Below are 57,671 nucleotides of genomic sequence, written 5' to 3'. Positions count from 1 at the left end.
ATCACCTAAATGCAGGTCTTTTCTCCAATCATAAATTAGGGTATCGGATTTGGTACTGCGAACTTTGAATAATTCGCCGTGAAGATGCAGTACATTGGTGCTGCCGGAACGTTCATGCAAATCATCAACATTTTGAGTGATTACATAAACCTCATGTTTTTTTTCAAGTTCGGCAACGAGATAATGTCCTCTGTTTGGTTCAACCTCCAGAAGTTGTGCTCTGCGTTTGTTGTAGAAATCTAAAACCAAATCCGGATTTTTTACCCATCCGATAGGTGATGCAACTTCCATGATGTCATGACCTTCCCACAAGCCGTCGGCATCGCGAAAGGTTTTTATACCACTTTCGGCGCTCATTCCGGCACCGGAAAGAATTACAATTTTCTTTTTCATTTTTTAATGTTCCGAACACAAGATTTTTTACCGTTTAAAGGTACAAAAATGGTTATTCTAATAGCCCTGATGGGAGAGGATACCGATTTTTATCGGGAGGAGCGTACAGCAGGAATAAGGTTTCCTGATAAGCCCAAACCTTTGCTTCGCCAATTCGCTATTGCTCGGGTCGCTCCAGAAAAAATTAAACCTTTCCTAGAGCATACAATTGCTCCATAGTAGGCAGTTCGCTTCCGCCTTCCGGTTCAAGGGTAATGCCGAAAGCTTCCGCGTCTGAAGTATTATCCACGCGGTACATTTTTGAAGAGCCGGTCATGACTTTTTCCAGTAAACCGATGCTGGTTGGGGTAAGCGGATTCATTTTTAGTGACCAAACCTGATAGACCATGCCTTGTGGGGGATCTGGTAAATTTTTGGCATCTACATAAACGGTTTGGGTGGTTTTGTTCCAATATATTTTTGCAGAAGCAGATGGCATAACGGCCTGGCCTCCCAATGCTACAATGGTATTGTTGTTGTCGCGAAGGATTTCCATCATGTCCTCGGCCGCTTTGTTTTTCTCTTCCATGGTGCTTACCGACTGCTGCATTTTTTCAAAATCGGTTTTGTTTTTATCAATTTCAAGATTGATTTTTTCGTTCATGGTGTCATTCATGTGCAGGTACATCAGCCCGGCTCCTAAAAGAATGATAAACGATGCGGCCCAGCCCATGTATTGCGCCCAGTTGGTTTTCGGTTTAAGTTTAATAACTTTTGGATCGTTACCTAATAATTCCTCACGGATGCGGTTATAGGTTTCCGAGGAAATATTGGGTGAAACACTGTAGGAAAGGTTTATCACGGCTTTTTCGATAGCTGCGATTTCTGTTCGCATTGCCGGATTATCTGCTGCCATTTGCTGTACTTCCTGCATTTCCGTTTCCGATAGTTTTCCGAAAACGTAAAGCTCTAAAATACCGCTTTCTATATATTCTCTGCTGTTCATTTAAACTTTCAATAGGTTTCTTAATTCGTTTATGCAGTTTCTGTTTTGCGTTTTTACGGTGCCTAACGGAATTTCAAGTTCTTCGGAAACTTCCTGTTGGGTGTAGCCTTTAAAAAACAACATATCGATTAATTGGATACATTTGGGCTTTAATTTTTTAACAAACTCCTGAATGCCAATAGTATCTATTTTATTAGTCACTCGGGTAGCGTCGTCAAGTATATGTACGAAATTATCAGCCGATAAGTTTTTCTGGTTGTTGTTAAAGTTTTTGGAACGGAGTTTGTCAATAGCCGCATTGCGGGCAATATTGAGAATCCAAGTGAAAAAACGCCCTTTGCTTTCGTTATAGGAATCGATGCCTTTCCAGATTTTTACGAAGGTTTCCTGTAGTACATCTTCGGCTTCTTCTTTGTCTTTTATCAGATTGAAAATTACTCCAAAAAGACTCCTGGCATACATGTCGTACAAAATCGTAAAGGCTTTGTCGTCTTTTTTATAAATTTGCTCCAATAATTCTTCTTGCGTCATAAGTAGGAATTAACTCCGTCTAAGTTACTAAACAATATTTTAAAATTACTGTTTTTCATGGAAAACCTTTTCTCAGACCCTAATTATCTTGTTTATTTGGAAGAATTCATAACGGAAAACCGCAAAGAAGGTTTTCTGAAAGTCTTACAGAACAGAACCAAGCATTTTACGGTAGCGATAGAAGATGTGTACCAGTTGCATAATACCAGTGCAGTGATGCGTAGTTGTGAAGTGTTTGGTATTCAGGAACTGAATGTGGTGGAACAGCGTTTTGGAAAAAAAATCGATAAGGAAATTGCGATGGGTGCTGAAAAATGGGTAGATATTCACAGGTTTTCCACGAATCAGGACTGTATTGACAATTTGAAATCTAGAGGTTATCAGATTATTGCCACCACACCACACGAAAATGACTGTATGCTGGAGGATTTTGATATCACCAAACCGTCAGCGATTTTCTTTGGTACGGAACGATTAGGTTTATCGGACGAGGTTTTAAAGCAAGCGGATGGTTTTTTGAAAATCCCAATGGTTGGTTTTACGGAAAGTCTTAATATTTCGGTGTCGGCAGCGATTATTCTGCAGAATATTTCCACGCGTTTGCGTCATTCGGATATTTCCTGGAAATTAACGGAAGCGGAATTGCTGGCAAAACGTATCGACTGGACTCGAAAATCAATTAAGGATATCGATTTTATTACAAGGAAGTATTTGGAGAAGGTTTAGCATTCAGTTTCAGTTAAATACTAATAAAGAAGCGCTTTGATATGTCAAAGCGCTTTTTTTATTGATAAGTATAAGTGTAAGTGTAGCTGAGAATGTTGTTTCTGTGTGTTGTTTTGGTTAGTGGGAACCCCTCGCTGTTTAAAGTATAAGAAGAATGCCTGGTTTCGTTTGGATTACTGATTTCAGAAATCAATTCGTTGGTTAACTGATCGGCAGCATCACTTAAACTGTTGTTGAATAGTACTACGTTAGGAAGATAGGAACCAAAAACGGATGCAATCGTGTTAGGATGTCTTCCTGATGTATTGTAGCTATAGGTGTAAGTTGAGGAATAGCTAGTTTTTGTTAAGGGCTTTAAATTGTTGTATGTTACGCTGGTAACAAGGTTTCCGTTAACAAATTCTTTGTCGATTATTCCGTTACTGTTTAGCTCAAAAGTTTTGGTTGAACCGTTTCCTTCGGGGTCGTATGAGCTTGTTATTGTGTTGTTTGTGTTATAAGTGAATCTTGTAATTTCAGGATTACCGGGACTTGCAGTATATATTTTTATTACACTACTTATTCTGCTCAGATTGTCATAGGAAACAGTAGTTTCGCCAAGCGGATTTCCGATGTTACTGTAGTTCTTGACTTTAGTAAGTAAACCATTAGTGGTGTACTCGAAAAGGGTGTAAAAAGTCAAGGTGTTGCTTTGGTCGTAAAACGACATTTTGGTTGGCTTCTGATTGTGGTATTCGTGTATTATCTTTTCTTCGATAGCACCGTTTTCCTGATAAACGGTCTGTTCCATTTTTATTAGCTGCGAAGTAGTACTGCTGTTAGTTTCAGAATCAGAACTACAAGAAAGTATTAGTATACTAAATAAGAATAAAGTAATTTTTTTCATAAAATGTATTTGAATAACGAATGCTATTGGAAAAGAGAAGTTGAAAACGGTGTTATTTGTTTTTCTTTAATAATTTATAATCTTCATAACAGCCTTTGATGGCATCCATGATTTGTAAATCATTCGCGGTTTCGATGAAAGTGTCAGAGTAATTACATCCTTTTAGAATTTCTTTGATGTCTTTTTTGTCGATGCCTAATAAGGCTGAAACCGTTTCTCTGTCGTATTTGGAACCTAGTACGTTACGTACCGTTTCGTCTTTTTTGAACTCCCGTAGTTTTCGCATCTCTTTACCTTTTTTACCAAAGGTATTGTAGAGTGCATCTCCCGGGTTGGATAAGGCACCGAGCACTTTTTTGATCTGAGAAGAGGAACTCCCGCCCGATTCATACCCATACGATAATCCGGAGATACTGTAGCGATGTGCTTCGTTTAAGGCAATTAATTTTGTGTCTACTTCGATATAGCCGGTAAGTAAATATCTAGGAATGAAAATTTCTTCCAACGCAAAAGCTTTCTCTGTAAGTTTTACTTTGAAGCCTGTTTTGTTTTTAACCCAGTCGGCTGAAACCCGGATTTTGATAGACTGGAACCCGATATAGGAAAAATGTAGTGTGTCGTTAACTTTTGCTTCAATTTCAAATTCCCCCATTCCGTTGGTGGTGGTTCCTTTTACGGTGTTGAGGTTGATTACGTTAACATCTTTTTTAGGGAGCAGGTTTACTTCGTTTACAACGATACCTGATATTTTTGTGTACCCTTCTTCTTGGGCAAAGGAGGATAAGGAAAGTAAAGTCAATAAAAAAACTACAAAATATCTCATACTTGTTTTTAGAAAGGTCTAAATGTACTCGATATTTTGTAGTTTCTATAAGAATTTAAAGAAAATTAACAAAAAGAATTAGCTTCTTCTCGGTCTTCTTTCTCTAGGTGCATTTGAGTCGGAACGACGTGGGGCAGAACCACCGCGTCTTTCGTTTCTTGGTGCTCTGTCATCCGAACCACTTCTTCTGTCCGAACGTCTTTCACCACCAAAACGGCTTTCGCCTCTTGAGCCTCTGTCGCCACGTGGTGCTCTGTCGCGGTCACCACCTCTTGAATCACGGTCTCTTCCGCCGCCGAAGCCTCTTCTTTCACCACGACCGTTATGATCACGACGACTTGAGTTGCTTCCTCCATCGTTTTTAGAGATTTCAACGTTAATACGTCTTCCGTTTAAGTCAAAACCGTTTAAAATGTCCATTACTTTGGCAGTGTGTTCACCGTCAGTGTTGAAGAAAGAGAAACCTTCTTTAACATCTACTTTGAATACATCGTCACGACCTAAATCTAAGGTGTCTTTTAAGAAGTCTTTCAGTTGCATCCAATCGAAATCGTCTCTTGCACCAATGTTGATGAAGTAACGGACCGGATCTCCGGCTCTGATTTCTCTTGGTTCTGAACTTCTTTCACCTCTTTCACCACCTTGACTTGATAAATCGCGTTTTGATTTGTAGTAAGACAAGAAACGGTTGAATTCAACGGATACCATTCTTTTTACCAATTCTTCTTTAGTTAAATCTTGGAAGACTTCATAAATCGCTGGTAAATAGTTGTCAATTTCATGATCAACTTCTGTATCGTGGATTTTATTCGCTAAGTGTAATAACTGGATTTCACAGATTTCGATTCCGCTTGGGATTGTTTTTTCTTCAAACTTCTGTTTGATGATTTTTTCAATCGAATGGATTTTGCGGATTTCACTTTTCGTTACAATTACAATGGATGTACCTAATTTACCGGCACGACCTGTACGGCCAGAACGGTGGTTGTAGGTTTCAATTTCATCCGGTAACTGATAGTTTACTACGTGTGTTACGTTGTCTACGTCGATTCCACGAGCAGCTACGTCAGTTGCAACAAGCATTTGAATCTGACGACCACGGAAAGCTTTCATAACTCCATCACGTTGTGCTTGTGATAAGTCACCGTGTAAAGCTGCAGCGTTGTATCCGTCTTCGATTAATTTTTCAGCAATTGATTGCGTATCACGTTTGGTACGACAGAAAACAACCGAGAAAATATCCGGGTTAGCATCTGCCAAACGTTTTAAAGCTTCGTAACGGTCACGAGCATTTACCATGTAAAATTCGTGCGATACCGTTGAAGAACCGGAATTTTTAGCACCTACGGTAATTTCCTGAGGATTGTGCATGAACTGTTTTGCAATTCGCGCTACTTCCTGTGGCATGGTAGCCGAGAATAACCAAGTGTTTTTTTCGTCCGGAGTATCAGATAATATCGAACAGATATCATCATAAAATCCCATGTTTAACATTTCGTCTGCTTCATCAAGCACACAAAAGTTAATGTTTTTAATGTTTACAAGCCCACGATTAATCATGTCTTGCATACGTCCTGGAGTAGCCACAATAATCTGTGCACCTCTTTTTACTTCACGCGCCTGCTCGGTTATGCTTGCTCCACCATAAACCGCAACGGTGTGTAAGCCCTTAATGTATTTTGAATATTGTTTGATCTCGTTTGTGATCTGTAAACAAAGTTCACGTGTTGGCGATAAGATTAAGCCTTGAGTGCTTCTGTCATCGGCGTCGATTTTCTGGATTAGCGGAAAGCCGAATGCTGCCGTTTTACCTGTTCCAGTTTGTGCCAATGCTACAATGTCTGTGTTTTGCTCCAATAGTATTGGAATCGCTTTTTCCTGTACTTCTGACGGATTCTCAAATCCTAGATCTTTAACCGCCAGCAGTAGCGATTCATTCAATCCTAATTGTTCAAATTTATTCATTATGTATTTTTAAATTGGGTGCAAAAGTACAGCTAATTAATGAGACTAACTAATGAAAAAACTTTATTTGTGAATTTATTAGTAATTGATAATCAATATATTAGAAATTTACAGCATTTAAAAGTTTGAAGATTTGAGGATTTTTGCGTCGTTTTATTGAGAATATGATAATAAAATTATGCGTTTTGGAGGAAGGAAATCAGTTGTTTTACAGCTTTTCCTCTGTGGCTGATGGCTGATTTTTCTTCCATAGTAAGCTCGGCAAAAGTCTTGCTGTAATCCTCTGCAACGAAAATAGGATCGTAGCCAAAACCATTCGTACCTCGTTTTTCCTCGATTATTTTTCCGTTGATAATTCCTGTAAACAAATGTTGTTCACCCTTCATGTTCAGGGCAATAACCGTTTTGAAATTAGCCTTTCGGTTGGTTTCGTTCTGAAGATTTTCCAGTACTTTATTCATATTGTCATCATCATTGCGCTGCGAACCCGCATAACGCGCCGAGTATACGCCAGGTTCTGCGTTTAATGCCTCAATTTCCAAACCGCTGTCATCGGCAAAACAGTTGTAGCCGTAGTTTTCGGTTACGTAATTGGCTTTCAGAATCGCATTGCCTTCAATGGTGTCGGCGGTTTCGGGAATATCGACACCACAACCGATATCTTCCAGGCTTAAAATTTGAATATCAGACGGTACTAATTGTTGGATTTCCTTTATTTTGTTAGCGTTGTTGGATGCGAAAACGAGTTGCATGGTTTTGGTTTGAAATTTACAGATGCAAATATAATGGTTACAAATTTGATAGTATATGGTTTTCTAATGCTAAAAGGTTTATGTGTTTCTAAGAAATTATTTGTTTTATTAAGTTCTGTTATTTTTCAAAAAACATATTTATAGAATGGGCTACTATCTCCAAGAAATCATTTTATAATTTAAAAAATTTGTTTCCATATCATTTAGTCTGTCTTTAAGAGCTTTTACCCCTTTGCTTAAATATTCGTTCTTTTCAAAATCATTTAAAACATAAATAATATCAAAACCTGGCGCTGGATTTGAAATCGGAACGGATAATTCAATAGTAGCTTCAGCTTCATAAATGTAATATTCCCATTCTTTTTTCTCTAATAGCGTTCTTTTAGTCATGATTTTTGTTGGGTGTTTTTTATGGTTTTTCTGCTCTTGGAAAATCGTTGATGTCTAAACCCTCCATGGAGCTTTTGCCGTTGATGATGATTTCGCGACCGCCAAATTCATTTAAAAAGCCAAATTCATTTGGTTTGCCATAATCTGAACCTAATTCATAAAATGGTGTAATCTCCATCCCAATAATATTGTTTTCTTCAAATAATTGTTTTGATTTTTCTGATATTATGAAATATGGTGATATATATGTCCAATCTAATTTTTGATGGATATACATTGATTTTTCTTTTGGAAATATATCATCATCTAAAAAACCTAGTAAATGCTCTTCTGAAATTATTTCGCCTTCTTTGTAAAATAGTATTTCATCAGTTATTAAATTAATACCATAAAAACTTGATTTATTATAGTCCATATAAGGAGTCATATTATCATCAATTTGTAAAATATAATAAGGCAAATCAATTCCATTGTCTATATTTAACTTGATAGGATAAAATCTATGTTTAGGTAAGTTCAATTGTTCTAATAGCTCTTTAAGCTTGTGAGAAATCGTAAAAAATTGAAGCGTGTTTTCTTTTTTATTATTAAGAATTAATGGTCCGTAATAAAAGTCAATTGCTTCGTATAAAAGATTTTTTTTTTTTTTTATCATATACATCTCGTTCTAATCTGTACTGTAATGTATTAATAACTCCTGTAAAATCTTCTTTTTCATTATAAGTTGTGCCGGAAAACGTATTATTTCCTGATGGTTCAAGTGATTGAGTACGGTGTTTGTAAGCTCCCAAAAGCGCTTCTAAAACATATAACTTCATTACTTTTTAAATTTTAAATGTTCATTTTTTGCATAAACGGCTTCTAAATTTAAAATATATCTTCCCGGCTGTTTCTCGCCAAAAGAAAAGATATACAGGCAGTTATCCTTATTTAAAAAATAAACTGAAAGTCCTTCATCCGATTTGTAAAAATCTTCAAAAAATCTTAAATCCTTAAAATGTCTGACGAATTCTGAATTTTCATTCGTTTGAAATTTCAATTCCTGTGTGATTTTTGAAAAATCTTCTTCGGAAATATGTTTTTTTAAATTCGCAATTTCATTGGTTATCATTTCGGATAATGTGAAACGGAGATCATTGACGTTAAAAAATCCGCTAAACAATTCTTCATTTTCCACACCATCGTATAATAATTTCTTGTTTTCTATAAGTGTCATTTTTGCTTCTTCAGGCATGGATAATACTGCTTATACTTTCGGGAATTCTGTATTCAAAAAAATAGTCATAGTGTTTTTGCAGTGAAAACTATTTTTATTCCTTTGATAATCGCTCCAATTCATCAAACAATTCCTGATCCCAAATGAATTCTAAATCCATGTCTCCATCTGCCGTGAGTTTAAATTCAATACGGTTCCATTTGTTGTGGCCGCCTTCTGTAGTTATTTGATGTAGTTCTTTTACAGCTTTATAAATATTGTATCCTCCGGCTGAGTAATCACTATTTTTTTCTTGTTCTTTAATAAAATAACTTAAGTCAAACCCTCCAGACTTGCCGGTGTATTTAATATTTAGGATGGCATGATCCCAATCGTCTTCAATCGAATCAACAATACTTTGTCCGATGGCGTGATAAATTTCTTCTATTTTCATGTTTTTTATGTTTTCAAATTTATTCAATTGTTCCCACCAACTGTGTAATCAAATCAAGATGCACTTTGGTGTTCATTTTCTTAAGATTTTCTGCTTTTTCGCTGCCTCCTAAAGCTAATAATGGGACGTAGCCATAGCATTCATCAAAGGACAATTCGCCTAACCTATTTTTTGCATCATTGAACAAATCTGCTTTAAGTTTTGAGTTGACATAATAGTCCTCTGTTAAATCCATATTTAAAAACCAGTCAAATTCTCCAACCCCAATTATTTGAGAATAGTTGAATCGATAATTGATAAAATTGAAAGCCTCACCCTGCCAACAAATAATATCGCCGAAAGCCGTTACCGCAATAGGGATTTCCCGATCTGCATAATCGTAGGTTTCCAATAACGTTTGTATGTAATCATCGGGATTAATGATTCGCAAATAACCCTTCATGAAAGTGCCAAAACCGTAGTCTTTCCAAAATTGAATGATTTCTTTTGGGAGCATTTCGGCATATTCAGTTATTAAATTGTCTGTCGGTTTTTCAATTATGGAGTATTCCGGATATTTTTCAAAGAATGCAGTAAACATGATATTGAATTTTTAGTTTGAAAAGTGTTTTTTAGAGCACGGATTTTCTTTTAAAATCGGATAAATCAATTGTATTTTCAGAAAAGAGCAATGCTTCAAATGCTTCGTCTCCATTTTCCTCTTTGTATTGTAATTCATTTTCTGAAATAGGAACGGCTAGTAAAAACAGCACATTTTTCTCCTCAATGTTAACGGATACTTGTTCCAGTTGCTCTTGACAGAAAAAAGGTTCTGTGAAATAAAGGTGTTTCATTTCCAGTGTTTCATCATATAAAGAAATTAAGTTATTGAAGACGGCTCCCGGTCTTGCTTCCCAATTGTCTTTTCCTATGAAAAACGAAGCAGTGGAGAGTAAGCTGCCGGCAAAACTATTTTCTTTTTGAGCAGTGAGCAGTACTTCAACACCGAAGTTTTGTTCTTCGCCAAAAATTGTAACCGGAATATCGCTAAGTCCGATGGTACAATAAAAAACGTTTAGATTGTCAAGCGGATCGGTACATTCTAAAATGTCAATGCTGTTAGATTTATCATCATCGTAATACGGATACACTTTTGGCTGGATTCCTAAAGTTGTTGCAATTGCTTGTGCGAGAGAAATGTTTACAAGGGATTCTTCAGTATGCATTTAATTGTTTTATTCTGAGTTAATTAATATTTAATTACCATGCAGTAAGTCATAAGGATAGTATTTTAACCCTTTAAAAGTGCTGTCGTCTAATCCTAATAATTTTACCAATGCTGCGCTTTCGAAACTCCAATAACCTACATAAGAATTTCTGTTATGCGATCCGTGCCAGGAATGTGCCTGACTTTTTTTATACCAATCGCTTTTCAGGTGTTTATGCAGTAATTTTGTAGCTTCTTCTTTTGACGGTGCTTGTAACACTTCCCACAAACTGGAATAGGTGTTTCCTAGCATGACCTCTTTTTGAGTGGGTAAAGGTTTGTTCTGGATGGCATTGCAGAGTGTGTCTAATAAAAAATCGGGCGCTTTAACTACTTTACGTAAAGCAATCAGTTTGTCAAGTTGTCCTTGTTCTATGTTTAGAGTATAACCGATGCTGAGCATGGTTAAAATATCCCAATACTGATCAACAGAGTAATATCCTTGAAAATCAATATCATTTTTATGCCAGCCTTTTTCCATAAAAGGTAGTGCTTCTAAATAAATTTGTTTAAGATTATTAATGGTTTCACCAGTGGAGTAAAACAGCTTGATTTTGTCAAGTAGATTAAAAAAAAACAGATAAGGAGCATTTTCGTATTGGTTCAGCATCATTATATTTATTCAATCGTGACAATGCACTTTCTGTGTCGAATAGATTGTCTTCTAAAATGTCCTGAAAATATTCTTCGGTTTTAATCGGATCCCGCATTACGTGAGTATTTTTTTATAAAAATATAAATTTGATTTAAATTGGAAATACCTTTTTTGCAGAACATTTTTAAAAGAATTGTTTTTATGTCTTTCGGCTTATTTGTTTCAGATAGAAAATCAGTTGAAAAAGTTAGTCTATCTTTCAAATTGCTTTTATAATTCTATATTTGTAGGAATTAATTCAACCAATTGTAGTCTGTACAAAAAGACATTAGTATCATGAATTTCAAAATAAAACTTCTGGGATTAGCTTCTTTGTTAATCATAGCCGGATGCAGGAAAGATTTGGAAAAAGATGTTGAAAGCGAAGCAACAGAAATCCAACAGGAAACAGCACATGATTTTGATAAAATATTAAAATGTAACGATTACATCATAACAGGAGATGGAAATGCATTTACAACATGCTATGATAATGGTTGTGTATACGATCCGAAAGGAGGTAACGTTTTTGGAAATCTTGTTACTTACTTAATTCCCAAAGATTTTCTTTTTTTTCAGAAACATTCAGGGTACATCGAAAAGTGGGATTATGAAAAGCTGGAAGCTTATGTAAACAGGTTGAGTATAGAAGAATTTAAAAAGCAGTTTGATATTTATGTATTCTTGGTTGATAAAAAATATTTAATTCCGACTCCCGGATATGACAGTCCTTATGATTTTAAGGAAAAGTATCAAACGGATTTGTATCAATATCAAAATAATTCATGGAAAAAGATCGATCAGTTGGTTTCACTTCAATCGGGGAATGAAGCGATGAATTGGAGGGATAATTTTGTTTTAAAGAAATCGAATGAAATCAGTAAAGCATTTTTTGATAAAGCCTCTAAATTTAAAATAGACGAATCATGGTATCGGGATTATATCTTACCGCTTGAATCTTATGAGCCAAGCTATAATTATGCCTACAGTTTAAAAGTGTCCAAAGATTCAACTTATGTTATGGAAAGAGCACTTAACGACATGCTTATTCCTTTACAAAAAGGCGATACGTTGTTTTTGTATCATAATAAATCCCTGATTGGGGAGAAGTACACTAAAAACAAGATGATTCCGGAGCTTAAAATTGTAAGGGTAAAAGGTAAATATTTTATTGACGGAAATATCTTTGATTTAGAGAACAGCATTTCGAATAAGCCCGGAAAATATGGTTTTTTAGTAGAGGAAATTGAATAGAAAGTGGTCAAAAATTAAAAAGATAGATTAATGAACAAAATATTTTTTGCTATGGTCTCAGTTGTTTCTTTTTCTTGTCAGCAGAAAGAAACCGAGACAAAAAAACTTCCGTCTGAAATAAAGGAAAACACCGAAATCAGCAGTCCAACAACATCGGTTAAAAATGATAATTTAAGCAATCTTACTGGTTTTTACGAATATGAAAATACGGATAACCCAAAGGAAAGTCTTTTTTTAATGGTCGAAAAAGTAAATGTAAATACGATTCCCGATTTTGAAGGTTTTTCGTGGGAAGAACAAAATGAGAATGGAGAAACTGTCCAAAAAACACTAACAGGCTTGCTTTATGGAACTACGGATTTATTTGATGATGCTAGGGAAGGTTATGCTCCCGGTTTTTTTGTAGCCAATTGCAGGATCGAACCCTATGAGAGTAATAGTTTGCAATTAAGTCTGAAATTGGAGGAAGCTGATATTCTGGAATCCCCAGTTCGATTTCCGATAAAATCTACGGAAGAAGCGTTAGCTAAAGGGAATAAAAAATGGGAGGTAACAACATTCAATATATCGCAAGACTATTTCTTTGAAATAAAAAATCCAAAGGAATTATTATTGAAATTGGATTCCGGTGAAAAATCATTTATAAAGCGGAAATAAGCAGACCGAAACTAATTTTTAAAAGTATTCAAAATAAAAGTGTCACTAAAAAAATGTATTTAAAAATCATATTGTTTTTCTTCGCAGTTAGCTGTTTATCATGTAATAAGCATGATACTAAAGTAACTGAAGTTCACGAAAAAACCACAGATTCCAAAAAGGACCAAAAAGAGAAAATTGAGCAGATCATAAAAAAATATTCCGGTACAAAATATGATCTGACGCAGCAGAAAGAATGCGATTTAAATAATGACGGTTTAACAGATGTAATTTTAATTTTTGCAAATAAAGAAGATGTACTTTCTGGTTTTCCAGAAACGTATATTGCTCCAATAGTGGTATTACTGAGCAGTACCTCAAATTATATTGAATTCTGTAATTACAATATCTATCCTAATAATTTTGGTGATTACTTTAAGCAATTAGTAGTTAAGGAGAACTATTTTACGATAGAGCTTGGGAATGAAGTACCCGACGAATATGAAGAAAAGAAATATGTAACTTTTAAATGCGAAAATTATAAAGTAAGACTTCATCGTTATGGTTCGATAATCAATTGGGATGAGGACAATACTAAAACAGAAAGAAGCATCACAAAAGCGGATTTCGGAACAATTGAATTTGAAAAATACAGTTCCAATACGATTCACGAGTTTATGCCCAAAAAATAAAATTAAAAAAATACCAATAATGCTGTTAAATTCGACAAGGCTTTAGTGCTTGATTTCAAAAAAGATTGTCTGCAATATTGTTTGGATTAGGTTGTAATTTTATCCGTTTATAAAAATCATTACAAAGTAAAACTATGAATTTAAAAGTAAGTGTCGGTTATTTTTCCATATCCATTTTGCTAATGGTTGGATGTAAGGAAAAAATCAGCGAAACGGATGAGATTTCAGAAAGACATGCCAAAAAAGCAGATTCCACAATCATTGAAAATAAAGAAAAAGAAGTAACGGTTTCCGCAGCTTTGGACACTTTGGAATACCAAAACGATGAGTATTTTAATCAGTTAGGAGTAGGACTTGTCCAGTTTACCAATGTTGAAGCTAAAATTCAATTGTATGCTGATAAGAACATGCAAAAATCAATAATAAACAATGTGCTGGGAGCAGATGTAATGCCTTTCTTTTACAAACCGGATTATGGTATTTTATTTTTTTCGTGTGCAGAAGTCAATAAGGATTGTTTTAAAATTTTTCTGAAAAATAATGAAGTGGCTTATCTGAAAAAAGAAAAGCATATGAAGTATTTTTCCTGGAATGATTTTTTAAAAAATGAGATAGTCGGTCTTAGTGCAAAAGATACGGAAGCAAATTTATATGCAGACGTAGTAAATGGCGACCAAATTGATAATTCCAGGTTTTCTTCCGATGATGAGATTGATATTATTGATGTAAAAGATAATTGGTTACAAATAAATAATGCAACAGTAAAAAAGACCTATTGGATGAAGTGGAGCGAAGAGGAAAAACTTCTGGTTGACATATATTTGCTGATGTAGTCCTTTGTTATTAACACTTACTTATTTGTTATATGAAATACTTGTTAATTAGTCTATTACTTTTTTTAGTTTCCTGTCATTCAGAAAAAGCCGATTGCTTAAGCAAAAGTGATATTTCTAAAGTAAAACAAAACGTTCAATTGCTTCAGGAAGCATTTAAAAATAAAGAGTACAACAGTATAAAAAAGACGATTGATACCTCAAAAATAGAAGAATATAGTTTCTCCAGAGTTACATCGCTGTTAAATGAATCACTTGCAGCTAAAGAAGTTACTTATGTTTTTAAAGAAGACGATAAAAACTGCGGAAGTGTTGTAGTTGACTTTCTATCATTTGAAATCATAACTGACGATGAAGGAGAGCATCGGGTAGAATCTTCCGTTTCTCTGGAATACAGCGTAATTGAAGGGGAATTGAAAATTACAGCACTTGGTTTCGCAGGTTAGTATATTATCAATTTAGTATCAAAAGAGAATAATCATTTAAGTCATAAACATGAATTTTAGCGTAAAATTGGTTTTAATATCAGCTGTATTTTTTACAGTTTTGAGTTGTAAGAAAGAAGTACAAAACGAAACAGCGACTATTCCTAAAGAAATTGGTTCCAATTTAGATGCAGTTTCAGAGGAAGCAATTGATGAGACTTGGTACAGAGAATACTATTTGATGTTAGAAGACTTAGGAGTTGATTATGAAATAAAAGTCGCCCAAGACACGTCTTATATTCAAGACAGAGGATTGAAGGATATTCTTATTCCGGTTCAAAAAAAGGATACTTTGTTTCTTTACCACAAAAAGAGCCTGGAGTTTCATTTTGAGGGAAATAAAAAAGCGCCCGAGGCGACAATCGTCAAAGTTGGTAATCAATATTTTATTAGCAGTCAGCTTATTAAATTAGATGCTGAATCCGAACAGCCTTCTAAATATGGTTTTCCGGAAGATAAATAATTAATAAAAAAATATGAAAAACATTGTATTGCTGCTATTCTCATTTCTAATGGTTTCCTGCTCCGTTGAAAATGAATTGCCTGACGAATTAAAGAATAAGAAATGGGTTGACGTTTGCCAGTTCAAATCCAATTTTTACAAGCGTTGCGGGGAGTTTGACCGAAGTGTAATCACAACAGCGAATACAATTCAGGTGGATCTGATGGAACTCACGACTTTCGAGGTTTCAAGAGTCGAAAAAACCGATGAAGGCTACAGAATTTATACATTAAATCCTGATTCAGAAGAGAATTCAGAAAATAAATGGCATTATAATTTCAAATGGATTGACAAGGCCAGAGGCATTTCGTATTGGGAATATAGTACTGCTGAAGGAAAAAAAGAAGAAGGCTTTTCGTTTGTTACAATTGATGATGAGCTCATCGGTAAAATAACTCTTGCAGACCCGCCTTGTGAAGCATGTTTTGAAAAGAAGGAATGTGATTCGATAAACGGGCAAAAAACTAAAAATGCCTTTTTAGATTCTATTGAAAACTCAAAAATAGACGATTCATGGTATAAAGAATATTATGTTTGGTTAGAATCATATGAAGTCAGTTACAACTATAATTATTTAATCAGAATCGCTAAAGATTCCTCCTATATTCAGGAACGATATGTAAAAGATTTGCTTGTGCCATATCAAAAGGCGGATACTTTGTTTTTATATCATAAGAAAAGCGTGCTGATAGATGATTATACTAAAGATAAAACTAAACCAGAAGTTAAAATAGTAAGAATAAAAGATCAATATTATATCCAAAGCCAATTGTTCGATTTAGAAAACAGTATTTCGAATAAACCTACGAAATATGGTTTTTTAGTAGATGAAATCAATTAGCTGCAAAAAATTAAGATATAAAAATAGATGAACAGAATATTTTTTATTATCCTAACTGTAGCCTTTTTCTCTTGTCAGCAAAAAGAGAAAACCACTGTTTAGAAAAAGGAAGTTCAAAATGCAGGGAATAAAGAAAATCCTCATTTGAAAAAAATCCTTATTAATACTATTTATGATGAGGATGATTATGCTTATACCGATGTGCAAATCAATTATGGTTCGGGTAAATATATTTTTGATGAGGAATTTAATGAATTTATCATTGATTCGACTTTGGATAGTGAAATACAATATCAAACACTTAAAGACTATAAACTAAGTCAATATGCTGATGGTGAAAGTATAATCCGAATATCCAATTATGTATTTTCGATTCAAAAAAATAAAGGTTTCTTATACATTGCCCTGTTTAGAAGAATACAAGAAAACAGTTGGAAATGCGTAGATATGATGCGGCTTGAAAAATATTCAGAATTAGGTGAATATGATTATATCTTGGGTAATAATAAATTGTTGAGTTATAGTTGTCAAACAGACAAAGGACACTTTTGTTACGCTATAGTTATTGATGAAATAAATTCGGAAAACAAGTATGATAAAATCCTAAAGCTGTAAAGTTTGATTTAGTTCAGGGGAAAATTATTGAAATTGATTTGCAGAAAGAAAAAATAGAATGTTTTCCTGAAAACGATTAAACTGGGAAGATAAAAAGTATCCGACAATCAAAACCGAACCGCTGTAAAAAGTAAAAAGCCGAGGTGGAGCCCCCGACTTTTTGGTTGAACGTGTAACCACATTGCTGTGCGTTCGGGTACAAAACTAAGTCAAATAATTCGATATCGAACTACTTTTTCGTAATTTTTTTAAATAATCCTTTTTTGAAGATAAAAAAATACTGTTTTGTTGTGCGTTTTATTATTTCCAACCACCACCTAAAGCCTTGTAAATAGTTACCATAGCATTTAACTGTTGCATTTTGGTTTCTACCAAATCAAATTTAGATTCCAAGGCATCACGCTGCGTTAACAAAACTTCCATGTAATCGGCACGGGCAGACCGGAACAAATCGTTGGAAATGGTAACCGAATTGTTCATAGCTTCAACTTGTTGACGTCTTAAAGCATAACTTTTTTCCAGATTACTGATTTTTGAAACTTGATTGCTAACCTCGATATAAGCTTTCAGAATAGTCTGTTCATAATTGTACACCGCCTGAATTTGCTTGGCATTGGCAGTGTTATAACTTGCTTTAATTGCATTTCGGTTCACCAATGGCGCCACCAAATCGCTGGCTAAAGAATACAGCAAAGATTTCGGTTTGAAAATGTATTCCGGATTAAAAGCTTGATAACCAATACCTGCTGAAATTCCTAAAGAAGGGTAGAAGCGGGCTCTGGCTACTTTAACATCCAGTTTTGTTGCTGCCAATTCGAATTCGGCCTGTTTGATGTCCGGACGGTTAGCCAATAAATCAGACGGTAAACCAGTGTGAATCACGTTTGGTAAGTTTTCATTGAAAGTGCTTGAAGTGCGTTTCACATGTTCAGGAAAACGTCCCGTTAAAAAGTTGATTCGGTTTTCCGTTTCCACGATTTTTTGCTGAATGTCAAATTGAAGGCTTTTGGTTTTAAACACTTCGGCTTCAAATTTCTTAACAGCTAATTCAGTAACTCGCGCGGCATCTTTCTGTAATTTTACAATTTCCAAAGCATTACTTTGAATAGTAATATTTTGATTTACAATATCCAGCTGATTGTCCAATGCCAGCAATTCATAATACGAATTCGCAATTTCCGCAACCAGATTGGTAACCATAAAGTTTTTGCCTTCCACCGATGAAAGATAACGGCTAACGGCCGATTTCTTAGCATTGCGGAGTTTTTTCCAAATATCAACTTCCCAGTTGGCGTAAAGACCTAAATTGAAATCGTTTAACGGTTCCGGCATTTCCTCTCCGGGTTTGATTTCGGTTGTCGCTTCCATGGCGCCAAGGTTGGTGTAGCGGGCTTTTTTGTCAACGGCAGCACCGGCTTTAACACCAACAAAAGGTAGGTATTCTCCTTTACGGGCTTTGATTTCGTTTTTGGAAATTTCAATTTCCTGCATCGTGATGTTCAACTCCTGGTTGTTTTTAAGGGCCGTGTCAATCAACGCTTGTAAATTAGCATCATTGAAATATTTTTTCCAGCAAATTTTTCCGGAATTCGCAGTGTCCCGAACTGTGGTGTACTGTTCAGGGACATTGGAATTTGCATTTTTTTCAACTAAGCCGGGAGTTTTACAGCTTGCAATGCTCAACAAAATCATAGCGCCTGCAATTAGTTTATAGTTCCTATTTTTTGTTAGTTTCATTTTTCTCTTCAGTTTGTGGGTTTTCTTTAAAATCTTCTATCAGATGTACAAATTCATCACTTAAGGAACTTTCATCTTCATCTTTAATCAGTTTTCGTCCATCGGCAAGTGTTCCGAAAATGTAATACAAACCGGGAACTACAATTACGCCGAAAATTGTCCCTAACAACATTCCTCCTAAAGCAGCAGCACCGATGGTTTTGTTTCCGATGGCACCTGCTCCCGTGGCAATAATTAAAGGAATCAACCCGGCAATAAAGGCGAACGAAGTCATTAAAATTGGTCGGAAGCGGACTTTAGCACCTTCAATGGCTGCATCTAATATTGACATGCCTTCGTGGTGTTTCTGTATGGCGAATTCGACGATAAGTACCGCATTCTTGCCGAGCAGCCCGACGAGCATGATAAGTCCTATTTGTGCATAAATATTATTCTCCAAGCCCATTAATTGCAGTACCATGAACGAGCCGAAAATACCGGCCGGAAGCGAGAAAATCACTGAAAGCGGAATGATGAAACTTTCATATTGTGCCGCTAAAACCAAATACACAAAAATCAATACGATGCCGAAAATATAAATCGATTCGTTGCCTCGGTTGGATTCGTCGTACGAAAGACCTTCCCAAGCAATGTCGTAGCCTTTTGGTAAGGAAACTTCGGCTACTTCGCGGATGGTTTTGATGGCGTCTGCTGTAGTGTAGCCCTTTGCCGGAAGTCCTTGAATTGCCGACGAATTGTACATGTTGTATCGGGTAATTTCGTTTGGTCCTTGTGATTTTTTAAGTGTCATGAAAGCGGAATAAGGCACCATTTCTCCGTGTTCATTTTTAACATACATGTTCAGGATATCTGATGGCAATCTTCTGAATTTAGGATCCGATTGTACATAAACTTTGAAGAAACGGCCAAACTTGATAAAACCTTGTTCGTAGGTACTACCAATCATGATGTTGAGGTTTTCCATCGCTTTACCGATGGAAACGCCTTTTTGCATGGCCAAATCGTTGTTGATTTCCAATTCATATTGCGGGTAGTTGGCGGCAAAAAAGGTGAATAAACCGGTCAGTTCTTCGCGTTTCGCCAAATCGGCCATGAATTTTTTGTTGATTTTGTCGAATTCATGATAATCTGTAGTAGTGTTTTTGTCTAATAAACGCATTGAGAAACCTCCTGACGAACCAAAACCTGGAATAGCCGGTGGTTCAAAATACTCCACGACTGCGCCCAATCCTTTGGATTTTTCCTCCAGTTCTTCCATGATTTCTTTCACGGTGTGCTCACGATCGGACCATTTTTTCAGGTTGATAAGACAGGTTCCGGCATTCGAACCGCGGCCTTCGGTCATAATTTCATAACCTGCCAAAGATGATACCGATTCTACACCTTCAACCTGCTTACAGATTTTCTGAAGTTTTTGAGAAACCTGATTGGTGCGTTCCAACGTTGAACCCGGAGGCGTCTGAATAATCGCGTAAATCGTACCTTGGTCTTCACTCGGAATAAACCCTGACGGCAAAATCTGATTTTCAAAAAAGATACCCACACAGAAGATTGCTAAGATTCCAAAAGTCACCATTCTTCTGCTGGCAATGGCTTTTAGTATCGCAACATATTTTCCTGTAAGCCTTTCAAAACCGTTATTAAAACGATCCATAGCTTTGGTAAAGACATTGCTTTTCTTTTCCTTTCCGTGATTGTTTTTAAGCATCATGGCACACAAAACCGGGGTTAGGGTAAGGGCAACAAGCGCTGAGATTACGATGGAACTGGCCATGGTGATGGAAAACTGTCGGTAGAAAGTACCCACAGGACCCGACATGAATGAAATCGGTAAGAAAACCGAAACCATTACGGCGGTAATGGCGATGATGGCACCACTGATTTCACCTAATACTTTTTTAACAGCTTGATATGGCGTAATATGTGGATCTTCTTCGAATTTAGCATGAACGGCCTCGACGACGACAATCGCATCATCGACCACAATACCAATGGCAAGTACAAGGGCAAAAAGGGTAACAAGATTGATGGAAAGTCCGAAAAACTGAATCACAAAAAAGGCTCCGATTAGTGAAACCGGGACTGCTATAATAGGAATTAAGGTGGATCGCCAATCGCCTAAGAAAATAAATACCACCAATGCTACAAGAATGAAAGCATCTCTTAAGGTGTGAATTACCTGCTCAATGGAAGCATCAAGGAACTGTGAAACATCATAACTGATTTTATAATCCATGCCTGGTGGAAACGATTCTTTCATTTCTTCCAGTTTTGCTTTGATTTCCTCGATGACTTCACTGGCGTTGCTTCCGTAGTTTTGTTTCAATACGATAGCAGCAGAAGGACTTCCGTCTAAATTGGAATAGATATCGAAGAATTCACTTCCCAATTCCACTTTTCCGATGTCTTTTAAGCGGATGCTTTCTCCATCAGCATTGGCTCGGATAATAACGTTTTCGTATTCTTTCGGCTCGCTGTACCTTCCTTTGTAGGTTAATACATATTCCAATGATTGGGCTGCAATACCGGAACTTTGCCCGATTCGGCCGGGACGCCCAATGATACTTTGTTCCCCTAAGGCGGTCATTACTTCATCAACGGAAATATTATAAGAACGCATACGGTCCGGATTTAACCAAACGCGCATGGCATACGTTCTGCTTCCTAAAATTTGGGAACGGGCAACTCCCTTCAAACGGTTGATTTCGGGAATCATTTTTACACTGGCGTAATTGTACAGGAATTTTTCATCCATTCCTTTATCCTTGGAGTAAAGGTTTACATACATCAGCATTGAAGGCTGGATTGGGGTGATTACAACTCCTTCCCGTTGAACCAATTCGGGTAAAAGCGGCATCACCTGATCGACTCTGGTTTTTACCCGGACTACAGCTTCGTTGGGATCGGTACCGGGTTCGAAAATGATTCTTAAGGTTGCTTCACCGGCACTGGTGGCATCGGTTGCGATATAACGCATTCCTTCCACACCATTAATAGAATTCTCTAAGGTGATAAGGGTGGATTTTACCAATACATCGGCACTGGCTCCCGGATAGGCAATAAAAATATTTACTGTGGTTGGCGCAATTTGGGGAAACTGGGATATAGGGAGTTGCTTGATAGCTAACGATCCCACAAAAAGTATTATGATTGAAATAACAATCGCAAATACCGGTCGGTGTATGAATTTGCTAAACATTTTCTCTTCTTTTACGATTCATGATTACTCAGCATACAAGTCTAAATGGGAAAGTACAGCCTTCGGTTCTACGGTTTTATATTCGATTTTCTCGTTCTCTTTCACCAAGCCTAAGCCTTCCAGAAGAATTTTATCGCCTTCGGACAATCCTTTAACAGCAAAAACATGCGGTAATTCGGCTGTAATGGTTATGGGTTTGGAGTGGATAGTATTGTTCTTGTCGATTACGTAAACGTATTTTTTATCCAATACTTCGAAGGTGGATTTTTGAGGAATCAACAAGGCATTTTTTAAAGGAATAGTTGTTTCAACACTACCGGTTTCTCCGTGACGCAGCAAGCCTTTCGGATTTGGGAAGGTTGCCCGGAAGGAAATGTTACCGGTTTCGTTGTTAAAATCGGCTTCGATGGTTTCTACAACACCTGTGTAATCAAAATATTCGTTGTTGGCCATCAGTAAAGTAACTTTGGTTTTACTGTTATCACTAACTTTTGATTTGTAATCTAAATATTCTGCTTCGGGAACATTGTAGTATACCCACATTTTGCTGTTATCGGACAGATTAGTTAAAAGATCGCCTTCTTCAAGCAAACTACCCAAACGAACACGGAACTTGTCGATGATTCCGTCAAAAGGAGCCCGTATTTCGGTAAATTGTAAATGTACTTTTGCTAAGGCTAATTCGGCTTTGGCTTTGTCCAGCTTTGCTTTAGCCATTGCTAATTCATTGGAAGAGACTACATTTTTTTCGGCTAATCGTTTGGTATTTTGGTATTCAATTGCCACAAAATCGGTTTCTGCCTGCATTTTTTGTACATCGGCCTGATACAGGTTCGGCATAATCTGGAATAATAATTGTCCTTTTTTTACAAATTGTCCTTCGTCTATATAAATCTTCTGTAAATACCCGCGTTCCTGAGCTCTTAATTCGATATGATTAATCGAATGAATCTGACACACATAGGATTTTGTAATCAAGGTGTCTTTTTGTATAGGGTTGGTAACTAGGTAATTAGTGTGTTCTTCTTTTTTTTCTTTTTCAGAATTGCAGCTGGTGTTCCATAACAGACCACACAAGCTAATAAGCAATAAAAATCTTTTAGCCATGATAAATAAAATGGAATTGTTTATATAAGGGTGTGAAAAAAAGCTCCTGCTTCCTTCAGTCAGAAAGGAAGAAAGTTATACTTGTGTTACAAGGCTATAGGAGCCAATAAATAGGAAGAAACAAGGAATCAAATCCTGTAAACGCAGAAGATAATGCAAAACGATTTGCGTGTTGCTAAATATAAAAGATGCTTGCTGGGCGCTAAGCCATTTTGCACGAGTTTGCAGGTATTCCCAAATGCATGGGTCAGCAGATATGTTTCAAAAAAACTGAAATGACCTGATGTGCTGGCCGTTCTGGAATCTTCGGTTTCTATTTCGCTTTCCGAAAGTTCGATTTTGTCTTTAAAATTTTTTTGAATAAAGAACAATTGTTTTACGTCCGAATCGGAATCAAACTTAAAGGAAATAGAAGGGGAATCATGAAAGCCTACTTCATTTAATGAGATAGGTAATTTAGCCTTATTGGTATTAGCAAATGTTTGATTACTAATTAATAAGGCTGTGAAAAGAAGCAGGATATAACTAAACAGTCTTTTCATAGGAAGGAGCAAAAGTAATTAAACTTTTTTGTTATGAAAAATAAGTGATATAAAATGTTGTTAAATAGCAGAATGAGGTTTTAAAGAACAGAAAGTACTTCCAAATTTTCATTTTTCATATGAAAACGGTAATTCAAAAAATAATAATCCGAAAAAGAAAACATCAGCAAATATGCATTATAAAAAGCCCTTGAATTTTGTATTTAAAAATTATAAATTATTATGATAGGAAATCAGAAATAATTACTTTTGGAGCGGTTAAAAATCAGACTTATATATTCGAATTATGGTTAAAGATTTATTTGAAAGAATACAAAATAATAAAGGTCCGTTAGGAAAATGGGCTTCACAGGCAGAAGGTTACTATGTGTTTCCAAAATTGGAAGGTGAGTTAGGGCCGAGAATGCAATTTCACGGAAAAGAAATTTTAAACTGGTCGATTAACGATTATTTAGGATTAGCCAACCATCCGGAAGTTCGCAAAGCGGATATCGAAGCAGCGCAAAAATACGGTGCAGCGTACCCGATGGGAGCTCGTATGATGTCTGGTCACACTACATACCACGAGCAATTGGAAAATGAATTGGCGGCTTTCGTAATGAAAGAATCGGCTTATTTGTTGAATTTCGGTTACCAGGGGATGGTGTCTATTATTGATGCTTTGGTGTCTAAAAACGATATTATTGTATATGATGTAGATTCTCATGCGTGTATCATCGATGGTGTTCGTCTTCATATGGGGAAACGTTTTACCTACAAGCACAATGATTTGGAAAGTATGGAGAAAAACCTGCAACGTGCTACTAAAATGGCGCAGGAAACAGGTGGCGGTATCCTTTTCATTACCGAGGGTGTTTTCGGAATGCGCGGACAACAAGGTAAATTGAAAGAAATTGTAGAAATGAAGAAAAAATACAATTTCCGTTTGTTGGTAGACGATGCACACGGTTTCGGAACCCTTGGTAAAACAGGTGCCGGAGCAGGTGAGGAGCAAGGTTGTCAGGACGGAATTGATGTGTATTTCTCAACTTTTGCAAAATCGATGGCCAATATTGGTGCTTTCGTTGCGGCTGATAAAGATGTAATCGATTATTTAAAATACAACTTACGTTCCCAAATGTTCGCTAAGGCATTGCCGATGATTCAAACTATCGGTTCTTTGAAACGTTTGGAATTGTTGCGTAATTCATCTGAAATCAAAGATAAATTATGGGTAAACGTTAATTCGTTACAAAAAGGATTGAAAGAAAAAGGATTCAATATTGGTGATACTAATACGTGTATCACACCAGTTTACCTTGAAGGTTCTATTCCTGAAGCGATGGTAATGGTAAATGATTTACGTGAAAACTACGGGATTTTCCTTTCTATCGTAGTATATCCGGTAATCCCGAAAGGAATTATTTTATTACGTATGATCCCAACGGCATCGCACACGCAAAAAGATATCGATGAAACGTTATCTGCTTTTGAGGCTATCCGTGAGAAATTAGTGAACGGAACATATAAAGCAATTGCTGAAAAAACTACCGTAGACGTTTCTGCAGAATAGTTTTTGAAACTGTATAAAAGTAAAAAAGGATGTTCGTTTGAGCATCCTTTTTTTTATGATTGAAAGATTGAAAGAACGAATATTGTCTAATACTAAAAAGTTATAGATGCTACTCTAAGAGTCTAAAAATCTAGTAATCTAAAAATCTAAATATCCTTCCGATACGTTTTTCTCCTTTTGTGAATCGTAGGGTCGAAGTTCTTCCATAAATTGTGCATCGCATGGTTTTCTTCCAATTCCGGTGTTCGGATGAATTTTTTGATGCCTTTTTCTTTAAAAACCTTGTAATATTCATCGAAAATAATGGCTGTAACACCTTTGTTCTGATATTCCGGACTTACACCTATCAGATAGAAAACCACTTCTTTAGCATTTCTTCGGGCATTTAGTAAATGGATAAATCCAAAAGGGAACAGCTTTCCTTTAGCCTTTTGTAGTGCTCTTTCAAAAGAGGGCATTACAATGGTAAAACCAATCATTTTATCCTCCTTATCCATGATGAATTTAATATATTCAGGATTGATGAAATTCAGATATTTCTTTTTAAAATAATCCTGAGTTTCCTGATTGATGGGAACAAACGACTGTAATTTAGCATAAGAGGAATTGAATAAATCAAACATCTTGTCTGCATATGGCATCACTTCTTCCGATTTTTTGAAATTCAGAACCCTTAATCCGTAGCGTTCCTTAATCATTTTGCTGGCGCGTTGAAAAGGTTCCGGGTTAACAGCATCCATGGAAAAGTAGCTTTCAAAAAATTCCTTTTCCGTAACCATGCCCAGTTTTTCAAAATGTTCTTTGTAGTAGGGCGGGCTGTACCAGGAAATCATCGTGCCTAATTGATCAAAGCCTTCAGTCAAAACACCTACTTTGTCAAGGTTGGAAAATCCGATGGGGCCTTCAATATGGTCCATTTTGTTTTCTTTACCGAATTCGGTTACCTTATCCAATAGCGCTTTGGTTACGTCAAGGTCGTCAATGGCATCAAACCATCCGAAGCGGGTTTTGTTTTTATGCAGAATTTCGACTTCTTCCCAATTGATAATGGCTGCTACTTTACCCACAATTTTATTGTCCTTATAGGCCAAAAAGAATTTAACGGTAGCTGATTTGAAAGCCGGGTTTTTGTCTTTGTCAAAAGATTCCAGTTCATCTGCAATAATCGGCGGAATCCAATAGGGGTTGTTTTTGAACAGTTCGAACGAAAACAGAACAAAATCTTTCAGTTCTTTTTTGGAACTGATTTCTTTAACGGTAATCATGATTTATTGAATTTCGTCGGTACGTTTTTTCTTTTCTTCCATTTGTTTCCCTTTCGTATCGCCTTTTACTTCTTTACCGCTCTTGATCTCGATTGGTTTATAGTTTTTGTCGAAGCGCCATGAGAAACCGGCAGCTACTCCCATAAGAGAAGGTGTGTCTTTAAAATTGGTATTTACCGAAACATCCACCTGCATGTTTTTCTTTAATAAGAAAGCGCCTCCGCCTCTTATAACGCTGTCGGCGTACCAATCGCTTTTATAACCTTGGTTTTCAATGTATATCGACCATTTTTCTCCAACGGCACGGCTTAACGTAAGAATGTAACCGTAAGAAGGATAATCTGTAATAAATTTATCGGCAATTAAATTAGTGGTAAGCACGGTTTTTTCACCAAAGTGATTTTGAAGAATAGCAGCCACCTTTGGGCTAAAGGTAGGATCTGTCGGGAAGGTGAAAGGTCTGTCACCAACATTAAAGTTTGCCCCGGCATAAACACCAACGGCAGGCAATAATTTTTTCCATTTAAATTTTTTATTGGCTTTCCAGCTGTACACATTTACTTTTTCCTTGTAATTTTTCCACGGGTCGTAAATCAGGTATTTTGCTCCAACATTTAGTTGTCTGAAACCACTTTTACTTTCACTTCCGAAGGCCGTTTCGTATTTGGAACTTTGGTACTGAATTTCACCGATAAATTCCAATTGCTCCAATAAAGCACCATAGCGAACAGCTAAATCCACACCGTAATTTTTGGCATCGTAATCCAGTAAATCGTGCTTTTCTTTGGTGAAGTACAAACCGGTTTCTGCCTGAATCACGGTTTTTCCAATAGAATAGGCTCCAAAGGATTTTCCGGGACGGTTGGAGTTGATTTCTTCGGTATATTGGGCAAAAGTGATTCCTGATGAAAGGAGTAAAAAGCCAAGAAGCCTTGTTTTTAGGTTTCGCATGAGTTTATCTGTTAAATTAAAGCTTTTCAAAAATAGCATTTTTATTATTATTTTAAGAAAGGAAACCAATTTTTAAAATTAGCTTTGCTTAAATTTGACAAATTTATATTTGATTATGGAAACGGCATCATTTACCGGTTTACTAAGAACACTGCTTTGGATTGTTTTTATTTATTATGTACTGAAGTTTTTAATGCGTTTACTGGCGCCGTATTTATTTCAACAGGTGGTTAAAAAAGCCGAGCAGAATTTTAAACAGCAGCAACAGCAGTATCAGCAAAACTATCAGGAACAATATTCGCAACAAAATCAACAGTCAAAACCCAAGAATGAAATGCCTCGGGAGAAGAAAAAAGTAGGCGAGTATATTGATTTTGAAGAAATTAAATAAACAGAAGTAAAACGAATAACCCCCAGTTGTTCGTTTTCTTTTTTTAAAAGGGTTTTTATTGCTATTTTAGCCTGATTTTTAAGCTAACTTGGCATAATTCTATGAAAAACTTAAACAAAATCTATCCTTATTTGCTAATTATAGCAGGTTTTGCAATCATATCCATTATCTATTTTTATCCGGTGATGCAAGGGAAAAAGATATACCAGAGTGATATCGCCCAATATACTGGTATGGCTAAAGAGCAAAACGACTTCAGGAAAATAGCCGGTGAAGAACCGTACTGGACCAACAGCGCTTTCGGTGGAATGCCAACGTACCAGTTAGGAGCCAATTATCCGCACAATTACATCAAACAGTTGGATAGTGTTATCCGCTTTTTGCCTCGTCCGGCGGATTATCTGTTTTTGTATTTCATAGGGTTCTTTATTTTACTCAAAGTTTTACGGGTGGACAACCTCAAGGCTTTTTTTGGGGCATTGGCTTTCGGTCTTTCCACCTATCTGATTATCATTCTGGGGGTTGGGCATAATGCAAAAGCCCATGCCATAGCCTATATGCCGATGGTGGTAGCAGGCGTTTTATTGGTGTACCAAAAACGGTATGTGGCCGGTGGTTTGCTGACTATGATAGCGGCGGCTTTAGAGATCAACGCCAATCACTTCCAAATGACGTATTACTTATTGTTTTTACTTTTGATCATAGCCGTATACTATAAAATTCAGTACCTAAAAGAAAAAGATTTTAAAGGGCTTTGGAAAGCTACTGGCGTTTTTGCGATTGCGGGAATTTTGGCCCTGGGAGCCAATGCTTCCAATTTAATGGCTACCTCAGAATATACCGATTTCAGTATCCGTGGAAAAAGTGAATTAACCTTCAATGCTGACGGTTCACAAAATGTTACAAGCTCTTCCATGAAGCATGAATACATCACGGAATACAGTTATGGTATCGCAGAAAGTTTAAACCTTATTTCTCCAAGATTATTTGGAGGTGGGAACAGTGAACAGCTTGGAAAAGATTCGGCACTTTATGAATTTTTAATCGGTTATGGAGCAACGCCGGAAGAGGCTTTGCAAACCGTATCGTATTATGGAAAAACCTATTGGGGGGAACAGCCAATTGTAGAGGCTCCGGCTTATATTGGAGCTATTGTTTTCTTTTTGGCCGTTTTAGGACTGTTTCACGACAAACGTAAAATCAAATATGTTTTCCTGGGGGGAGCATTATTTTCTTTATTGCTTTCCTGGGGTAAAAACCTGGATTTCTTAACAACCTTTTTCATTGATTATGTGCCGTTGTACGATAAATTTCGTGCGGTTTCATCCATTCAGGTGATTTTGGAACTGTGTATGCCGGTACTAGCAGTGATGGGATTACAGTCGTTCTTTTCTGAGGATCGGGAAAAACAACTGCCTAATTTGCTAAAAGCTTCGGCCACGAGTTTAGGGATTGTAATCGTGTTGTTGCTTGGGAAAGGAATGTTCGATTTTTCAAGTTCCATCGACGGACAGCTAATGCAAATGTTTGGAGAAAGTCAGGATAAGTCGTTCGGAATCAATTTTATTGAAGCTTTAAAAGAAGATCGCATGAATTTTTACACCAGTGATTTGCTGCGTTCCCTTTTCTTTATGGGCGTTGCGGCAATTGCTTTGTGGTTGTATGTTAAAAACAAACTGTCAGCAACTACAGCGGTAATCGTGGTGGGTGTTTTTATGATTTTAGATTTGTTTGCTGTTGATAAAAGATATTTAAATAACGATCCGGATCATTTTAAAAGTGCACGGGAAATCGATATTCCTTTTGAAGCAACGGAAGTGGATAATGCGATTTTGCAGGATACTTCCGTGTACAGAGTGTATGAGATTCAGGGAAGATTGCAGGGTAGAACTTCTTATTTCCACAAATCGGTAGGGGGTTACAGTGCCGTAAGACCGAGAAGAATGGATCAGTTGTTCGAATATCAGGTAGAAAAAAATCTGAATGAAATTGGAAGTTCCATCGATTTCGAAAGCTTAAGCTTGACGAAGAGCAGTCCGGTTTTAGATTTACTGAATGTGAAATATATTATTGTGCCAACGGGTCAGGGCGATGTTCCGGTAGGAAATCCGTTTGCGAATGGTAATGCGTGGTTTGTGAATGAGGTGAAGATGGTACATTCAGCCGACGAAGAAATGAAAGCCTTAGACAAACTAAATTCGAAACAAACCGCAATTCTGAATAAAAACGAGTTTCCAAATGTTTCGGTGAAAACGTCTTTTGTGAAAGATTCTCTGGCTACAATTCAGCTAAAAGACCATAAACCAAATTATCTGAAATACGAATCCAACAACGCAAATGAAGGTCTGGCAGTTTTCTCGGAAATTTATTATCCAAAAGGCTGGAAAGCAACTGTTGACGGTAAAGAAACGGATATTTTTGCTGTAGATTATGTCTTGAGAGCAATTAATGTACCAGCCGGAAAACACACCATCGAATTCAAATTCGAACCGCAAGTGGTAAAAACCGGAAGCATGATTTCGTTAGCAAGCTTCTTGGGAATGCTTGTTTTGATTGGATTTGGGGTTTACACTGAAAGTAAGAGCCGAAAAGAAAAAAATAATAATAATCCGGTATAATCCGCGTTGCTTGCATCCGTTTTATCCGCGTTCCAAAAAAAGATGAGAACCATTTTATTAATAGCATTGGGTGGAGGAATTGGTAGCGTTTTTCGTTACCTGACCGCACAATGGATTAATAAATACTCACAGTTGTTCTTTCCTTACGCGACCTTTGTAACGAATATTGCAGGTTGTTTCCTCATCGGATTGTTCTTAGGCTATTTGGAGAAAAACAACATTACCAATCCGGATTTAAAATTCTTTTTGGTGACAGGTTTTTGCGGCGGTTACACGACGTTTTCTACTTTTTCGAATGAGAATGTTCAACTGTTGCAAGCCAATCAGATTGGAACAGCATTTTTATACATCGGGTTAAGTGTGATTTTAGGATTAGCCGCAACGTATGCCGGTTTAATGGTTTCGAAATTATAAAATGAAAAAAGTACTTATCATAACGTATTATTGGCCACCTGCCGGAGGACCTGGAGTACAGCGTTGGCTGAAATTCGTGAAGTACTTGCCAGATTTCGACATAGAACCAATCGTTTACATACCGGAAAACCCTACGTATCCGTTATTGGATGAAAAGTTGTTGACTGATGTTCCGGAAAACGTAACGATTCTCAAAAATAAGATTGTGGAGCCTTATGCATGGGCTTCAATGTTTTCTAAAAAAAGCACTAAAAAAATAAGTTCCGGAATCATTCCGAATCAGAAAAAACAATCGTTGGTTCAGAAAATAATGCTGTGGGTACGAGGGAATCTCTTTATTCCTGATGCCCGTGTGTTATGGGTAAAACCGTCCGTGAAATATCTTTCCAAATACATAGAAGAAAACGGAATCGATACCATAATTACAACCGGTCCACCGCATAGTTTGCATTTAATCGGCTTACAGTTAAAAGAGCAGCTGAATGTAAAATGGATTGCCGATTTCCGTGATCCGTGGACAACTATCGGGTACCATAAAGCGTTGAAACTGACGAAATCTTCTGCGGAAAAACATAAGGCGTTAGAAAGTAAAGTGATGAATACTGCCGATTTTCTTTTGGTAACCAGTCCGACAACCAAGAAAGAGTTTGAAGCGATCACCACCAAACCAATTCATGTCATTACGAATGGTTATGATGTTGAAAATGTGGGAAGGCCAACTTTAGACGAAAAATTTACGGTTGCACACATCGGTTCGTTTTTGTCCGAGCGTAATCCGCGTGTTCTGTGGAAAGCCTTGCGGGAACTGGTGAAAGAAAATGAGGAGTTCAAAAATCATTTAGAACTGAAACTGATTGGTGCCACCAGTCAGGAAGTTTTAGATACGATTACCGAATTTAAATTGACCGATTTTGTGAATAATTTAGGCTATGTTTCCCATCAGGAAGCGGTCGAACAGCAACGTAAGTCACAAGTTTTATTGCTCATTGAAATTGATTCGGAAGATACGAAAAGCATCATTCCCGGAAAATTATTCGAATACATGGTTTCCGAACGTCCGATTTTAGCGATTGGCCCGAAAGATGCTGATTTTTCAGTAATCTTACAACAAACCAATACTGGAACTTTTGCTTTGTATGATGAAAAAGAAAAAATAAAAGAAACCATTCTCCATTACTTCAATTTATACTTGGAGAAGAATCTGAAAGTTTATCCGGTTGGTTTGCAGCAATACAGTCGAAAGAGTTTAACGAAAGAACTGGCTAATCTACTAAAATAGGACACCCCGCCCTTTGGGCACCCCTCTGAAAGAGGGGAATAAAAAAATCCCGCTTCACATTGCTGCTCCGCGGGAAATTAACCAAACTAACCAACCAAAATCTTAACTACGATCTTTTATTTTTTTCCTTTACGGATTGTTCATCTTTTTTAACGGCATCGATTTCTTCTTTGCTCATTTTGGCTTTTGTACCATCTGATTTGTAGTAGTAGTAATCGTCGTCGTTGTAGCCTGATCCGCTTTCATAACCGTTGTCATATTCATAATCATTTGCCGGACCATAGCTGTCGTCATATCTTGTTCCTGCGAATGGATTGTAAGCATAAGCATGACTGGCACCGTTTACATAACCCATTACATCGATTATACAACCTCTTCTGTTGTAGAAAATTCGTAAACCACCTACTTGGGTTAAGGCATAACTGTTATATCTCATGTAAACGGAACCTACACGTTTCACTCGGTTGCGTCCATCATAGTTGATAAAAACGTTACCAACACGTCTTACACGTCCGAAGTTATCGTGTTCTACACGAACTCCATAATTTGCAGGGTCATAATAGGTTGTTGAAACACGAACCCCAGGCGCTCCGTAAGTGGTGTTTACCGCTCCTCGTCTTGGTCCGGAAGGTCTGGTGTTGAAATCGAATTCACCGTTCGGGAAAACGTAGAACTCAATGCCGCGTTCCATGAACATAATCGGTTCTGCATCGCGATAATCTACATAATGGCGTGGGGTTCTTCCACCGTTGTCAGAAAAAACAGGATTTTCTGACGCATAAGCCATACTTCCTGCCAGGAAGATGCTGGCTACTAATAGAGTAATTTTTTTCATGACAATTAAATTTAAATCTTTCGCTTACTCTTTCGATTTTCAGCTTGCTCGAACAAGTAAAATTTCTTGTTGTTTAGTGATATCCAATTTGCGTGCCAAAAAATGTTTTTCTAATTGTGATGTAATGTGTTTATTTTGTAATTATCTGTAAATAAGTGAATTATAGATATGAGAAAATCGTTACAGCTCTTGGAATGATATTTTGTTTTGTAGAAAAAAGTATTGTTAGATTATAACCTTTCAAGAAATTTGATGGAACACACGTTGAAATCCATTATTTACATAATTTTTTTAATTCGTATAATTATAAAGAATGGAGTACACTGTAAAACAGAAATTTTATTGTGAGTACCGGTCAATTGGAATACTTTTTTTGAGAGTATTTTTATTCAATTATAAAGCAATTAAAAAAAAATGTAAGTTTTTCTGTATTTTCTGTATTTTTTTTTTTATTTGCAGAGCTTTATGCTGTAAGAATTTAATTATTTAAAAAAAGAATTATGAAAAAATTATTAGCATCAACTACATTTTGTTTGTTAGCTACAAGCGCTTTTGCTTTGGCCAATGCAACTATTAAAGCACAATGGTACAAAACCACTTGCGCAAATGGGAGTGTTTATTATTTTCAGGCAGATAATTTAACAACTGCCCAGCATATTGGAAGTATTTTATGCAGTACTTCAGGAAATTAAATTTTATAGACTATGAAAAAAAATCATTTTTTAGGATTGATTATGTTAATTGGTTTAATGTTTCAATCGTTCACGGTAAAAACTACAGTAATTAAGACACAATGGTATAAAACAACATGTGGTGATGGAAGGGTATACTATTTTCAATGTGATTGTAATCTGGCACAAGCTCAGGCAATAAGCAGTTTACAGTGCAACCCCCTTCCTAACTAAAAAGAATACAGCATAAAGCTTTTAAATTTTAAATTATGAAATACGTATACATGTTTTTTTTCTTTGCCTTTATTGCTTCAGCTCAGCAGCATAAAGGAATAGTTTATTATGGATCAATAAACGCAATTGGAACCGGTAACGCAAAAGGACCAGATAGTAATGCCTATTTAATTTTCAATAAAACACAATCCTATTATGTAACCGCAAAAGACAGTCTTGAAAAAGCTGAAAGAATCAACGAGCAAAAAACATTTTTAAAGGATGATGACAGTGGAGGAGCTATTTACAATGGAATGAAAGTAAGTGCGCAAGGTGACCAAGTAGTGTATAATTTGAAAAATAAAATTATTCATTCAAATATATTGTATGGTAAACAGATTTATGTAGTGGAAAACGCAGAAAAAATACATTGGAAAATATTACCGGACATCAAAAAAATCGGAAAGTTTACAGTTAAAAAAGCAATTGCCAATTTTAGAGGTAGAAAGTATACTGCTTGGTACACTCCAGAAATTACTGTTCCTTATGGTCCGTGGAAGTTAAATGGTTTGCCAGGGTTAATTCTGGAAGCCTATGATGAAGGAAAATTTGCTTATTGGTATTTTAAAAGTTTTGAGTATCCAACTGCTAATAAAGAAAATGTGAACAATATTAGAAAAGGAAAAAATGAAAAACCTATTGATTTTTTAAGTTTGGAAGAATTTAAAAAATTTTGTAAAGATGAAGTGGAGAAGAGTTACGAGAAAATGATTTTAATTGCTAAGCAGCATCCAGGTATTAAGCCTTTAAAAGGAACGGTTAGAGATTATTTTGTAGAAGTTTTTGAATAATGCGTGTTTTTTTCTTTTTTTATATTGTTATATGTCCAATTTTTTCTTTTTCTCAAGGAATAAAAATATCGGGGGCTATTAAAGATAAGCTTAATGCAGGAATTGAAAACGCTTCAGTAGTTATTTATAGTTTAGATGAGAATATTATTGCATTTACACACTGTGATGAAAAAGGGGATTTCAATATTGCATTTGCGACTCCTGAAGCGAATTCGATAAAGGTTAGTGTTTCAAGCTTAGGGTATATTAAGAAAGAAACCATGCTACAGATAGATAATAAGAGTGATTTAAAACTTTCTCTAATTCTTGAAGATAAAGTAGAGACACTTAGTGAAATAGTAATAAATTCCGATCAGAAAATAAAAATTGATAATGATACAACAAGTATAAAAGTATCTTCATTTATAAATAAAACAGAACAAACTATTGAAGATATTCTTAAAAAGATACCAGGTATTGAAGTCCAAAAAGACGGCTCAATTAAAGCTCATGGTAAGCCGATAGACAAACTTCTTGTGGAAGGTGAAGACATGTTTGATAAGAATTATAAATTTTTATCAAGAAACTTAGATGCCAAAGTATTGGATTTGGTGCAAATCATAGATTATTTTGATGATAATCCGGTTTTAAAAAGATTAAATAATTCAGATAAAGTTGCTATTAATTTAAAATTGAAAAAAGGGCTGACTAATGTTTGGTTTGGAAACATAACTCTAGGGAGTGGTATTGTTTCGGAAAATCGTTGGAAAGAAAGCTTGAGTTTGGGATTGCTCAAAAAAAGTATAAAGTTGTTTTATTTTGGGGACTATAATAATCAGGGAGAAAAAGCAAGCGAAATGATTACAACTAATATTCCTGAAAAAAGTAATTTCAGTACAGATCGATTTGAATATAAGACAAAGTCATTATATAATATTGGAAATAACGAAGTTGAATTTTTTAGCAAAACCCAAAGTATTTTTAATGCAGCTTTTCTAAATTCATTAAGTTTTACAACAAAAATGAATAAAAAAACTTCTTTAAGAGGAGTAGTGTATGTCGTAAATGATAAACAAAAACAAAACTCTTTTTCTTTAACAAATTACAATTTAGACCACAGCCAGATATCTTTTACGGAAGACAACTTTTACAAAAGTAATAAGACATTAAGTTCGGCGGAATTAGAGTTAAAGTGGTATCCAAATGATAAAAACTATATAACCAATTTATTTGTTTTTAAAGATAATCCAAATAGAATAAGTAACGATTTGTTATTTAATACTGATCAGATAAATCAGTCATTAAAGACAGAAAATTATACTTTTTATAATCATTTTAATCATTCTTATCAAGTTTCTGCAAATAGTGTTTTAAATAATTATCTCTATTTAGGAAATGATAAAATTGTCGAAAAAACAAGTATCTTTTCTTTAGCTCTCAATTCTTTTTTTAATGCTAATGAGCATTCGTATATTAATCAAAATGTTAGTAATAAATTGTTTTATTTTGGAGGTGTAAGTAAACTTATTTCAAAGTTCAGAAAAATTGATCTGACAAATAATATTCAAATTGAATACAGTAAAGAACAACTTGCAAGCACTTTTTTAATTGACAATTTGGAGATTATAGATTATCAGGGGATATTGCTGTTAAATCAATTGAAATTGGTTTCAGATAATGTATTGCGTTACAATTTTTCAAAAAAAGTTGATTTTACTGCAGGAATCAATCTTCAAAATAATGTTTTTGATGCTCCAAATGTAAAGGAAAAAATCTTTATTGTAAATCCAACAGTTTCATTTAATATCAAGAAAACTGGTTTTGGAAACTTCTCGTTATCTTATTCTAAGAACAATACAATACCTAATAGTAATCAACTTGTGAATAATTACCAACTTGTGGATTATCGTAGTTTTTTAAAAGGAGCCACTTATCAAAACCAATTGAAAAATTCATTAGTGTCATTTAACTATTATCTTTTTAACGATGAAAAAAGATTTTCAATAAGCAGCGGTTTATTTTATGCTTCTGCAAAATCAATATTTAATACTGAAACTACTTTGACTAATAACCTCAATTTTAAAACATATAGGCAAACCTCTGGTGGAAACAGTTATAATTTTAATTTCAGTTTTGTAAACTATATTCGTAAATTAAAAATAGCGTCTAAAATTGAAACAACACAAATGTGGAATATTTCTCCCGTGAATGTAAATTCAAACCTGTTTATAGACGCAAAAAGTTACAATAATAGTATTAAATATTCCTTAACAACATATTTTAACAGGCCTATAAATTTCGATAGTGGATTTACCTATAATTATAACCAATCGGACTTTAATGGTGTAAAAACAAATAATACAGTTCAAGATTTTTTTCTTAACGGCAATTATGAAATTTCAAATGAATTATTAGTTGAATTGAATAATTCATTTTATATCGTTAACAATCGAAACTATTCATTTAATAACATTATCTTGAATTACTCACCTAAAGAAAGTAAATTTTCGTATAGGTTGTTTTTTAATAATATTTTCAATGAAAAGGAATATGCTTTTGTTTCCATTGATAATTACATTTATTATCAATCTAAAGTTCAGTTAGTTCCAAGATATTTACTCTTAACAGCGAAATATCGTTTCTAAAATTATGTTTTGAATTAATTAAAAGTCAATATGTTAAGTTAAAGTGTATTCTTAGGTTATAATGATAAACTGTTAATTTTGTTTTTAAAGAGTAACGGGATTACTTACCTTTTTTCTGCAAAAGCAATAATATGCCCATCCGGATCGGCGATATAGAAAGCCCGGTCTCCCCAATTGCGTTCTTCTATTCCACTTATGATTCGGGCTCCCGATTTTACAGCATTTTCGAATTCAAACGAAAGATCTTCCACATGAAAATATAGCTCACAACGTGGTATTCCATTTCCTTTTTCAGGATGTGGCATTGTCGGTGTGATAATTTTAGCGATTCCGTCATTGGGCATCAATCCTATTTTAAGCTGTCCGGATAACGTGAATTCCGTCATTCCAGGTACTTCCAAAGTTGGTTTGCTTCGGAATAAGGATTCATAAAATCGGGAAGCAGTTTCCTGATTGTCAACATACAGGATAAATTCGGACGATAATAGGTGTTTCATTTGTAAAGAATACGGTTTAATTATGGTAAATTATAAATAAATATACATTATAAGTTAAATTTTTATACATTCGTGAACCAAACTAACTTAACTAACTTAAAAATGAAATTATTTAATGGAAAAATGTTGCCGTTGTTTTCAGCAATGTTTTGTCTGCAATTCACCACTGCGCAGACTTTTATTCAGAGCTATGCCGATGTTGTAAATCAGGCACAGCAATCGAACATTACCACTAATCTTACTCAATACGAAGCATTGGGTGTTAAATACAGAGGTACAACTGCTCTTGAAAATGCATACCAATGGCTGGTTAATAAATATACAAGTTACGGTTATACTCCCAGTCAAATCAGTACCGACACCTATAGCTATTCAGGGTTTACCTGTAAGAACGTTGTTGTTACCAAAATCGGAACGGTTTACCCCAATACGTATGTTATTGTTTGCGGACATTACGATTCCATCACCGGAACCGGAACCAATGATAATGGCAGTGGCGTGGTTTCTATTCTGGAAATAGCCAGACTGATGCAAAATGTTCCGACTGAATATTCCGTAAAGTTTATCAATTTCAGTGGGGAAGAAGACGGACTGCGTGGAAGCCAGCATTATGTAACGAGTGTGGTTAACGGAACTTCACCTAAAATGGATATCCGTTTGGTTTTTAATATTGATGAAGTAGGCGGAAGAGCCGGAATGACAAATAATTCCATTGTTTGTGAAAGAGATACCGGAACACCTTCAACGAATAATGCTGCATCGAATACCATGACAACAGAATTGATGAATTGTGTTGGTTTGTATTCTACTTTAACGCCAACATTATCATATGCTTATGCATCGGATTATATGCCGTTCGAGGAAAATAATGAAATTATCACCGGTTTTTATGAAGCCAATGAATCACCTTATCCGCATACAGCCAACGATTTGCTGGTAAACATGGATCCGGTTTACAATTTTAATGTAGCTAAAGCGGCAACAGGAGCGACCCTTCATTTTGCAAAAGCATCCACAACATTGGCAAACGAAGATTTTCAGGCCGATTTTCAGGTTAGCTTTTTTCCAAATCCTACAAAAGGAAAACTGAATATCAATTTAGGAACGTTAACGGATACCAATTATACTTTTTCACTAATTGACAGTAACGGAAAAATAGTATTGAATAAAGAGGTTTCCAATGCCAATCAGATAGAAACGCTGGATGTTTCTAATTTAAGTGAAGGGATTTATATGGGTGTTATGGAATCGGGAGGCAAAAGAATTACTAAAAAAATTGTAATGCAATGAATAAAAAAGACCTCAAAATGAGGTCTTTTTTTTATAATTTTTCTTTCAGATAGAATCCGGTAACTGATTTGGAATTTTTTGCAATTTCTTCCGGAGTTCCGAAAGCGATTAACGTTCCTCCGTTTTCACCACCTTCCGGACCAATATCGATAATATAATCGGCACATTTTATTAAATCGAGATTGTGTTCGATTACCACTATGGAATGGCCTTTTTCAATTAAGGCATCGAAAGAAGCCAATAGTTTTTTGATGTCGTGGAAATGTAATCCGGTTGTCGGTTCGTCGAAAACAAATAAAGCTTTTTCTTTGGTAGCGCCTTTAACTAAGAAAGATGCTAACTTAATACGTTGCGCTTCACCACCCGAAAGTGTTGATGACGATTGACCGAGTTGTACATAACCCAATCCCACATCCTGAAGCGGTTGCAGTTTTTGAGTGATTTTGGCCTGTTTATGGGTTTCGAAGAACGTAATGGCGTCATCAATGGTCATGGTTAAAATGTCGTCGATGTTTTTCCCTTCGAAATTAACTTCCAGAATTTCTTTTTTGAAACGTTTTCCGTTGCAGGTTTCGCATTCCAGATGTACATCGGCCATGAACTGCATTTCGATGGTTACTTCGCCTTCGCCTTTGCAGGTTTCACAGCGTCCGCCATCTACGTTAAAGGAGAAATGTTTGGGTTGATACCCGCGCATTTTCGACAATTGCTGTTTGGAAAACAAATCACGGATGTCGTCATAAGCCTTTATATACGTTACCGGATTGGAACGCGAACTTCTACCAATCGGATTTTGATCTACATATTCAATGTGCTTGATGTGCGAATAACTTCCGCTCAAATCGGTAAACTGACCGGCTTTTTCACCGACACCTTCCAGTTTTTTCTGAAGGGCAGGAAACAATATTTTCTTAACCAATGTACTCTTTCCACTTCCGGAAACACCGGTAATTACCGTTAAGCATTCCAAAGGAAACGTTACATCGATATTTTTCAAATTGTTTTCACGGGCTCCGATAACATCAATATGGTTTTTGAATTTGCGACGTTTTTTCGGAACTTCAATTTCCATTTTTCCGTTGAGATATTGTGCGGTAAGCGAATCGGCTTTCAGGATTTCATCGTAAGTACCTTGTGCAACTAGTTCTCCTCCGAAAGTTCCGGCTTCCGGACCGATATCGATAATCATGTCGGCGGCTTTCATGATGTCTTCGTCATGTTCCACTACAATTACGGTATTGCCCAAATTCCGCAAATCTTCCAAAACTTTAATGAGTCGTTCCGTGTCTTTCGGATGTAAGCCGATACTTGGTTCGTCTAAAATATACATCGAACCAACCAAGCTGCTGCCTAATGATGTTGCTAAGTTAATTCGCTGGGATTCACCGCCGGAAAGCGTTGCGGAATTTCGGTTCAACGTCAAATAATTCAAACCAACTTCATCCAGAAAACGCAAACGGTTGTTGATTTCCAGTAAAAGACGTTTGGCAACTTTTTCGTCGTATTCGTTCAGTGTCAAAGCTTTGAAAAATTCAATCAGGTTTTTAATCGGTAAATCGACTAAATCCGAAATGGTTTTTCCGCCTACTAAAACGTAATTGGCTTCTAAGCGCAAACGTTTTCCTTTACAAACGTTACATTTGGTTTTTCCCCGGTAACGCGATAACATTACACGGTTTTGAATTTTATAGTTTTTCTCTTCCAATTCCTGAAAGAAAGCGTCCAGACCAACAAAATATTTATTTCCTTTCCAGATTAAATCTTTGTGTTGTGGCGATAATTCGAAAAAGGGTTTGTGAATCGGAAAATCGAAATGATGGCTGTTGTTTACCAATTGATCGCGGTACCAGCCCATGCTTTCACCACGCCAGGGATAAATTGCATTTTCATAAACGGAAAGTGCAGTATTCGGAACGACTAATTCTTCATCAATGCCAATTACGTTACCATAGCCTTCACATTTCGGGCAAGCACCGTACGGATTATTAAAGCTGAACAAATGAATGTTCGGTTCTAAAAATGTAATCCCGTCCAACTCAAAATTATTACTGAACGTGAATTTTTTATCGGAATTTAGTTCCTGAAGATAACATTCGCCTTTGCCCTCGTAGAAAGCGGTTTGAATGGCATCCGCTAAACGGTTGTAAAATTCCTCTTCTTCTTTCACTACAATACGGTCGATGATAAGCAGGATGTCTTTGTTGTCAAGGGAATGTTGGTCGATTTCATCTAAACGCACCATGTTGTTATCCACTAAAACACGTGCAAAACCTTGTTGCAGAAGTACTTTTAATTTGTCTTCGAGCGCTCTGCCTTCTTCTAAATGAATAGGGGAAAGGAGCAACCATTTGCTGTCTAAATCAAACGATTTTACTTGTTCGATTACATCGGAAACGGTATGTTTTTTTACTTCTAAACCAGAAACCGGAGAAAAGGTTTTTCCAATTCTGGCGTAAAGCAATTTCAGATAATCATAAATTTCAGTGGAAGTACCAACAGTCGAACGGGCGTTGGTTGTATTTACTTTTTGTTCGATAGCAATGGCCGGAGCGATTCCTTTGATGTATTCCACTTTCGGTTTGTCAAGACGGCCCAAGAACTGACGGGCGTAGGAAGATAAGCTTTCTACGTAGCGACGTTGTCCTTCTGCATAAAGCGTATCAAAAGCCAAGCTGGATTTCCCGGAACCTGAAAGTCCTGTAATGACTACAAGTTTGTTTCTGGGAATCGCTACATCCACATTTTTTAAGTTGTGAAGCTGCGCGCCTTTAATAATAATATTTTTCTTTGGTTCTAGTGTTGTGATGTCGGTTTTCATAGAAAAAGTCGATGAATTGCAAAGATAATCAAAAACCAAATTTTAGTGAATTGGTTTACATAATATTACACCATAAATGTTCTAATTGTTTTAGTGTCAGTCAAATTGAGTTTTTTGAGTAATCGCAAAATTTTTATTGGTTTTTTAGGTTTATTGTGTTTAAAACTGTTAAAATTTCAGAATTTATTTGTGAGTTAGAAATATTTATTGTTATATTTGGGTATCATTAATTCATAAAATAACATTTGCCTATAGTATAAAAATACTTTTTAGAGTCGTAGAAGACTATACCCAAACCAAAAACTAAAAAAGTATTATTATGGCTAATGTTGTACTTCCGGACGCAGTCCTAGTGAAAAATTATGTAGGTGGAGACGAAATTGCTTTAGCTACATTAATCGAGAGACACCAATCTAAGATTTATGGTTTTATTTATTCGAAGGTAATGGATCGTGACATTACTGAGGATATTTTTCAGGACACTTTTATTAAGGTTATCAAAACTTTAAAGACTAAAAACTACAATGAGGAAGGTAAATTTTTGCCTTGGGTAATGCGTATTTCGCATAATCTTATTGTGGATCATTTTCGTAAAACGAAAAAAATGCCGTATCACAGAGAAACTGAAGAGTTTTCAATATTCTCCATCATGTCGGATAATAGTCCAAATATTGAAAATAAGATTATTACGGAACAAGTGGAGTTGGATTTACAGCGATTAATCAACGAACTTCCCGACGATCAGCGTGAAGTATTGGTAATGCGCATTTATGATGATTTGAGTTTTAAAGAAATTGCAGATGTAACCGGAGTTAGTATCAATACAGCTTTAGGTAGGATGCGATACGCTTTAATGAATCTTAGAAAGGTTATTGAAAAAAATCAAATTGTTTTAACCAATTAAACAATATTTGAGAAAGTCTTGCGTTATATATGTATAATTTAAATACAAAGCAATGGCAAAACTTTACTCTAAGAAGAAAAAAGCAACTCCAAAAATGTCACCTAGGAAGGAAACGGTTAATTTTTTACTCAGCTATTCCAAAGCTTTGAGTATTACAAAAGTAGGTGATTTAGTTTTTGAAAGTATTGCTAATTAAGGAAATGCCTCGGAATGTTAATTTCGGGGCATTTCTTCATTTTACCAGTTTACCGCAGATTCGCAGATTGAATATTTGAAAAAATGAGTTTAGTTATTATTTCTTTAGTTTGCTGCAGATTCTGAGATTATTTGTTATTCTTTGATTATATCTGTTTAATACACTGCTAATTTAATTAAGGATTGGTTAATCGTAATGTTAAGTTTTGTATTATAAAGAGTAAATCTGCGAATCTGCGGTGCTATTTGGTTTTATAATATTCCTCTAAAACAGATTTCTTCCCAATTGTTTTTGTGATAATGTCTTTTTCCAGATTCCAGCCGCGTGCAGGTGAGTATTCTCTTCCGTACCAAATAATTTGCAAGTGTAAGTCATTCCATAATTCTTTCGGAAAGATACGTTTGGCATCTTTTTCGGTTTGTTGTACATTTTTGCCGTTTGATAAATTCCAACGGTACATTAGTCTGTGAATATGTGTGTCAACCGGAAATGCCGGAACCCCAAACGCCTGACTCATCACTACACTTGCGGTTTTGTGCCCAACAGCCGGTAATGCTTCTAAAGCTTCAAAACTTTGGGGAACTTCTCCGTTGTGTTTTTCTATTAAAATGTGCGATAAACCGTAAATTCCTTTTGATTTCATAGGTGATAAGCCACAAGGTTTTATGATTTCCTTTATTTCTTCCACCGATAATTTTATCATATCGTAAGGATTGTCTGCTTTGGCAAAAAGTAGTGGTGTAATCTGATTGACACGAACATCCGTGCATTGTGCCGAAAGTAGTACTGCTATCAACAATGTATAAGGATCTTTATGGTCTAACGGAATCGGAATTTCTGGATAGAATTCTTTTAAAGTGTTTATTACGAACTGTACTTTTTCAGCTTTGGTCATTTTGAAACAGTTAATTGATGATTTTGGTTTACGAAAATACTACTTTAATCTTAAACAAAAGGAAGTTTAAAAGCTTCAGAAACTTTGTAACTTTGCCTCAGAAACTTTCAATTAGAATAATGACAACACTTAAAAAAGGCGATAAAGCACCAGGTTTTTCAGCAGTAGATCAGGAAGGGAATACCCATAAATTATCAGATTATAAAGGACGAAAACTCATCGTTTTTTTCTATCCGGCAGCCAGTACACCAAGCTGTACCATCGAAGTTTGTAATTTGAGAGATAATTATGCGGAACTTCAAAAAGAGGGTTATGCCTTGTTGGGGGTAAGTGCCGATACTCCAAAAAAGCAGGCCAATTTTAAGGCTAAATACGAGTTGCCTTTCCCGCTTTTAGCTGACGAAGACAAAAAGGTAATTGAAGCTTTTGGGGTTTGGGGACCTAAAAAATTTATGGGACGAGAATATGACGGCATCCACAGAACCACTTTTATTATCGACGAAAAAGGGATTATTGAAGAAGTGATTGCTAAAGTTAAAACTAAAGAGCACGCTGCTCAGATATTAGGAAAGTAGGCAGTGATCAGTATTCAGTGGTCTGTTGCTTTTTTACGGCTTACTGACCACTGAATGCTGAATGCTGTTTATACTTCTTCGAGTTGTTTCTTCTCTCCGAAGCCAAACAGATTATTTTTCTTGATCAGTTCGGCGATACCTTCCGGTAACATATCTTCCCATCCGGATTTTCCTTTGGAAATCATTTTTAAGACTTCACGGGAGAAAATTTTAAGGTGATCTTTGTCAAAATCAGTGATGTCAAGCACTTTTCCGTTGTAAGCGAAGAATTTGTACAATTCTTTCATGCGTGGGTGTACTTTTAAATTTTGAGAATTAATAATTTCACCGTTTTCTTCCATCGGATATAAGAATACTTTCAAATCACGGTAGAACAATTTACCAAAGGCTTCCAGAATACCACCACTTAAATGACGGTAGTATTTCTCGTCAAAAATATCAATCAGGTTACTTACGCCCATAGCCAATCCCATGCGGGCTTTGGTGTATTCGGAGAAATATTCCACCACTTTATAATATTCCTGGAAATTGGAAATCATTACGGTTTGTCCTAACGAACACAGTAGTTCCGCTCTGTCCATGAAATCACGTTCGTCAATTTCACCTTCGGAACGTAAGTTGGACAAAGTGATTTCAAAAACTACTAAAGTGTTTTCTTTTTCTACTTTTTTCTCCTGCACAAACATCTCCAGCGATTTCTCGTACATGTCCATGTTTACCTTCGTTACCGGACGGAAACTTCCGCGAAGTGCCAAAATATTTTTTTTGTATAAAACGGCAGCCGGCAATACATTATTTCCATCTGGACCGAACATTACAGCATCGGTCATTCCGTTTTTAACCAATTGTAAACTCATCAGACGGTTATCAACATCTTTAAAACTTGGTCCTGAGAAATTGATGGTGTCAATTTCCAACTGGTCTTTGTCAAGATGATCGTAAAGATATTTTAATAGTTTTTTCGGGTCTTTATGTTTGTAAAAAGCACCGTAAATCAAGTTAACGCCAAGAGCTCCAAGGGTTTCTTGTTGGAGTTTTGAATCGTTTTCTTTGAATCGGATGTGAAGAATAATTTCGTTGTAATCTTCTGTTGGATCTATCTGAAACTTGATTCCAACCCAGCCGTGTCCTTTAAATTGTTTAGCAAAGTCAATGGTTGCTACCGTATTGGCATAACTGAAGAACAATTTGTCAGGGTGTTTCTCACGATTTAAACGCTCTTCCATCAGACGGGTTTCGTGGGTAAGCATTTTTCGCAAACGGCTTTCCGTTACATAACGGCCATCGTCTTCCACACCGTAAATCGCGTCACTGTAATCTTTGTCGTAGGCCGACATTGCTTTAGCAATAGTCCCGGAGGAGCCACCAGCGCGGAAAAAATGGCGTACCGTTTCCTGGCCGGCACCAATTTCGGCAAATGTCCCGTAAATATTTTTATTAAGATTAATTCGTAATGCTTTGTCAGCAATGGCGGGAACGTGTTCAATAACGCGGTCTCCTTTTAATATCAGTTCTCCTTCGGTAATCATCATGATTTCAATAGATATTGACAAAGTTAACAAAATAGCTATTTTTACAAAAGATAAATAATCCTATTTTTGTAAAAAATCATTCTTTTGAAAGTATATTTTCTCGGTACAGGCACTTCACAAGGAATTCCGGTAATAGGAAGTACACATCCTGTGTGTTTGAGTCAGGACAGTAAAGACAAACGATTGCGTGTTTCGGCCTTAATCCGTTGGGAGGATTATTGCTATGTGATTGATTGCGGACCCGATTTTCGACAGCAAATGATAAGTTCCAATTGTCATAAACTGGACGGAATTTTATTTACACATGAACACGCCGATCATACAGCCGGTTTGGATGATATCCGACCGTTCAATTACCGACAGGGCGATTTGCCGATTTTCGCACAGGATAGAGTCATACAAAGCCTGAAAGATCGATTCGGATATATCTTTGAAACGGAAAACCGCTATCCGGGGGCACCTTCTGTGGTGGTTACCGAAATTGAAAATGACAAACCCTTTTCAATTGGTGATAAAATGGCAATACCAATAAGGGTCTGGCATGGTAATCTGGAAGTTTTTGGTTTTCGGATTGATGATTTTGCCTATCTTACAGATGTGAAAACTATTGATAAAGAAGAGGTTGAAAAATTGAAAGGTCTAAAAGTGTTAGTAGTGAATGCCTTACGTGAAGAGCCGCACCCTACACATTTCAATTTACAGGAAGCTTTGGATTTTGTTCAACTGATTAAACCTGAGAAAACGTATTTTACACATATCAGTCATAATTTAGGCTTTCATGCCGACGTGGAAAGTAAGCTTCCCGAGAACGTATTTTTGGCTTACGATAATTTAGAAATTACTATTTAACCTATGAAAAAAGCAGTATTATATCTTTTTATTATTTCGTTGTTGTTTAACATTTTTCAGTATATGAATTCCACTAAAATACTGAAAACCCAGAGTAAGGAAATTCAAAATTGCGATGCCAAAATAAAGCAGGTAAGGGATTCTTCCAATATTGTTTACAATCAAATGCTGGATGCAAATTATTTTTCTCTGGAAATGAACGACGAATCGATGGATTATTATGAAAATCACAGTATTCCGGAATTGACGGAACAAATCAGAAATGAATTACTGTCTTTGAATGAGGCTCCGAACGGAAATCGTTTAGTGCCTTATGATCCGATTAACGGCAATAAGTTTATCATCAATAAATTCAAAATCCTGAACCACAGATGGATTATCGCCGATGTATATTCCGGGACATTACGAGGTGAAATCCTAATCAAATATTTTCTAAATGACGGAAAGCCAACCGATTTTGAAACGGTGGAAACAATTTTGCATCATCCAAGAAAACCGGTGCAATAAAAAGCTTAGATTTGAGTTTTAATTTTCTATCAGAATCAGATTATGAAAAAAACACTATTTATAGTTTTTACGTTGTCTTTTCTTTTGACATCGTGTGATTTTATGCTAAAGGATCACAGCAAGGAAGATGTGACTAATTCAGGTGATGATAAAGTTGTGCTGGGTGCCGATAAAGATGAAAACGGATGCGTGGCTTCAGCTGGCTACATGTGGTCTGAACTGAGAAAAAACTGTATCCGTGTATTTGAAGAAGGTTATCGTTTAGCGCCTTTTAATAATCAGGCAGAAGCCAATGAAGAAGATAATGAGCAGGAAACCCTAAATGCTTATGTTATTTTTAATGAAGATAAGGATACTGCTGAATTATTTTTACCCAATGAAAAAGAATCAGTGCTTTTGGAAAATGAAGGGACAACTTACGGGAAAGGAGAATGGAAGCTGGAAACAAGTAAAGGATATGTACTAAAAAAGGGAAATGAAATTCAATATGTTTCCGCAATAGCACAGGAAAAGAAATTTGTCGGAAGTGATCAGGCTGAACAATAAAATAAAATCCCGCTTAATTAGCGGGATTTTTTATTTAAGACTGTAACCAGTTTTTAAAATCATAAAAATTCTGTGGCGCCACACCGTGTCCTACCGGATATTCTTTGTAGACTGTATCCAAACCTAAATCTTTTAAAAATTCAGGGGCTTTTCTGGCCCAATCTACCGGAATAACCTGATCGACAGTTCCGTGTGAAATGAAAAATTTCAAGTTGGAATTAATATTGTTTCTAAAATTTTCGTCGATGATATCTAAATTTAGGTAACCACTTAAGGCTACAACACGTTGCACTTTTTCAGGAAAGGAAAGCGCAACCGCATAACTCAAAATGGAACCCTGACTGAAGCCGATCAGCGTTACATCGTTTTTGTCGATGGGATAAGTTGCTACTAATTCGTCAATGAAATTGGCAATCAAATCGCGGGATTCGCGGGCTTGGTCGTTGTCGGAAAATTTGTTTTCATCCGCATCAAAATGAATGGCATACCAAGCGTTTCCGTAAGGTGGAAGCGGATAAGGAGCACGGGCGGAAATCACGTAATAGTTCTCCGGTAATTCGGATGCAAACGAAAACAAGTCTTCTTCGTTACTGCCGTAACCGTGTAATAACAATAAAAGCGGATTTTTATCCAATTTCACTTTTGGTTCTTGAACCAGATGATATAATGATAAACTCATGTTATGCTAAATTTTTAAACCATTTCTGAAACTGTTCCCCTAAAAGCGGAATAGTTTTCATTTCCCCCTGCACAGCTCCGATAAAACCATAAATCCAAAGCACAACAAAGCATATATAAAAAGGCCCGGACACCATCCAGCTGTCAAAATTCCTGACAAAATAAGCAAGAATATAGAAGGTAATGTTAATTCCGAATGCCTGACGAATATGAAAACCTGCAAACGTGTTCTTAGATTCCAGATTCATAAAAATTGCAATGATACTTCCCAAAATGGTCAGGTAACTAATGATTGCGGTTGTTTTCCCCTGTTGAACAGTATTGTTTTCCATGACGATTAGTTTAAGATTAATTGTCCGTTGTTGTAAATTCCGTAAGCACGACCTTTCATCGGTTGTCCTAAGAAGGCGGAATTTTTAGATTTTGATAAGATATTTTCCTTAGTAAATTCCCAATTTCCTTCCGATGTAAATAGTGTGAAAGACGCTTTGTTTCCTTCTTTTATAGCTGTTTTTCCAATTCCGAAAACGGCTTTTCCGTTCGTTAGTTTTTCAATGATGATTTCCAAAGGAAGCACGTTTTGTAATGCTCCGAAAGCACTTTCCAAACCAATTGTCCCATTTTTTGCATTGTCGAATTCCATTTTCTTTAACTCAATATCCAAAGGATTATGGTCAGAGGTAATCATGTCAATTGTTCCGTCTAAAACGCCTTGAATCAATGCTTTTCGGTGGTTTTCGTCGCGTAAAGGCGGGGTAACTTTGTATCGGGAATCGAATCCGGTTAACACTTCGTCTGTCAAAACTAAATTATGAACGGCTACAGCACACGTTATTTTTAAGCCTTTCGCTTTTGCGGCTTTAATCAATTCTACCGATTTTGCCGAGGAAATGGTTGGGATGTGTAATTTTCCGCCGGTATATTCCAATAAAAACAGATTTCGGGCTACTTCCAATTCTTCGGCTAAAGAAGGAATGCCTTTTAATCCCAATCGTGTGCTAACCAAGCCTTCGTGCACCACACCGCTTCCTTTAACGGTTTTGTCCTGACAATAGGCGATTACTAAACCATCAAAATCCTGAACATATTGCAATCCGATTTTTAACAGATTGGCATTGTCTAAATTTTTATTGTAATCTCCAAAAGCTACCGCTCCCGCATTTTTCATGTCGAACATTTCAGCTAAATCCGTTCCGTCGCTGTTTTTGGTAAAAGCACCAATCGGATGTAATTGTGTTGCAAAACCATTAGCCTTATTCAAAACAAAACTGATTTGTGATTGATTATCAATTACCGGAAACGAATTCGGTTGTAAAGCTACATTGGTAAAACCGCTTTTGGCTGCCGTATTCAATCCGTTTGCTAGGGTTTCACGGTCTTCAAAACCTGGTTCGCCAAAAGATACTGACGAATCAAACCAACCTTGGGAAAGATGTAAATTATCTAATTCCACGACTTCAAAACCAGTAGCGGCAGAAAGATTTTGACCTATATTTTTAATGATGCCGTTTTCTACTTTTACATCTGTTTTTTGGTTGTGAAACGGACTTTCGTTATCTATTATCGTTGCGTTTTTAAAAATTACGTTCATTTTACGAATTTTTGGATTAGTAGTTCAAGGAGTAAAAACAGTAGTGTTGCGATGATGAAAAATTTCCAGATTTCGTTTCCGGTACGTGTCGAATGGATATCGTCAAAAACTGTGGCAACCGAACTCACGGAAGTAAAATCATCAAATAAGTTTGCGTTTTTTTGGCTCAAATCACTTTCGGTTCTTGCATGATTGAAGCTGATGTTTTTCAGGTTTTCCTTATTTTTCAACACGGAATAATTGCCTGATGTTTCCGGATAATCACCAAAAGAAAGCTTAATTTTGTTGTTCAGTATCTGTTGCATCGGAATGAAATCGGAATTGTCATTCGCAATCGTAACTACTTCATCTTTAGAAAGCAACACATCTAAAATCAGGTTTTCATTTTCTCCAATGGTATAGGCTGAAATTCCCGTTTTCTGATGGTTTTGCGCCATGTTGTAAAACGTTGGAACAATTAAAGGGGAATTCTGAAAATTACTGTTCGTTTTGTTTATAGGAGCAGAAAATAAGTAGAAATGTCCGATTTTATTGGTCACCGAACCTAAGAAAAAGCTTTGATCCGCATAACTTAAAATTGGGGACGGATTGCCGCTGAACGCAAATGTGGCCGTAACTTTCGGATATTGGAAATTGTCAATTTTCTTTTCAAAAACCGTTTGGTATAACGGATGACTGAATGCAATTTTGGTAATCTGTTTTTCCTGATTTTGAAGGGAAGTGGCTTTTAATCCGCTGAAATTGTCCAGAAAAGTATTCAGGTTTTGAATCGAATTTTCTGCAGCAGGAATTAGTACTATGTTGCCCCCTTTAGCGTAAAAATCTTTTAAAGTAGTTCCTAAAGCCTGCGGAATGTCCTTTAACTCATTCAAAACTACAGCATCCTGATTTTCAATGGCGTTGTAGTTTAAAGAACGTAATTCTGAATTGGTGAAATTGAATTCGTCAGCCGTATAAATTCGGGTAAGGAATTCGTTTTTAGTTGCTTCACCTATAACTGTAACATTCGATTTTTCAGGTTTTGAAATGCTGAAATAATACGAATTGTCATAAGCTAAACTATTGTCTTCAATGGAAACATGTCCGTGAAAATCGTTTTTTGGTAATGTGAATGTAACCGATTTTTTATTCGTTTCCGGCTTTACAACAGTTTTGGCAATCAGGTTTTTACCGTTATAAACGGACATCGGAATATCGTTTTCCACTTCTCCATAAACGGAAACATCAACTTTAATTTCATAAAAGTTATCCAAATGTTGGCTGATAGTAACCTTGTCAATACTGGCGTTATTTTTATTTTCCGCTTCGGGAATTAAACTGTAAACCGATTTCTGTTTTGTTAACTTGTCAATAGCTTTTTGATTACCCCCAACGGCATCACTAATCACCACAATATCAAGCGGAATGTTGTGTTTTTTGGTTTCAATTTTAGTCAAAAGGAAGTCCAGTTGAAAAGGAGTTGCGCTGTAATGTAAATTTTGCAACTCTTTTTGAAGTGATTTTATATCCGTATCCCAAAAGGTTTCGGTATTGGTAACTAACGAAAAACGTTGGTTTTCCGGTGTATTTTCCAATAAATCCTGAACGGCTCTTTTCAGCAATTCACCTTTGCTGCCTTTGGCCTGCATTGAAAAGGAATTGTCTAAAATGATCACCATTTCGTTTGCGGAACTTTCGCTGTCTTTTGCTTTAAAAAACGGTTGGGCGAAAGCAAAAATCAAACAAGCCAGCAATAATAAACGTGTGGCCAACAGCAACCATTTCTTAATTGTTGAGCTTTTACGGGTTTGTATGGAAAGTTCTTTGAGTAGTTTGACGTTGGTGAAATATTCTTTCTTAAAACGACGTAACTGAAATAAATGCACCAAAATTGGTATAACCAAGAGAAACAGGAAATACAGAATTTCAGGATGTTTGAATTGCATTTATTTTAAAGATTTTTCAAAGATAATTAAATTAGAGTAATTAGGGAAAAGTAATTAGGGATTAGTTGTCTTTTGTTGAAAAAAGTTGGATTTAAAAAGTACTAATTACTAAGGGCTACTTACTATTTACTAAAATTATTTTTTCTTTCTCTTTGCGGCACGTTTCTTTTCAACACCTCTGTTCCTTGGTGCTGTTTTTCTCGGTTTTGTTTTTCCGGGACCGCCTAAATTTACTTTTTTATTTTTCTCTGATTTTTCGTGAAAAGCGGCCCCGCCTTCAAGCTTCACTTTTTTCATCAGGAATTTTACTTTTTTCTTGTCTTTTTCAAATTCCAGACGTTTTTCTTCAACTTTTACAGATGCAGGAACCTCTAATAGTTCCAGTTCTTTCTCCATTAAAAGTTCGGCTTCCACTTGGAATTCTTCTTCTGTTGGTGCTATGATACTGATGGCAATCCCTTCTTTATCGGCACGACCGGTACGACCAATTCGGTGAATGTATTGCTCCGGAACTTCCGAAAACTGCATGTTTACTACGTGAGTAATATCGGAAATATCCAAACCACGCGCCATAATATCAGTAGTTACGATGCCTCGGATTTCGCCGGCCTGAAAACTTGCCATCGTGTTTAAACGGTAATTCTGAGATTTGTTCGAATGAATTACACCGAATTGTTCCGGGAAATCTTCTTCCAACAAATCCATCAAAATATCGGCAACTTTTTTATTGTTTACGAAAACCAAAAGACGTTCCATGGTTTCATCCTCGGTAAGTAAATGCTTCAGTAAATTAACTTTCGTAAGGAAATTAGGAACGTGATATCCAATCTGCTTGATTTTTTCAAGTGGTGTTCCCGATGCCGCCAGCGATACTTCTTCCGGAAAATCGAAATATTCATCCAAAAGTTCGTCTACTTCGTCCGTCATGGTAGCCGAGAATAAGATATTCTGACGTTTAGGACGCATCATCGAAAGGATGGATGTAATCTGAAAACGGAAACCTAAATTCAGGATTTCATCGAATTCATCAATAACTAATTTCTGCATTTCGTCGAAACGAACCACATTGTCCAACGCCAAATCCATCATACGGCCAGGAGTTCCGACTAAAATATCAACACCTTGATACACAGATGTTTTTTGTGTGTTGATGTTCACGCCTCCGTAAACTCCCAAAACACGAACGGACATATATTTAGTTAGTTTTTCAACTTCTTCCGCAACCTGAACTACTAATTCACGGGTTGGAACGATGATAACTACTTTTGGAGTATGCGTTGGTGTAAATTTCCATTGTTTTAAGATGGGAAGCAGGTAGGCATAGGTTTTACCGGTACCCGTTTGGGCAATTCCCATGACATCACGGCCCGACATAATCACGGGAAACGAACGCTCCTGAATAGGTGTAGGCGTTGTCACACCGATTTCGTCGATGGCTTTTTGTAAAGATTTCGGTAGGTTGAATTGCTCAAAACTGCTCATAAAAGGGATATTTTGGGCAAAGATACAATTTCTGAGCCAGTTATCCTTATTTTGGATTCAGTTGGGGCATTGTCCATTAAAATGATAGCGTAGTTTTATACCAAATGTAGTTGTAATAATTTTTTAACCTTATTTATTATTTCTGTCGGATTAAAAGGTTTGGCGATAAATTCATCGACACCTAAATTGAAAACATCCACCACGGTTTGATCTTCTTTTCCTAAAGAGGAAACCATCAGTACCGGAATTTTCGGATAATTGGTTTTGGTGAATAAAGTGATTTCCAAACCTGATTTAAATGGCATCATGATATCGGTGATGATTAAATCGGGTTGAATCGTTTTGATTTTTTCAATTCCTTCTTCTCCATCAGTAGCAATGTAAGTCTCAAAGCCTTCATTTTTAAGAAGGAAATCTAAAATATTGATTACGATTTTGTCGTCGTCAATAATCACAATTTTTTTCATGGGTTGTTTTTTAGAATTTATATTGCATTGTAATAAATAAGTCAAATTCATCTTGAAACGCTTCCGGCATATATTCCTGACGGTTGTACATACCCTGCAAACCGATACAGTAATGTTCTCCTAACAATCGGTAATATCCGACTCCAATTCGATACGAATTTAAAGCTACCCTTTGTTGGAATTGCCCAAGAGTCACCCTTTCATCCGGAGATGTTCCGTAACCGGCGATAAGTGTGGCATAATCATATTTTGTGTCGAAATAATAACGCGCTGTGGCTGTGAAGGCCGGATACATTTTTTTGTCTTCCCATTGCCAGTAAGATTTTAGGTTAAACCAGTAAGAGCCCACATATTTGCCGATTCCTAAAACGCCGGCATACAAATCTTCATCCGGAGTCTTTGTATATCGGAAGCCTAAATCGCCTTCCCATTCTTTACCTAAAGTATGAAAATAGGAGTAAGCGAAACGGAATTCCGGAAAAACAGTTTTATCACCTACTGCAATGTTGGTAAACGAATAGCTTTTTTTTCCGTTGGTGAAATAGGTTTCGAATTCGTATTGCAGTCCTGAGTTGGTACTCTCGCCAAAATAACGTCTGTCAGCATAATTGATACGCCCGATTACGGTTAGTTTTTTTCGCTCGCGGATGTATTGCAAACCAACCAAATGCCAAGGTCCGACACCGTCACGACTAAAAGTGGTATAGTTGTAATTGATACCAATTCTGTCCGAAGTGGTTTTGAGCTTCAGTTCGGTGATTTCGTTTTGAAAGCGTTGGTCTTCCGGGAATTTTTCGGCTAATTGAGTAAGATAGGCAATCGTTTCTTCATCATTATTGTTTAATCGCACCGCATCGGCTTTCAGCAAATAAAATTCTTTTTCATCCGGGTAAAACGCTATTCCTTTATCGATTACAGTATTAGCATTGGAAGTATTTTTCTGTTCCAATTCCAGTTTAGACAAATGCAGAAAAGCATCTTTGTATTTCGGATTTTTTGCGATAACGTGATTAAAATAGTAGCGCGCACTGTCGATGGCCTTTTGTTGCCAATGAATTCTTCCTAAAAGCAAATGAAAATCCAGATAATCCGGGGCTTCTTTAATACCGATATGGGCTAATGGAATCGCTTTTTGCGCATCTTTTTTATTATTGAATTCGTTAGAGGCTTCCTTTAAAAGATTGTCAGTATCAATTTTCTGGGCATTCAGGCTGATACTTAAAAAAAAGCACGTTAAAATTATAAGTTGTAATTTTTTCACACCGGTTGTTTTGAATTGATGAATCCTTTTCTTGGCATAATACCCCATTTTTGTTTTTTACGGATAAAATAGTTCCAATACCCTTTTAATGAGGTGTAAACCGTTATCGGATGATACAGGAACGGTTCGATAAATACCATCATAATAAGTGTCAAAATTTCTTTAATGCTTGAATAATGACGGTATAAAAGCTGATCTAGTAGTACCGAAATAAGTGTTATCGTCGTATAGAACAAATAAATAAAAATACTGACAATCAGCAAAAACTCATAATTGATGTCGAAAAACAAAAAGTCGAGAATCAAAACGGCTAGTCCCACGACTTCTAAAATCGGAACGGCAAATTCAAAAAACACGAAGTAGGGAAAGGCTAGCATGCCTGTTTTTCCGTATTTTGGGTTGAAAAATATTTTTCTGTGAAGGGTGAGGGTTTGAATTAAACCCCGTGACCAACGTGTTCGCTGTCTCATGAATAATTCCAGTGTACTCGGAACTTCTGTCCAACACAGTGTTTCGGGAATGTATTTAATAAGAAAATTTTCTTTTTTCTCGTGCATGTATTTACGCATACGTGTAATCAGTTCGATGTCTTCACCAAGTGATTTGTGCCAATAACCACCTACCTTAATAACCGTTTCTTTGTCGAACATACCCAATCCACCGGAAACCAAAAGCAAACTGTTCATACGGCTCCAGGCCATTCGCCCGAAAATGAAAGCTCTGATGTATTCCAGTTCTTGAAATCTGGAAAAGAAATTTTTTGGATAATGTGATTTGTAAAGCTCTCCGTCTTTGAATTCACAAGAGTTGGAGATACGGATGGTAGCGCCGGTCGCGATTACTTTTTCAGTGTTTTCGATAAATGGCTTGGCCAGCATCGCAATGGTGTCTTTTCTCAGAATACAATCTACATCGGTACAAAGGAAAAGCGAATATTTAGCCGAATTTATGCCGGCGTTGGAAGCATCGGCTTTACTGTTTCCGTTTACTTTGTCGATAACCAGAAGTTTTGAGTAAATTGGGTTTGTAGATTTATAGTGCCCTTTTACCGGTTGTGTTTTTATCTTCTCCTGATAGAAAAAATCTACTTTTACCAAACTGAATTCTTCGATAAGTAATTCAAGGGAATTGTCGGTACTGCCATCATTTATGATGATAACTTCAAATTTAGGGTATTCCTGAGCCAACAGCGATTTTACGTTATAAACAATGGTTGCAGCCTCGTTGAAAGCAGGGGCAATTACGGAAACACCAATTGTATGATTTGATTTTATCAATACATCTTTATGCAGATAATACTTCGAATTGTAATATTTTTTTATGGCCAGATAGGAAAGAATTGCCAAAATCACATAGATGGCAACATAACTTATCGAAAAATAAGCGGCAAAAATTTCGTAATGCTTTATGAAGGATTCTATGGTTTTCAATTCAGGTAAGGGTTTTTAACGTGTAAGGCAATTTGATGAACTAATTTGTTTTCTGTTTCATCTTCTGTTTTATAACTATCGAAAAAGGATTTATTCAGCTTGTGTATGCAGCTTACAATTTCAAATTTGATTTCCAGATCGGATTCCCCGGGTAAAATTGTTTTTGCAAACTCCAGTGTGCTGTCATCACCTATAATTCCCAATGTTTTAAGGCAGGAAATTTTATTTCGTTTATGGTTTTCTTTCGAATAGTGTTCGATTAAAGTGATATTGGCGTTCTTAATGTTCAATTCCCGAATAGCCAAAAGTGTTTCTTTTCGAACCAAAACATCCTCATGAAGCAATAAATATGAAATTTGCGCAAGTGTTAAATTTACCTTGTAACGAATCATCAGTTTAAGCCCCAAAAGCACAATGGAATTATTTTTATTATTAAGCCATTGTTCTATGTTTTCCGGAATTTGAGATTGCTTCTGATAAATAATATCAAGGATTTTCAATTCATCGGCTCTTGAAATTTTCTCTTTATAATTGTCCAGGACACCGAATTTTTCATCCGATAAGGCAATTACAGCTATTAAAGCATTGGAACGGAGGTATTTGTTTTTGTTTTTCAGAAAAGATTTCATGTAACCTTTCTTGATTTTATAATCCAATACCTGATAATGATAAATACCCAACGATTTGAAATACCAACGTTTGTCATTGATAAGCTTCTGGCTGTATTCCTGAAGACCGAAATATTTGTAAATAATCAAAACCCGATTCTGATACAATCCGTGAAGGTTTTGCTTGAAATGAATCAGTTTGTTCAGTATCAGATAGCGGCACCATTTTTCTTCGTATGGAATCGTGTTTTTAAAGGCTTCGATTTTTGCTTTGATCGTTTCAGAATCAAAATCGAGAAAAATGATTTCAGTAAGAAAATCGTTTAAAGTGGTGTCGATTTCTTTTTTCTTGACATCCAATTGCTCTGCACGAAACCGATTCGAGATTAGTGAAAAAATCAATAATCCAATTATAAGGACAAAACCGGGAATTAAAACAAATTTCAGAACGTTGAAAATGAAACCGGCATTTAGGAACTCATCGGAAAGCGTAAGTTTTAAATCGTTAAATTTTGCCAAATAAGTGTCGGTTA

Annotated in this window: 59 protein-coding genes (2 of these 59 cut by a window edge); 24 read left to right on the top strand and 35 right to left on the bottom strand. The window is 36.1% G+C overall.

The annotated features are described in order from the left end of the window. From ABGT15_RS06640 to ABGT15_RS06630, 3 genes are all read right to left on the bottom strand, one after another. Positions 1-393 carry the 5' portion of an SIR2 family NAD-dependent protein deacylase gene (locus ABGT15_RS06640; RefSeq protein WP_367230647.1) on the bottom strand. The gene continues 291 nt to the left of window position 1, outside the view, so 393 of the gene's 684 nt are visible here — the first part of the coding sequence; its start codon is at positions 391-393; its stop codon lies beyond the left edge, outside the window. 184 nt (positions 394-577) lie between these two features. Beyond that, a complete protein-coding gene (locus ABGT15_RS06635) occupies positions 578-1,378 on the bottom strand; it encodes an anti-sigma factor (protein ID WP_367230646.1) in 801 nt (266 codons plus the stop codon). Continuing rightward, positions 1,379-1,909: an RNA polymerase sigma factor gene (locus tag ABGT15_RS06630; RefSeq protein ID WP_367230645.1), complete on the bottom strand. Its 531-nt coding sequence runs from the start codon at positions 1,907-1,909 to the stop codon at positions 1,379-1,381. It abuts the gene before it with no gap. A gap of 57 nt (positions 1,910-1,966) precedes the next feature. Between ABGT15_RS06630 and ABGT15_RS06625 the strand changes: the two genes are divergently transcribed. After that, on the top strand, positions 1,967-2,635 hold the full coding sequence (locus ABGT15_RS06625; protein WP_367230644.1) for a TrmH family RNA methyltransferase: 669 nt from the start codon (positions 1,967-1,969) through the stop codon (positions 2,633-2,635). 58 nt (positions 2,636-2,693) lie between these two features. Here the strand turns inward: ABGT15_RS06625 and ABGT15_RS06620 are convergent, their stop codons facing one another. The 12 genes from ABGT15_RS06620 to ABGT15_RS06565 all read right to left on the bottom strand — a co-directional run bounded on the left by ABGT15_RS06620 (position 2,694) and on the right by ABGT15_RS06565 (position 10,959). Beyond that, positions 2,694-3,425 carry a hypothetical protein gene (locus ABGT15_RS06620; protein ID WP_367230643.1) on the bottom strand — a complete coding sequence of 244 codons (732 nt, stop codon included), beginning with the start codon at positions 3,423-3,425 and terminating at the stop codon, positions 2,694-2,696. A 148-nt stretch (positions 3,426-3,573) separates the two neighbouring features. Continuing rightward, positions 3,574-4,344 (bottom strand): carboxypeptidase-like regulatory domain-containing protein, encoded by a 771-nt coding sequence (locus ABGT15_RS06615; protein WP_367230642.1) that lies wholly within the window; start codon positions 4,342-4,344, stop codon positions 3,574-3,576. A gap of 78 nt (positions 4,345-4,422) precedes the next feature. Continuing rightward, positions 4,423-6,309 carry a DEAD/DEAH box helicase gene (locus tag ABGT15_RS06610; protein WP_367230641.1) on the bottom strand — a complete coding sequence of 629 codons (1,887 nt, stop codon included), beginning with the start codon at positions 6,307-6,309 and terminating at the stop codon, positions 4,423-4,425. 176 nt (positions 6,310-6,485) lie between these two features. Next, on the bottom strand, positions 6,486-7,061 hold the full coding sequence (locus tag ABGT15_RS06605; RefSeq protein ID WP_367230640.1) for a non-canonical purine NTP diphosphatase: 576 nt from the start codon (positions 7,059-7,061) through the stop codon (positions 6,486-6,488). Between the two features lie 153 nt (positions 7,062-7,214). Beyond that, the gene (locus tag ABGT15_RS06600; RefSeq protein WP_367230639.1) at positions 7,215-7,451 is read right to left on the bottom strand and encodes a hypothetical protein; all 237 of its coding nucleotides are present in this window, start codon (positions 7,449-7,451) and stop codon (positions 7,215-7,217) included. 19 nt (positions 7,452-7,470) lie between these two features. Further along, on the bottom strand, positions 7,471-8,106 hold the full coding sequence (locus ABGT15_RS06595; protein ID WP_367230638.1) for a hypothetical protein: 636 nt from the start codon (positions 8,104-8,106) through the stop codon (positions 7,471-7,473). Beyond that, entirely contained in the window at positions 8,066-8,269 is a 204-nt protein-coding gene (locus ABGT15_RS06590) for a hypothetical protein (protein WP_367230637.1), read from the bottom strand. Before ABGT15_RS06590 ends, ABGT15_RS06595 begins: the two co-directional genes overlap by 41 nt. After that, on the bottom strand, positions 8,269-8,685 hold the full coding sequence (locus ABGT15_RS06585; RefSeq protein WP_367230636.1) for a hypothetical protein: 417 nt from the start codon (positions 8,683-8,685) through the stop codon (positions 8,269-8,271). The genes ABGT15_RS06590 and ABGT15_RS06585 overlap by 1 nt, the downstream gene beginning before the upstream one ends. 76 nt (positions 8,686-8,761) lie before the next feature. Next, entirely contained in the window at positions 8,762-9,100 is a 339-nt protein-coding gene (locus tag ABGT15_RS06580; RefSeq protein ID WP_367230635.1) for a hypothetical protein, read from the bottom strand. Between the two features lie 19 nt (positions 9,101-9,119). Further along, positions 9,120-9,680, bottom strand: a complete 561-nt coding sequence (locus ABGT15_RS06575) for a T6SS immunity protein Tdi1 domain-containing protein (RefSeq protein ID WP_367230634.1) — start codon at positions 9,678-9,680, stop codon at positions 9,120-9,122. 31 nt (positions 9,681-9,711) lie between these two features. After that, complete coding sequence (locus tag ABGT15_RS06570) at positions 9,712-10,305, bottom strand: suppressor of fused domain protein (RefSeq protein WP_367230633.1); 594 nt, start codon at positions 10,303-10,305, stop codon at positions 9,712-9,714. A gap of 30 nt (positions 10,306-10,335) precedes the next feature. Further along, positions 10,336-10,959 (bottom strand): PoNe immunity protein domain-containing protein, encoded by a 624-nt coding sequence (locus tag ABGT15_RS06565; protein WP_367230632.1) that lies wholly within the window; start codon positions 10,957-10,959, stop codon positions 10,336-10,338. Between the two features lie 318 nt (positions 10,960-11,277). On the opposite strand from ABGT15_RS06565, the gene ABGT15_RS06560 reads away from it, so the two are divergent. The 8 genes from ABGT15_RS06560 (at position 11,278) to ABGT15_RS06525 (ending at position 16,838) form a co-directional block, all read left to right on the top strand. Continuing rightward, positions 11,278-12,234 (top strand): hypothetical protein, encoded by a 957-nt coding sequence (locus tag ABGT15_RS06560; protein WP_367230631.1) that lies wholly within the window; start codon positions 11,278-11,280, stop codon positions 12,232-12,234. 30 nt (positions 12,235-12,264) lie between these two features. After that, positions 12,265-12,891 carry a hypothetical protein gene (locus tag ABGT15_RS06555; protein ID WP_367230630.1) on the top strand — a complete coding sequence of 209 codons (627 nt, stop codon included), beginning with the start codon at positions 12,265-12,267 and terminating at the stop codon, positions 12,889-12,891. A gap of 53 nt (positions 12,892-12,944) precedes the next feature. Beyond that, positions 12,945-13,562, top strand: a complete 618-nt coding sequence (locus ABGT15_RS06550) for a hypothetical protein (protein WP_367230629.1) — start codon at positions 12,945-12,947, stop codon at positions 13,560-13,562. 134 nt (positions 13,563-13,696) lie between these two features. After that, positions 13,697-14,395, top strand: coding sequence for a hypothetical protein (locus tag ABGT15_RS06545; RefSeq protein WP_367230628.1), 699 nt, complete (start codon positions 13,697-13,699; stop codon positions 14,393-14,395). Positions 14,396-14,427: 32 nt separating this feature from the next. Further along, positions 14,428-14,841 carry a hypothetical protein gene (locus ABGT15_RS06540; protein WP_367230627.1) on the top strand — a complete coding sequence of 138 codons (414 nt, stop codon included), beginning with the start codon at positions 14,428-14,430 and terminating at the stop codon, positions 14,839-14,841. Positions 14,842-14,890: 49 nt separating this feature from the next. After that, a complete protein-coding gene (locus ABGT15_RS06535) occupies positions 14,891-15,343 on the top strand; it encodes a hypothetical protein (protein WP_367230626.1) in 453 nt (150 codons plus the stop codon). A 13-nt stretch (positions 15,344-15,356) separates the two neighbouring features. Further along, positions 15,357-16,223 (top strand): hypothetical protein, encoded by an 867-nt coding sequence (locus ABGT15_RS06530; protein WP_367230625.1) that lies wholly within the window; start codon positions 15,357-15,359, stop codon positions 16,221-16,223. Positions 16,224-16,367: 144 nt separating this feature from the next. Next, positions 16,368-16,838, top strand: a complete 471-nt coding sequence (locus ABGT15_RS06525) for a hypothetical protein (protein ID WP_367230624.1) — start codon at positions 16,368-16,370, stop codon at positions 16,836-16,838. Between the two features lie 300 nt (positions 16,839-17,138). On the opposite strand, the gene ABGT15_RS06520 is transcribed toward ABGT15_RS06525, so the two are convergent. The 4 genes from ABGT15_RS06520 to ABGT15_RS06505 form a co-directional block, all read right to left on the bottom strand. Beyond that, positions 17,139-18,575, bottom strand: coding sequence for a TolC family protein (locus tag ABGT15_RS06520; protein ID WP_367230623.1), 1,437 nt, complete (start codon positions 18,573-18,575; stop codon positions 17,139-17,141). Beyond that, positions 18,556-21,774 carry an efflux RND transporter permease subunit gene (locus ABGT15_RS06515; protein WP_367230622.1) on the bottom strand — a complete coding sequence of 1,073 codons (3,219 nt, stop codon included), beginning with the start codon at positions 21,772-21,774 and terminating at the stop codon, positions 18,556-18,558. The genes ABGT15_RS06520 and ABGT15_RS06515 overlap by 20 nt, the downstream gene beginning before the upstream one ends. 24 nt (positions 21,775-21,798) lie before the next feature. After that, a complete protein-coding gene (locus ABGT15_RS06510) occupies positions 21,799-22,881 on the bottom strand; it encodes an efflux RND transporter periplasmic adaptor subunit (protein ID WP_367230621.1) in 1,083 nt (360 codons plus the stop codon). 128 nt (positions 22,882-23,009) lie between these two features. Next, positions 23,010-23,423, bottom strand: a complete 414-nt coding sequence (locus ABGT15_RS06505; RefSeq protein WP_367230620.1) for a hypothetical protein — start codon at positions 23,421-23,423, stop codon at positions 23,010-23,012. 286 nt (positions 23,424-23,709) lie between these two features. On the opposite strand from ABGT15_RS06505, the gene ABGT15_RS06500 reads away from it, so the two are divergent. Then, a complete protein-coding gene (locus tag ABGT15_RS06500) occupies positions 23,710-24,975 on the top strand; it encodes an aminotransferase class I/II-fold pyridoxal phosphate-dependent enzyme (RefSeq protein ID WP_367230619.1) in 1,266 nt (421 codons plus the stop codon). A 146-nt stretch (positions 24,976-25,121) separates the two neighbouring features. On the opposite strand, the gene ABGT15_RS06495 is transcribed toward ABGT15_RS06500, so the two are convergent. Further along, positions 25,122-26,240 carry a GNAT family N-acetyltransferase gene (locus tag ABGT15_RS06495; RefSeq protein WP_367230618.1) on the bottom strand — a complete coding sequence of 373 codons (1,119 nt, stop codon included), beginning with the start codon at positions 26,238-26,240 and terminating at the stop codon, positions 25,122-25,124. A 3-nt stretch (positions 26,241-26,243) separates the two neighbouring features. Beyond that, entirely contained in the window at positions 26,244-27,191 is a 948-nt protein-coding gene (locus ABGT15_RS06490; RefSeq protein WP_367230617.1) for a transporter, read from the bottom strand. 115 nt (positions 27,192-27,306) lie between these two features. On the opposite strand from ABGT15_RS06490, the gene ABGT15_RS06485 reads away from it, so the two are divergent. The 4 genes from ABGT15_RS06485 (at position 27,307) to ABGT15_RS06470 (ending at position 31,893) form a co-directional block, all read left to right on the top strand. Continuing rightward, entirely contained in the window at positions 27,307-27,582 is a 276-nt protein-coding gene (locus ABGT15_RS06485; protein WP_367230616.1) for a DUF4834 family protein, read from the top strand. A 101-nt stretch (positions 27,583-27,683) separates the two neighbouring features. After that, positions 27,684-30,200 carry a YfhO family protein gene (locus tag ABGT15_RS06480; RefSeq protein WP_367230615.1) on the top strand — a complete coding sequence of 839 codons (2,517 nt, stop codon included), beginning with the start codon at positions 27,684-27,686 and terminating at the stop codon, positions 30,198-30,200. A gap of 42 nt (positions 30,201-30,242) precedes the next feature. Beyond that, positions 30,243-30,614: a fluoride efflux transporter CrcB gene (crcB, locus tag ABGT15_RS06475; RefSeq protein ID WP_367230614.1), complete on the top strand. Its 372-nt coding sequence runs from the start codon at positions 30,243-30,245 to the stop codon at positions 30,612-30,614. 1 nt (position 30,615) lies between these two features. After that, positions 30,616-31,893, top strand: coding sequence for a glycosyltransferase family 4 protein (locus ABGT15_RS06470; protein WP_367230613.1), 1,278 nt, complete (start codon positions 30,616-30,618; stop codon positions 31,891-31,893). Positions 31,894-31,999: 106 nt separating this feature from the next. Here ABGT15_RS06470 and ABGT15_RS06465 read toward each other — a convergent pair whose 3' ends face one another. After that, positions 32,000-32,728 (bottom strand): hypothetical protein, encoded by a 729-nt coding sequence (locus ABGT15_RS06465; protein WP_367230612.1) that lies wholly within the window; start codon positions 32,726-32,728, stop codon positions 32,000-32,002. Positions 32,729-33,228: 500 nt separating this feature from the next. Between ABGT15_RS06465 and ABGT15_RS06460 the strand changes: the two genes are divergently transcribed. The 3 genes from ABGT15_RS06460 to ABGT15_RS06450 all read left to right on the top strand — a co-directional run bounded on the left by ABGT15_RS06460 (position 33,229) and on the right by ABGT15_RS06450 (position 37,087). Continuing rightward, a complete protein-coding gene (locus ABGT15_RS06460; protein WP_367230611.1) occupies positions 33,229-33,420 on the top strand; it encodes a hypothetical protein in 192 nt (63 codons plus the stop codon). A 263-nt stretch (positions 33,421-33,683) separates the two neighbouring features. Then, entirely contained in the window at positions 33,684-34,463 is a 780-nt protein-coding gene (locus ABGT15_RS06455; RefSeq protein WP_367230610.1) for a GLPGLI family protein, read from the top strand. Further along, positions 34,463-37,087 carry a hypothetical protein gene (locus ABGT15_RS06450; protein WP_367230609.1) on the top strand — a complete coding sequence of 875 codons (2,625 nt, stop codon included), beginning with the start codon at positions 34,463-34,465 and terminating at the stop codon, positions 37,085-37,087. The genes ABGT15_RS06455 and ABGT15_RS06450 overlap by 1 nt, the downstream gene beginning before the upstream one ends. Before the next feature lie 104 nt (positions 37,088-37,191). Here the strand turns inward: ABGT15_RS06450 and ABGT15_RS06445 are convergent, their stop codons facing one another. Then, positions 37,192-37,584 carry a VOC family protein gene (locus tag ABGT15_RS06445; protein WP_367230608.1) on the bottom strand — a complete coding sequence of 131 codons (393 nt, stop codon included), beginning with the start codon at positions 37,582-37,584 and terminating at the stop codon, positions 37,192-37,194. Between the two features lie 102 nt (positions 37,585-37,686). Between ABGT15_RS06445 and ABGT15_RS06440 the strand changes: the two genes are divergently transcribed. Continuing rightward, complete coding sequence (locus tag ABGT15_RS06440) at positions 37,687-38,874, top strand: M28 family peptidase (protein ID WP_367230607.1); 1,188 nt, start codon at positions 37,687-37,689, stop codon at positions 38,872-38,874. A gap of 31 nt (positions 38,875-38,905) precedes the next feature. Here ABGT15_RS06440 and uvrA read toward each other — a convergent pair whose 3' ends face one another. Beyond that, positions 38,906-41,692: an excinuclease ABC subunit UvrA gene (gene uvrA, locus ABGT15_RS06435; protein ID WP_367230606.1), complete on the bottom strand. Its 2,787-nt coding sequence runs from the start codon at positions 41,690-41,692 to the stop codon at positions 38,906-38,908. Between the two features lie 319 nt (positions 41,693-42,011). Between uvrA and ABGT15_RS06430 the strand changes: the two genes are divergently transcribed. After that, positions 42,012-42,596 (top strand): RNA polymerase sigma factor, encoded by a 585-nt coding sequence (locus ABGT15_RS06430; RefSeq protein ID WP_367230605.1) that lies wholly within the window; start codon positions 42,012-42,014, stop codon positions 42,594-42,596. Positions 42,597-42,648: 52 nt separating this feature from the next. Further along, on the top strand, positions 42,649-42,792 hold the full coding sequence (locus tag ABGT15_RS06425) for a hypothetical protein (RefSeq protein WP_367230604.1): 144 nt from the start codon (positions 42,649-42,651) through the stop codon (positions 42,790-42,792). 241 nt (positions 42,793-43,033) lie between these two features. Here the strand turns inward: ABGT15_RS06425 and ABGT15_RS06420 are convergent, their stop codons facing one another. After that, positions 43,034-43,687 carry an endonuclease III domain-containing protein gene (locus ABGT15_RS06420; protein ID WP_367230603.1) on the bottom strand — a complete coding sequence of 218 codons (654 nt, stop codon included), beginning with the start codon at positions 43,685-43,687 and terminating at the stop codon, positions 43,034-43,036. 119 nt (positions 43,688-43,806) lie between these two features. Between ABGT15_RS06420 and bcp the strand changes: the two genes are divergently transcribed. Continuing rightward, positions 43,807-44,262: a thioredoxin-dependent thiol peroxidase gene (gene bcp / locus ABGT15_RS06415; RefSeq protein ID WP_367230602.1), complete on the top strand. Its 456-nt coding sequence runs from the start codon at positions 43,807-43,809 to the stop codon at positions 44,260-44,262. Between the two features lie 68 nt (positions 44,263-44,330). On the opposite strand, the gene ABGT15_RS06410 is transcribed toward bcp, so the two are convergent. Then, positions 44,331-45,794, bottom strand: coding sequence for a TonB-dependent receptor (locus tag ABGT15_RS06410; RefSeq protein ID WP_367230601.1), 1,464 nt, complete (start codon positions 45,792-45,794; stop codon positions 44,331-44,333). 84 nt (positions 45,795-45,878) lie between these two features. On the opposite strand from ABGT15_RS06410, the gene ABGT15_RS06405 reads away from it, so the two are divergent. From ABGT15_RS06405 to ABGT15_RS06395, 3 genes are read left to right on the top strand one after another with little or no spacing between them, the layout of a single operon-like run. Continuing rightward, the gene (locus tag ABGT15_RS06405; protein ID WP_367230600.1) at positions 45,879-46,643 is read left to right on the top strand and encodes an MBL fold metallo-hydrolase; all 765 of its coding nucleotides are present in this window, start codon (positions 45,879-45,881) and stop codon (positions 46,641-46,643) included. Between the two features lie 3 nt (positions 46,644-46,646). Then, on the top strand, positions 46,647-47,150 hold the full coding sequence (locus ABGT15_RS06400; protein WP_367230599.1) for a hydrolase: 504 nt from the start codon (positions 46,647-46,649) through the stop codon (positions 47,148-47,150). Between the two features lie 42 nt (positions 47,151-47,192). Beyond that, the gene (locus ABGT15_RS06395) at positions 47,193-47,696 is read left to right on the top strand and encodes a hypothetical protein (RefSeq protein ID WP_367230598.1); all 504 of its coding nucleotides are present in this window, start codon (positions 47,193-47,195) and stop codon (positions 47,694-47,696) included. A 34-nt stretch (positions 47,697-47,730) separates the two neighbouring features. Here ABGT15_RS06395 and ABGT15_RS06390 read toward each other — a convergent pair whose 3' ends face one another. The 9 genes from ABGT15_RS06390 to ABGT15_RS06350 form a co-directional block, all read right to left on the bottom strand. Then, on the bottom strand, positions 47,731-48,375 hold the full coding sequence (locus ABGT15_RS06390; protein WP_367230597.1) for an alpha/beta hydrolase: 645 nt from the start codon (positions 48,373-48,375) through the stop codon (positions 47,731-47,733). A gap of 1 nt (position 48,376) precedes the next feature. Beyond that, entirely contained in the window at positions 48,377-48,706 is a 330-nt protein-coding gene (locus tag ABGT15_RS06385) for a hypothetical protein (RefSeq protein WP_367230596.1), read from the bottom strand. A gap of 5 nt (positions 48,707-48,711) precedes the next feature. Then, positions 48,712-49,965, bottom strand: coding sequence for a dihydroorotase (locus ABGT15_RS06380; RefSeq protein ID WP_367230595.1), 1,254 nt, complete (start codon positions 49,963-49,965; stop codon positions 48,712-48,714). Next, positions 49,962-51,890, bottom strand: a complete 1,929-nt coding sequence (locus ABGT15_RS06375) for a vWA domain-containing protein (protein WP_367230594.1) — start codon at positions 51,888-51,890, stop codon at positions 49,962-49,964. Before ABGT15_RS06375 ends, ABGT15_RS06380 begins: the two co-directional genes overlap by 4 nt. 135 nt (positions 51,891-52,025) lie before the next feature. Then, positions 52,026-53,372, bottom strand: a complete 1,347-nt coding sequence (locus tag ABGT15_RS06370; protein ID WP_367230593.1) for a DEAD/DEAH box helicase — start codon at positions 53,370-53,372, stop codon at positions 52,026-52,028. Between the two features lie 95 nt (positions 53,373-53,467). Continuing rightward, on the bottom strand, positions 53,468-53,839 hold the full coding sequence (locus ABGT15_RS06365) for a response regulator transcription factor (protein WP_367230592.1): 372 nt from the start codon (positions 53,837-53,839) through the stop codon (positions 53,468-53,470). 10 nt (positions 53,840-53,849) lie between these two features. Further along, on the bottom strand, positions 53,850-55,100 hold the full coding sequence (locus ABGT15_RS06360; RefSeq protein ID WP_367230591.1) for a YaiO family outer membrane beta-barrel protein: 1,251 nt from the start codon (positions 55,098-55,100) through the stop codon (positions 53,850-53,852). Further along, complete coding sequence (locus ABGT15_RS06355; protein WP_367230590.1) at positions 55,097-56,530, bottom strand: glycosyltransferase family 2 protein; 1,434 nt, start codon at positions 56,528-56,530, stop codon at positions 55,097-55,099. The genes ABGT15_RS06360 and ABGT15_RS06355 overlap by 4 nt, the downstream gene beginning before the upstream one ends. Next, positions 56,527-57,671 carry the 3' portion of a hypothetical protein gene (locus tag ABGT15_RS06350; RefSeq protein ID WP_367230589.1) on the bottom strand. Its footprint extends 70 nt past the window's final position, so only the last 1,145 of its 1,215 coding nucleotides appear in the window; its start codon lies beyond the right edge, outside the window; it ends in the stop codon at positions 56,527-56,529. Before ABGT15_RS06350 ends, ABGT15_RS06355 begins: the two co-directional genes overlap by 4 nt.

The organism is Flavobacterium enshiense (assembly GCF_040750275.1).
In the GTDB taxonomy this organism is placed as follows: Bacteria; Bacteroidota; Bacteroidia; order Flavobacteriales; family Flavobacteriaceae; genus Flavobacterium; species Flavobacterium enshiense_B.
This window is presented reverse-complemented; position numbering and strand designations above follow the sequence as displayed.

What these genes read in the sequence shown, in the direction of transcription:
- ABGT15_RS06610 (WP_367230641.1), bottom strand. Translation starts at nt 6,309, where the DNA reads ATGAATAAATTTGAACAATTAGGATTGAATGAATCGCTACTGCTGGCG.
- bcp (WP_367230602.1), top strand. Translation starts at nt 43,807, where the DNA reads ATGACAACACTTAAAAAAGGCGATAAAGCACCAGGTTTTTCAGCAGTA.
- ABGT15_RS06595 (WP_367230638.1), bottom strand. Translation starts at nt 8,106, where the DNA reads ATGATAAAAAAAAAAAAAAATCTTTTATACGAAGCAATTGACTTTTAT.
- ABGT15_RS06480 (WP_367230615.1), top strand. Translation starts at nt 27,684, where the DNA reads ATGAAAAACTTAAACAAAATCTATCCTTATTTGCTAATTATAGCAGGT.
- ABGT15_RS06485 (WP_367230616.1), top strand. Translation starts at nt 27,307, where the DNA reads ATGGAAACGGCATCATTTACCGGTTTACTAAGAACACTGCTTTGGATT.
- ABGT15_RS06365 (WP_367230592.1), bottom strand. Translation starts at nt 53,839, where the DNA reads ATGAAAAAAATTGTGATTATTGACGACGACAAAATCGTAATCAATATT.
- ABGT15_RS06495 (WP_367230618.1), bottom strand. Translation starts at nt 26,240, where the DNA reads ATGATTACCGTTAAAGAAATCAGTTCCAAAAAAGAACTGAAAGATTTT.
- ABGT15_RS06400 (WP_367230599.1), top strand. Translation starts at nt 46,647, where the DNA reads ATGAAAAAAGCAGTATTATATCTTTTTATTATTTCGTTGTTGTTTAAC.
- ABGT15_RS06515 (WP_367230622.1), bottom strand. Translation starts at nt 21,774, where the DNA reads ATGTTTAGCAAATTCATACACCGACCGGTATTTGCGATTGTTATTTCA.
- ABGT15_RS06520 (WP_367230623.1), bottom strand. Translation starts at nt 18,575, where the DNA reads ATGAAACTAACAAAAAATAGGAACTATAAACTAATTGCAGGCGCTATG.
- ABGT15_RS06490 (WP_367230617.1), bottom strand. Translation starts at nt 27,191, where the DNA reads ATGCGAAACCTAAAAACAAGGCTTCTTGGCTTTTTACTCCTTTCATCA.
- ABGT15_RS06505 (WP_367230620.1), bottom strand. Translation starts at nt 23,423, where the DNA reads ATGAAAAGACTGTTTAGTTATATCCTGCTTCTTTTCACAGCCTTATTA.
- ABGT15_RS06395 (WP_367230598.1), top strand. Translation starts at nt 47,193, where the DNA reads ATGAAAAAAACACTATTTATAGTTTTTACGTTGTCTTTTCTTTTGACA.
- ABGT15_RS06425 (WP_367230604.1), top strand. Translation starts at nt 42,649, where the DNA reads ATGGCAAAACTTTACTCTAAGAAGAAAAAAGCAACTCCAAAAATGTCA.
- ABGT15_RS06600 (WP_367230639.1), bottom strand. Translation starts at nt 7,451, where the DNA reads ATGACTAAAAGAACGCTATTAGAGAAAAAAGAATGGGAATATTACATT.
- ABGT15_RS06450 (WP_367230609.1), top strand. Translation starts at nt 34,463, where the DNA reads ATGCGTGTTTTTTTCTTTTTTTATATTGTTATATGTCCAATTTTTTCT.
- ABGT15_RS06630 (WP_367230645.1), bottom strand. Translation starts at nt 1,909, where the DNA reads ATGACGCAAGAAGAATTATTGGAGCAAATTTATAAAAAAGACGACAAA.
- ABGT15_RS06455 (WP_367230610.1), top strand. Translation starts at nt 33,684, where the DNA reads ATGTTTTTTTTCTTTGCCTTTATTGCTTCAGCTCAGCAGCATAAAGGA.
- ABGT15_RS06570 (WP_367230633.1), bottom strand. Translation starts at nt 10,305, where the DNA reads ATGCATACTGAAGAATCCCTTGTAAACATTTCTCTCGCACAAGCAATT.
- ABGT15_RS06540 (WP_367230627.1), top strand. Translation starts at nt 14,428, where the DNA reads ATGAAATACTTGTTAATTAGTCTATTACTTTTTTTAGTTTCCTGTCAT.
- ABGT15_RS06615 (WP_367230642.1), bottom strand. Translation starts at nt 4,344, where the DNA reads ATGAGATATTTTGTAGTTTTTTTATTGACTTTACTTTCCTTATCCTCC.
- ABGT15_RS06385 (WP_367230596.1), bottom strand. Translation starts at nt 48,706, where the DNA reads ATGGAAAACAATACTGTTCAACAGGGGAAAACAACCGCAATCATTAGT.
- ABGT15_RS06545 (WP_367230628.1), top strand. Translation starts at nt 13,697, where the DNA reads ATGAATTTAAAAGTAAGTGTCGGTTATTTTTCCATATCCATTTTGCTA.
- ABGT15_RS06625 (WP_367230644.1), top strand. Translation starts at nt 1,967, where the DNA reads ATGGAAAACCTTTTCTCAGACCCTAATTATCTTGTTTATTTGGAAGAA.
- ABGT15_RS06410 (WP_367230601.1), bottom strand. Translation starts at nt 45,794, where the DNA reads ATGATGATTACCGAAGGAGAACTGATATTAAAAGGAGACCGCGTTATT.
- ABGT15_RS06445 (WP_367230608.1), bottom strand. Translation starts at nt 37,584, where the DNA reads ATGAAACACCTATTATCGTCCGAATTTATCCTGTATGTTGACAATCAG.
- ABGT15_RS06550 (WP_367230629.1), top strand. Translation starts at nt 12,945, where the DNA reads ATGTATTTAAAAATCATATTGTTTTTCTTCGCAGTTAGCTGTTTATCA.
- ABGT15_RS06565 (WP_367230632.1), bottom strand. Translation starts at nt 10,959, where the DNA reads ATGATGCTGAACCAATACGAAAATGCTCCTTATCTGTTTTTTTTTAAT.
- ABGT15_RS06635 (WP_367230646.1), bottom strand. Translation starts at nt 1,378, where the DNA reads ATGAACAGCAGAGAATATATAGAAAGCGGTATTTTAGAGCTTTACGTT.
- ABGT15_RS06465 (WP_367230612.1), bottom strand. Translation starts at nt 32,728, where the DNA reads ATGAAAAAAATTACTCTATTAGTAGCCAGCATCTTCCTGGCAGGAAGT.
- ABGT15_RS06580 (WP_367230635.1), bottom strand. Translation starts at nt 9,100, where the DNA reads ATGAAAATAGAAGAAATTTATCACGCCATCGGACAAAGTATTGTTGAT.
- ABGT15_RS06575 (WP_367230634.1), bottom strand. Translation starts at nt 9,680, where the DNA reads ATGTTTACTGCATTCTTTGAAAAATATCCGGAATACTCCATAATTGAA.
- ABGT15_RS06510 (WP_367230621.1), bottom strand. Translation starts at nt 22,881, where the DNA reads ATGGCTAAAAGATTTTTATTGCTTATTAGCTTGTGTGGTCTGTTATGG.
- ABGT15_RS06375 (WP_367230594.1), bottom strand. Translation starts at nt 51,890, where the DNA reads ATGCAATTCAAACATCCTGAAATTCTGTATTTCCTGTTTCTCTTGGTT.
- uvrA (WP_367230606.1), bottom strand. Translation starts at nt 41,692, where the DNA reads ATGAAAACCGACATCACAACACTAGAACCAAAGAAAAATATTATTATT.
- ABGT15_RS06555 (WP_367230630.1), top strand. Translation starts at nt 12,265, where the DNA reads ATGAACAAAATATTTTTTGCTATGGTCTCAGTTGTTTCTTTTTCTTGT.
- ABGT15_RS06390 (WP_367230597.1), bottom strand. Translation starts at nt 48,375, where the DNA reads ATGAGTTTATCATTATATCATCTGGTTCAAGAACCAAAAGTGAAATTG.
- ABGT15_RS06535 (WP_367230626.1), top strand. Translation starts at nt 14,891, where the DNA reads ATGAATTTTAGCGTAAAATTGGTTTTAATATCAGCTGTATTTTTTACA.
- ABGT15_RS06420 (WP_367230603.1), bottom strand. Translation starts at nt 43,687, where the DNA reads ATGACCAAAGCTGAAAAAGTACAGTTCGTAATAAACACTTTAAAAGAA.
- ABGT15_RS06370 (WP_367230593.1), bottom strand. Translation starts at nt 53,372, where the DNA reads ATGAGCAGTTTTGAGCAATTCAACCTACCGAAATCTTTACAAAAAGCC.
- ABGT15_RS06440 (WP_367230607.1), top strand. Translation starts at nt 37,687, where the DNA reads ATGAAATTATTTAATGGAAAAATGTTGCCGTTGTTTTCAGCAATGTTT.
- ABGT15_RS06380 (WP_367230595.1), bottom strand. Translation starts at nt 49,965, where the DNA reads ATGAACGTAATTTTTAAAAACGCAACGATAATAGATAACGAAAGTCCG.
- ABGT15_RS06460 (WP_367230611.1), top strand. Translation starts at nt 33,229, where the DNA reads ATGAAAAAATTATTAGCATCAACTACATTTTGTTTGTTAGCTACAAGC.
- crcB (WP_367230614.1), top strand. Translation starts at nt 30,243, where the DNA reads ATGAGAACCATTTTATTAATAGCATTGGGTGGAGGAATTGGTAGCGTT.
- ABGT15_RS06585 (WP_367230636.1), bottom strand. Translation starts at nt 8,685, where the DNA reads ATGCCTGAAGAAGCAAAAATGACACTTATAGAAAACAAGAAATTATTA.
- ABGT15_RS06430 (WP_367230605.1), top strand. Translation starts at nt 42,012, where the DNA reads ATGGCTAATGTTGTACTTCCGGACGCAGTCCTAGTGAAAAATTATGTA.
- ABGT15_RS06470 (WP_367230613.1), top strand. Translation starts at nt 30,616, where the DNA reads ATGAAAAAAGTACTTATCATAACGTATTATTGGCCACCTGCCGGAGGA.
- ABGT15_RS06605 (WP_367230640.1), bottom strand. Translation starts at nt 7,061, where the DNA reads ATGCAACTCGTTTTCGCATCCAACAACGCTAACAAAATAAAGGAAATC.
- ABGT15_RS06500 (WP_367230619.1), top strand. Translation starts at nt 23,710, where the DNA reads ATGGTTAAAGATTTATTTGAAAGAATACAAAATAATAAAGGTCCGTTA.
- ABGT15_RS06590 (WP_367230637.1), bottom strand. Translation starts at nt 8,269, where the DNA reads ATGAAGTTATATGTTTTAGAAGCGCTTTTGGGAGCTTACAAACACCGT.
- ABGT15_RS06560 (WP_367230631.1), top strand. Translation starts at nt 11,278, where the DNA reads ATGAATTTCAAAATAAAACTTCTGGGATTAGCTTCTTTGTTAATCATA.
- ABGT15_RS06530 (WP_367230625.1), top strand. Translation starts at nt 15,357, where the DNA reads ATGAAAAACATTGTATTGCTGCTATTCTCATTTCTAATGGTTTCCTGC.
- ABGT15_RS06620 (WP_367230643.1), bottom strand. Translation starts at nt 3,425, where the DNA reads ATGGAACAGACCGTTTATCAGGAAAACGGTGCTATCGAAGAAAAGATA.